Annotated in this window: 50 protein-coding genes and 1 pseudogene (1 of these 51 running past the window's edge); 22 read left to right on the top strand and 29 right to left on the bottom strand. The window is 58.7% G+C overall.

The window, feature by feature from the left end; all coding sequences use genetic code 11:
- The 3 genes from ACZ9IM_RS08190 to ACZ9IM_RS08180 all read right to left on the bottom strand — a co-directional run.
- Positions 1–355, bottom strand: partial view of a 2-hydroxyacid dehydrogenase gene (locus ACZ9IM_RS08190; protein WP_476223680.1) — the 5' portion only. It extends 620 nt beyond the left edge of the window; the window shows 355 of its 975 coding nt (coding positions 1–355); its start codon is at positions 353–355; the stop codon falls past the left edge of the window.
- Positions 356–542: 187 nt separating this feature from the next.
- Positions 543–920, bottom strand: coding sequence for a DUF6124 family protein (locus tag ACZ9IM_RS08185; RefSeq protein WP_123501000.1), 378 nt, complete (start codon positions 918–920; stop codon positions 543–545).
- A 303-nt stretch (positions 921–1223) separates the two neighbouring features.
- Positions 1224–1460, bottom strand: coding sequence for a hypothetical protein (locus ACZ9IM_RS08180; RefSeq protein ID WP_476223679.1), 237 nt, complete (start codon positions 1458–1460; stop codon positions 1224–1226).
- Between ACZ9IM_RS08180 and ACZ9IM_RS08175 the strand changes: the two genes are divergently transcribed.
- Both ACZ9IM_RS08175 and ACZ9IM_RS08170 read left to right on the top strand, forming a co-directional pair.
- A complete protein-coding gene (locus tag ACZ9IM_RS08175) occupies positions 1447–2790 on the top strand; it encodes a hypothetical protein (protein WP_427623255.1) in 1344 nt (447 codons plus the stop codon). The two genes, ACZ9IM_RS08180 and ACZ9IM_RS08175, sit on opposite strands and share 14 nt — an antisense overlap.
- Positions 2787–3575, top strand: coding sequence for a hypothetical protein (locus ACZ9IM_RS08170; protein WP_218398731.1), 789 nt, complete (start codon positions 2787–2789; stop codon positions 3573–3575). Before ACZ9IM_RS08175 ends, ACZ9IM_RS08170 begins: the two co-directional genes overlap by 4 nt.
- Before the next feature lie 17 nt (positions 3576–3592).
- On the opposite strand, the gene ACZ9IM_RS08165 is transcribed toward ACZ9IM_RS08170, so the two are convergent.
- On the bottom strand, positions 3593–4561 hold the full coding sequence (locus ACZ9IM_RS08165; protein ID WP_008070477.1) for a LysR family transcriptional regulator: 969 nt from the start codon (positions 4559–4561) through the stop codon (positions 3593–3595).
- 361 nt (positions 4562–4922) lie between these two features.
- Here ACZ9IM_RS08165 and ACZ9IM_RS08160 point away from each other — a divergent pair, with 361 nt between their 5' ends.
- From ACZ9IM_RS08160 to ACZ9IM_RS08145, 4 genes are all read left to right on the top strand, one after another.
- Positions 4923–6422 carry an efflux transporter outer membrane subunit gene (locus ACZ9IM_RS08160; protein WP_476223678.1) on the top strand — a complete coding sequence of 500 codons (1500 nt, stop codon included), beginning with the start codon at positions 4923–4925 and terminating at the stop codon, positions 6420–6422.
- A 139-nt stretch (positions 6423–6561) separates the two neighbouring features.
- On the top strand, positions 6562–8766 hold the full coding sequence (locus ACZ9IM_RS08155; RefSeq protein ID WP_476223677.1) for an FUSC family protein: 2205 nt from the start codon (positions 6562–6564) through the stop codon (positions 8764–8766).
- Positions 8756–8956, top strand: a complete 201-nt coding sequence (locus ACZ9IM_RS08150; protein ID WP_007896379.1) for a DUF1656 domain-containing protein — start codon at positions 8756–8758, stop codon at positions 8954–8956. Before ACZ9IM_RS08155 ends, ACZ9IM_RS08150 begins: the two co-directional genes overlap by 11 nt.
- Before the next feature lie 24 nt (positions 8957–8980).
- Complete coding sequence (locus tag ACZ9IM_RS08145; RefSeq protein ID WP_476223676.1) at positions 8981–9844, top strand: efflux RND transporter periplasmic adaptor subunit; 864 nt, start codon at positions 8981–8983, stop codon at positions 9842–9844.
- Positions 9845–9991: 147 nt separating this feature from the next.
- Here ACZ9IM_RS08145 and ACZ9IM_RS08140 read toward each other — a convergent pair whose 3' ends face one another.
- From ACZ9IM_RS08140 to ACZ9IM_RS08130, 3 genes are all read right to left on the bottom strand, one after another.
- On the bottom strand, positions 9992–10390 hold the full coding sequence (locus ACZ9IM_RS08140; protein ID WP_427623250.1) for a DUF4440 domain-containing protein: 399 nt from the start codon (positions 10388–10390) through the stop codon (positions 9992–9994).
- 160 nt (positions 10391–10550) lie between these two features.
- Positions 10551–11375, bottom strand: coding sequence for an SDR family oxidoreductase (locus ACZ9IM_RS08135; RefSeq protein WP_123358528.1), 825 nt, complete (start codon positions 11373–11375; stop codon positions 10551–10553).
- Positions 11376–11405: 30 nt separating this feature from the next.
- Positions 11406–11870, bottom strand: a complete 465-nt coding sequence (locus ACZ9IM_RS08130) for a hypothetical protein (RefSeq protein WP_008070465.1) — start codon at positions 11868–11870, stop codon at positions 11406–11408.
- Between the two features lie 152 nt (positions 11871–12022).
- Between ACZ9IM_RS08130 and ACZ9IM_RS08125 the strand changes: the two genes are divergently transcribed.
- A complete protein-coding gene (locus ACZ9IM_RS08125) occupies positions 12023–14791 on the top strand; it encodes an RHS repeat-associated core domain-containing protein (protein ID WP_476223675.1) in 2769 nt (922 codons plus the stop codon).
- Between the two features lie 73 nt (positions 14792–14864).
- On the opposite strand, the gene ACZ9IM_RS08120 is transcribed toward ACZ9IM_RS08125, so the two are convergent.
- From ACZ9IM_RS08120 to yaaA, 13 genes are all read right to left on the bottom strand, one after another.
- The gene (locus ACZ9IM_RS08120) at positions 14865–16316 is read right to left on the bottom strand and encodes a mannose-1-phosphate guanylyltransferase/mannose-6-phosphate isomerase (protein WP_427623247.1); all 1452 of its coding nucleotides are present in this window, start codon (positions 16314–16316) and stop codon (positions 14865–14867) included.
- Between the two features lie 213 nt (positions 16317–16529).
- Positions 16530–17183, bottom strand: coding sequence for an alginate O-acetyltransferase AlgF (locus ACZ9IM_RS08115; protein WP_427623246.1), 654 nt, complete (start codon positions 17181–17183; stop codon positions 16530–16532).
- Positions 17184–17198: 15 nt separating this feature from the next.
- The gene (locus tag ACZ9IM_RS08110) at positions 17199–18374 is read right to left on the bottom strand and encodes an alginate O-acetyltransferase (RefSeq protein ID WP_427623245.1); all 1176 of its coding nucleotides are present in this window, start codon (positions 18372–18374) and stop codon (positions 17199–17201) included.
- Positions 18375–18385: 11 nt separating this feature from the next.
- On the bottom strand, positions 18386–19951 hold the full coding sequence (locus tag ACZ9IM_RS08105; protein WP_427623244.1) for an MBOAT family O-acyltransferase: 1566 nt from the start codon (positions 19949–19951) through the stop codon (positions 18386–18388).
- Positions 19952–20163: 212 nt separating this feature from the next.
- On the bottom strand, positions 20164–21297 hold the full coding sequence (locus ACZ9IM_RS08100) for a mannuronate-specific alginate lyase (RefSeq protein WP_427623243.1): 1134 nt from the start codon (positions 21295–21297) through the stop codon (positions 20164–20166).
- Between the two features lie 11 nt (positions 21298–21308).
- The gene (locus tag ACZ9IM_RS08095) at positions 21309–22760 is read right to left on the bottom strand and encodes an alginate O-acetyltransferase (protein WP_008010605.1); all 1452 of its coding nucleotides are present in this window, start codon (positions 22758–22760) and stop codon (positions 21309–21311) included.
- Positions 22761–22770: 10 nt separating this feature from the next.
- A complete protein-coding gene (gene algG / locus ACZ9IM_RS08090) occupies positions 22771–24360 on the bottom strand; it encodes a mannuronan 5-epimerase AlgG (RefSeq protein WP_427623242.1) in 1590 nt (529 codons plus the stop codon).
- 26 nt (positions 24361–24386) lie between these two features.
- The gene (locus ACZ9IM_RS08085; protein WP_052966654.1) at positions 24387–25874 is read right to left on the bottom strand and encodes an alginate export family protein; all 1488 of its coding nucleotides are present in this window, start codon (positions 25872–25874) and stop codon (positions 24387–24389) included.
- The gene (gene algK, locus ACZ9IM_RS08080; RefSeq protein WP_427623241.1) at positions 25871–27379 is read right to left on the bottom strand and encodes an alginate biosynthesis TPR repeat lipoprotein AlgK; all 1509 of its coding nucleotides are present in this window, start codon (positions 27377–27379) and stop codon (positions 25871–25873) included. The genes ACZ9IM_RS08085 and algK overlap by 4 nt, the downstream gene beginning before the upstream one ends.
- 9 nt (positions 27380–27388) lie before the next feature.
- Positions 27389–28558 carry a PilZ domain-containing protein gene (locus tag ACZ9IM_RS08075; RefSeq protein ID WP_427623239.1) on the bottom strand — a complete coding sequence of 390 codons (1170 nt, stop codon included), beginning with the start codon at positions 28556–28558 and terminating at the stop codon, positions 27389–27391.
- Positions 28559–28593: 35 nt separating this feature from the next.
- A complete protein-coding gene (gene alg8 / locus ACZ9IM_RS08070) occupies positions 28594–30075 on the bottom strand; it encodes a mannuronan synthase (RefSeq protein ID WP_427623238.1) in 1482 nt (493 codons plus the stop codon).
- A gap of 221 nt (positions 30076–30296) precedes the next feature.
- Entirely contained in the window at positions 30297–31613 is a 1317-nt protein-coding gene (locus tag ACZ9IM_RS08065) for a nucleotide sugar dehydrogenase (protein WP_476223674.1), read from the bottom strand.
- 836 nt (positions 31614–32449) lie between these two features.
- On the bottom strand, positions 32450–33229 hold the full coding sequence (gene yaaA, locus ACZ9IM_RS08060; protein ID WP_427623236.1) for a peroxide stress protein YaaA: 780 nt from the start codon (positions 33227–33229) through the stop codon (positions 32450–32452).
- 323 nt (positions 33230–33552) lie between these two features.
- On the opposite strand from yaaA, the gene ACZ9IM_RS08055 reads away from it, so the two are divergent.
- The 11 genes from ACZ9IM_RS08055 (at position 33553) to cyoE (ending at position 44091) form a co-directional block, all read left to right on the top strand.
- Positions 33553–34677: a polysaccharide deacetylase family protein gene (locus tag ACZ9IM_RS08055; protein ID WP_476223673.1), complete on the top strand. Its 1125-nt coding sequence runs from the start codon at positions 33553–33555 to the stop codon at positions 34675–34677.
- A gap of 337 nt (positions 34678–35014) precedes the next feature.
- Positions 35015–36409, top strand: coding sequence for a PhoH family protein (locus ACZ9IM_RS08050; RefSeq protein ID WP_007896403.1), 1395 nt, complete (start codon positions 35015–35017; stop codon positions 36407–36409).
- A 146-nt stretch (positions 36410–36555) separates the two neighbouring features.
- Positions 36556–37029 (top strand): cyclic pyranopterin monophosphate synthase MoaC, encoded by a 474-nt coding sequence (gene moaC, locus ACZ9IM_RS08045; RefSeq protein WP_218398742.1) that lies wholly within the window; start codon positions 36556–36558, stop codon positions 37027–37029.
- Positions 37026–37268: a molybdopterin converting factor subunit 1 gene (gene moaD, locus ACZ9IM_RS08040; protein ID WP_476223672.1), complete on the top strand. Its 243-nt coding sequence runs from the start codon at positions 37026–37028 to the stop codon at positions 37266–37268. Before moaC ends, moaD begins: the two co-directional genes overlap by 4 nt.
- A 3-nt stretch (positions 37269–37271) precedes the next feature.
- Positions 37272–37724, top strand: a complete 453-nt coding sequence (gene moaE, locus ACZ9IM_RS08035) for a molybdopterin synthase catalytic subunit MoaE (RefSeq protein WP_427623234.1) — start codon at positions 37272–37274, stop codon at positions 37722–37724.
- Between the two features lie 184 nt (positions 37725–37908).
- Complete coding sequence (locus tag ACZ9IM_RS08030) at positions 37909–38418, top strand: disulfide bond formation protein B (RefSeq protein WP_032830273.1); 510 nt, start codon at positions 37909–37911, stop codon at positions 38416–38418.
- Between the two features lie 829 nt (positions 38419–39247).
- Positions 39248–40192, top strand: coding sequence for a ubiquinol oxidase subunit II (cyoA, locus tag ACZ9IM_RS08025; RefSeq protein WP_427623233.1), 945 nt, complete (start codon positions 39248–39250; stop codon positions 40190–40192).
- Positions 40193–40195: 3 nt separating this feature from the next.
- Positions 40196–42226 (top strand): cytochrome o ubiquinol oxidase subunit I, encoded by a 2031-nt coding sequence (gene cyoB / locus ACZ9IM_RS08020; protein ID WP_427623232.1) that lies wholly within the window; start codon positions 40196–40198, stop codon positions 42224–42226.
- 3 nt (positions 42227–42229) lie between these two features.
- On the top strand, positions 42230–42856 hold the full coding sequence (locus ACZ9IM_RS08015) for a cytochrome o ubiquinol oxidase subunit III (protein ID WP_427623231.1): 627 nt from the start codon (positions 42230–42232) through the stop codon (positions 42854–42856).
- Positions 42857–43192 (top strand): cytochrome o ubiquinol oxidase subunit IV, encoded by a 336-nt coding sequence (cyoD, locus tag ACZ9IM_RS08010; protein WP_427623229.1) that lies wholly within the window; start codon positions 42857–42859, stop codon positions 43190–43192.
- An 11-nt stretch (positions 43193–43203) separates the two neighbouring features.
- On the top strand, positions 43204–44091 hold the full coding sequence (cyoE, locus tag ACZ9IM_RS08005) for a heme o synthase (protein WP_427623228.1): 888 nt from the start codon (positions 43204–43206) through the stop codon (positions 44089–44091).
- 277 nt (positions 44092–44368) lie between these two features.
- On the opposite strand, the gene ACZ9IM_RS08000 is transcribed toward cyoE, so the two are convergent.
- From ACZ9IM_RS08000 to ACZ9IM_RS07985, 4 genes are all read right to left on the bottom strand, one after another.
- Positions 44369–45073, bottom strand: a complete 705-nt coding sequence (locus ACZ9IM_RS08000) for a hypothetical protein (RefSeq protein WP_476223671.1) — start codon at positions 45071–45073, stop codon at positions 44369–44371.
- A 136-nt stretch (positions 45074–45209) separates the two neighbouring features.
- Positions 45210–45725, bottom strand: a complete 516-nt coding sequence (locus ACZ9IM_RS07995; RefSeq protein WP_427623227.1) for a hypothetical protein — start codon at positions 45723–45725, stop codon at positions 45210–45212.
- 67 nt (positions 45726–45792) lie between these two features.
- Positions 45793–47316: a sensor histidine kinase gene (locus tag ACZ9IM_RS07990; RefSeq protein WP_427623226.1), complete on the bottom strand. Its 1524-nt coding sequence runs from the start codon at positions 47314–47316 to the stop codon at positions 45793–45795.
- Positions 47313–48029 (bottom strand): response regulator transcription factor, encoded by a 717-nt coding sequence (locus ACZ9IM_RS07985; RefSeq protein WP_427623225.1) that lies wholly within the window; start codon positions 48027–48029, stop codon positions 47313–47315. Before ACZ9IM_RS07985 ends, ACZ9IM_RS07990 begins: the two co-directional genes overlap by 4 nt.
- A gap of 154 nt (positions 48030–48183) precedes the next feature.
- On the opposite strand from ACZ9IM_RS07985, the gene msrB reads away from it, so the two are divergent.
- From msrB to msrA, 3 genes are read left to right on the top strand one after another with little or no spacing between them, the layout of a single operon-like run.
- Positions 48184–48699, top strand: coding sequence for a peptide-methionine (R)-S-oxide reductase MsrB (gene msrB / locus ACZ9IM_RS07980; RefSeq protein WP_476223670.1), 516 nt, complete (start codon positions 48184–48186; stop codon positions 48697–48699).
- A gap of 43 nt (positions 48700–48742) precedes the next feature.
- The gene (locus ACZ9IM_RS07975) at positions 48743–50530 is read left to right on the top strand and encodes a cytochrome c biogenesis protein DipZ (protein WP_476223669.1); all 1788 of its coding nucleotides are present in this window, start codon (positions 48743–48745) and stop codon (positions 50528–50530) included.
- Between the two features lie 42 nt (positions 50531–50572).
- On the top strand, positions 50573–51280 hold the full coding sequence (msrA, locus tag ACZ9IM_RS07970) for a peptide-methionine (S)-S-oxide reductase MsrA (RefSeq protein ID WP_476223668.1): 708 nt from the start codon (positions 50573–50575) through the stop codon (positions 51278–51280).
- Positions 51281–51286: 6 nt separating this feature from the next.
- On the opposite strand, the gene ACZ9IM_RS07965 is transcribed toward msrA, so the two are convergent.
- Together ACZ9IM_RS07965 and ACZ9IM_RS07960 are read right to left on the bottom strand one after the other, a co-directional pair.
- Positions 51287–52300, bottom strand: coding sequence for a sensor domain-containing diguanylate cyclase (locus ACZ9IM_RS07965; protein WP_476223667.1), 1014 nt, complete (start codon positions 52298–52300; stop codon positions 51287–51289).
- A gap of 135 nt (positions 52301–52435) precedes the next feature.
- Positions 52436–53341 carry a LysR family transcriptional regulator gene (locus ACZ9IM_RS07960; RefSeq protein WP_427623221.1) on the bottom strand — a complete coding sequence of 302 codons (906 nt, stop codon included), beginning with the start codon at positions 53339–53341 and terminating at the stop codon, positions 52436–52438.
- Positions 53342–53443: 102 nt separating this feature from the next.
- Between ACZ9IM_RS07960 and ACZ9IM_RS07955 the strand changes: the two genes are divergently transcribed.
- On the top strand, positions 53444–54619 hold the full coding sequence (locus ACZ9IM_RS07955) for an acetylornithine/succinylornithine family transaminase (RefSeq protein ID WP_476223666.1): 1176 nt from the start codon (positions 53444–53446) through the stop codon (positions 54617–54619).
- A gap of 87 nt (positions 54620–54706) precedes the next feature.
- On the opposite strand, the gene ACZ9IM_RS07950 is transcribed toward ACZ9IM_RS07955, so the two are convergent.
- The 3 genes and pseudogenes from ACZ9IM_RS07950 to ACZ9IM_RS07940 all read right to left on the bottom strand — a co-directional run.
- Positions 54707–55234 (bottom strand): P-loop NTPase family protein, encoded by a 528-nt coding sequence (locus tag ACZ9IM_RS07950; protein WP_476223665.1) that lies wholly within the window; start codon positions 55232–55234, stop codon positions 54707–54709.
- A 16-nt stretch (positions 55235–55250) separates the two neighbouring features.
- Positions 55251–57188, bottom strand: a complete 1938-nt coding sequence (locus ACZ9IM_RS07945; RefSeq protein ID WP_476223664.1) for an alkaline phosphatase D family protein — start codon at positions 57186–57188, stop codon at positions 55251–55253.
- A 295-nt stretch (positions 57189–57483) separates the two neighbouring features.
- Positions 57484–57671: pseudogene (locus ACZ9IM_RS07940) on the bottom strand (hypothetical protein); the annotation flags it as partial.

Below are 57671 nucleotides of genomic sequence, written 5' to 3'. Positions count from 1 at the left end.
CAACGCGGCGGGCGCTGCTCATAAGCAAGGCGAAGGCCAGGTCGGCGGTGCTTTCGGTGAGGACGTCGGGGGTGTTGGTGAGCATGATCCCGCGTTCGTTGAAGTAGGCGAGGTCGTAGTTGTCGTAGCCAACGGAGACGCTGGAGACCACTTCCAGTTTGCTGGCGTTTTCCAGTTGCGCGCGACCGAGTTTGCGGCCGACGCCGATCAGGCCGTGGGCGTGGGGCAGGGCTTCATTGAATTGGGCATTGATGTCGCCGTTTTTCGGGTTCGGCACGATCACGTCGAAGTCTTGTTGCAGACGTTCGATCATCGGTGGGGTGATACGGCTGAAGGCGAGGACGGTTTTTTTCATTGGAGGCGACTCGTCGGGCTTGGAGAATGCCAAGCACGCTAACATTCTTCGCGGGTTGGGTGCGAGTGCCTGCGGGTGTGCGCCGTCCAATTGTGGGAGCGGGCTTGCTCGCGAAAGCGATATGTCAGGCAACATCTTTGTCGACTGGGCGTCCGCATTCGCGAGCAAGCCCGCTCCCACAGGGGGATCAGCTGTGTGGCGCGGGTTTTGGCACGTTGAGATTATCCAGCATCCGGTTCACCGCCAGCTCGGCCAGCATGACGATTTGCTGAATCGCCATGGCCGTATTCCGATGCGGGCCTTCCAGATACCCCGCAAAATCAGTTGCCATCACACTGGCCTGGGCCAACGATTCACAGGTGTGGGCCAACAGGTCTTCGTCTTTGATATCCGGCGCAACCATATACATCGTGCTTGGCTTGCGAGCCACGGGGGATTTGAGAGCGGCTGGATTGAGGTAGTGATCGAGCGCGCGGTTAGCGGCTTCGTGGAGCTTTTTTGAATCGAGGGATTCGTAGGGGGAAACGTCGTCGGTTTCAGGAGGATTCGGTGTTTCTTTAATCATGCGGAAGTTACTCATTGGCAGATGAAGTGGAACTGCCATCTTTCGTTTTCCAGACGAAAGGGTGGCAGCTGCGCGCGGACTGGAAAAACCGGAACATCCACCAAACCCGGCAGACCCGAAGGTCTCCCGCGCACAGCCGCCATAACAAGGAATTGCGTGCAGAAAAAAGCGCCGCAGTATGCCATGGGGTTTGGTAAGTGTTCGCCAGGTTTTCCAGACCTGATCGCTGATTTGGTAGCGACCCACAAAGCCTACCCACTTCGTTTCCGAAGCAACAACCGTCAAAACCTGTGGGAAACATCCTCAAAAATCACCCCGTCTGTAGGAGCTGCCGAAGGCTGCGATCTTTTGATCTTCCGGCGCTATCAATGACGTAAAGATCAAAAGATCCCAGCCCTTCGGCAGCGCCGACAGTGTCGCCATCATGAAAACTCGGACTTCCCCTACACGCAAAGGCGAATCGCCCGGCATCCCCCCTTGAGTCCACTCGCCAAAGTCTCCCATTTCCAAGGAACGGGACACGAGCGTGACCAGACTCATCCCCAAAAACCAACTCGCCGGCCAACACGGCCAGGTGCTAGACAGCCATCAAGCCGTCGCCGACCTGCGCCAGGCCCTGAACTATCCTTACGACCTGCAAGGCTTCGACGATCTGCTTGGCGCGATCGGCGCCAACCGCTCCAACTACATGCAGGCCGCCAACCAGCAGAAACTCATCAATGCTGTTAGCAACGGCGATTGGGTCATGGTGACGCCCCGCATCGATCCCGATAACGGCGGTGCTTCATGGAATGCCTTCAAACCCAAACCTGAGCCGCCACCAGCGCAGCATCTGGTCGAAGAACACGCCTTTGCTCTGCCCAAACCCGTGGAGTCGGGCTTCTACATCATTCAGCAGCCCATGACCCTCGAAGCCCTTGAGCGCTCACTGTACGAAAACCCGCCAAGCGATGCGCTGCGCCGGGAATTCCGCTCGCTCAATCGCCATCTCGGTGATCGGGTGAAACCGGGGCAAATGGTGATTTTCAGCGATTCACGGCATTACATGTGCCGCCGCGAAGAGGCGCAAATGATGATCGCGGCGCAGAAGGTCAACGAAGCGCTTAAGGACCTGAGCGAAGAAGAGGCTTCGTTCATGGTCGAAAATCATGAAGTGATTGAGCCGTTTTTGGAGGTGTCGGCGGGGTCGTTGGGTGTGGCGTCCTTCATGGTCGGCCAACACCTGGAAAACCTCAAAGGTACGCTCATCGAGTTAGAGAAACTGCATCAGCAACAATACCGTCAGCACGGCCACTTGCGATCGAGGGATTTCTTTACCCATCGCAAACGGATGATGGCAAAGATCAATGCCAGCCTTGGCCCGCTGGTACGTAAAGGCACAGGCATTCCTGATCATCCCAGGCTTAAACGAGCATTGGGTCTTTCTACTCGCAGAACAATTCACCATTGGAACAAGGCTGGCGCCCCTACCCAACTGCCGGGCTATGCAACGAATATTCAGGGCGTATCCAGAGCGGTGAAGTACTTGAAGGCAGGAGGCTATGTTGGTATTGGATTGGCGATGGGGGCGGCGGCGATGAGAGTTGATGAAGCCTGTCGCAGTGGAAGCAAGGATGAATGCTCCCAAGCTAGATTCGTAGAGGGAGGCAAGTTGGCAGGAAGTATTAGCGGAGGTGTTGCCGCCGGATATGTAGCGAGTAGCGCACTGAAATATGGAGTGTGCGCGGCAATAGGTGTGGAGACATTGGGTGTTGGTGGAATCGTTTGTGCGCTGCTGGTGTCGGGTGCTGTCGCCAGTGCGACGGGAACCAAAGGCTCAGAAATTGGCGGAGAAATAGGTGAAAAAATATATGAGCTCACACAACCATGAGTGGCGCTGAGAATGTGCATTTGATTGGTTGGGTACTTGTTTTTCTGATGATTTTGCTCAGTCAGACCCTCTTATTATTGGGCGCCTACTTCAAACTCGACCAAATTGAAGGTCACTTCAACGCGTCTCATTTGGTGAGTATCAATCGAAACACGGCGGGTGACGGCCCGTTTGGACGGATGAACAGACTTAGGTTGATTGGCGCTTTAACGGGCAGTTTCTATCAACATCAGATGTTGGACCCGTATGCGTTTATGGAGGCTGAAATCTTGCCGGCGCGTCTGAGAAAATGGGCTGAAACTCCAAAAAAAATGATGCGGATTGCGGTCGTCAGCGCTGGACTACTGTTGCTTTGGAGTGGTTTTGTGTCTTTGCGTACGACAATTTCAAACCCGATGAGTGACCTGAAACTACTCTACACAGCCATCCTGATCGGCTTTTTCGCCCTGGTTTCTATCGTTTCGCTGCTGCGTGTGTACATCTGTTTTTTTAAACTCGAAGAACTCGAATTTCACCTCAACGACTCTTACTTCGTTGGTCGCAACCGTCGGGTCATGGGGGATGGTCTGTACGGGCGTCATTACCGCTTGACTCATCTCTCGACCATGCTTCGTGAGGATGATGCATTCCTGCTGAAAAGCGACCCGCATTGTATCGATGAAATAAAGCACTTTCCTTTACACCTACGACGCTGGGTCGTCATTCCCAATCTGATGTTTGCCTATTCAATTGTTGGCCTTTGTGCGTATTGGCTCTGCGGAACGTACGCTGGACTGCTGGGCTAACCCGCAGTCCACACACCTCAATTCGCCAACCGCGCCCCACCCAAACTCCCACTCAACTCATACGCCGCCAATTCCGCCTGATGCGCCGCCAATATCTCCGGCAACGACCCACGCAAGTATTCGACCCAGGTCTTGATCTTCGCATCCAGATACTGCCGCGACGGGTAGATCGCATACAGATTCAATTCCTGTGAACGATAGTTCGGCATCACCCGCACCAACGTGCCGTTGCGCAGCCCTTCAATCGCCGCGTACACCGGTAAAACGCCAACCCCCATGCCACTGGTGATTGCAGTCTTCATCGCATCAGCGGAGTTCACCAAAAACGGTGAGCTGTTGATGGTGACCATTTCCTGGCCGTCAGGGCCATCGAAGGCCCATTTCTCCAGCGGGATGACCGGGCTCACCAGGCGCAGGCAGGCGTGGTTGAGCAAATCGCTGGGTTTGTGCGCGCAGCCGTTGGCTTTTACATAGGCGGGCGACGCGCAAACGATGCTGTAGGTGATGCCCAAACGCTGGGAGACGAAGCCCGAGTCGGGCAGTTCGCTGGCGAGCACGATGGACACGTCGTAGCCCTCGTCGAGCAGATCCGGCACGCGGTTGGCCATGGTCAGGTCGAAGGTCACGTCCGGGTGGGTTTTGCGGTAGCGGGCGATGGCGTCGATCACGAAGTGCTGACCGATGCCGGTCATGGTATGCACCTTGAGTTGCCCGGCCGGGCGCGCGTGGGCGTCGCTGGCCTCGGCTTCGGCTTCTTCGACGTAGGCCAGGATCTGCTCGCAACGCAATAGATAGCGCTTGCCGGCCTCGGTCAGGGCGATGCGGCGGGTGGTGCGGTTGAGCAGGCGGGTTTGCAGGTGGGCTTCCAGGTTGGAGACCGCGCGCGAGACGTTGGCCGTGGTGGTGTCGAGTTGCACGGCGGCGGCGGTGAAGCTCCCGGCCTCGGCCACGTAACTGAAGGCGCGCATGTTTTGCAAAGTGTCCATGGGGTGCTCTCTTGGCGAATGGCAAATTGTGACACGAAGTTGCTGATTCTTTACAGACGACTAAAGGTGCGACCAAGGGATTATCGCGTTAACGGTAACAAAGATTCACAAGAATCCCGGCTTATCGCCAACAAGGCCCACCCCTAGAATTGCGCCCTGTAGGCATGGGCTTGTGTGGCGAGGGGGCTTGCCCCCGTTGGGTTGCGAAGCGACCCTGAAAACCGGTCACCGCGATCTTCAATCAGAATTGCAGTAACCGGTTTACGACTGCTGCGCAGCCGAACGGGGGCAAGCCCCCTCGCCACAAAAAGCCGTTCCCACACGTTTTCCGTACCTCTTCCCACCTCAGGAAATCGCAGCAGTGCCGCGTCGCATCAACAGAGCGCTCAAGACGCTCAGTGTTTTGGCTTTAACCCTGGCAATCAGCGGCTGCATCGGCACCGCAGGTATTGCCCCGCAAGGCAAGGCACTGGAGGCCAATGCATTGGCCACCGACGATGCCATTCAGAGCGCCGAGCAAGACGCTCATTGGCCCACCGCTCAATGGTGGCAAGCCTACGGCGACCCGCAATTGAACCGCTGGATCGACCTCGCCCTGCAAGGCAGCCCGAGCATGGCCATGGCCGCTGCGCGAGTGCGTCAGGCGCGGTCGATGGCCGGCCTTGCCGAGTCCGCCGAGTCGTTGCAGATCAATGGCCAATCCACCCTCAAGCGCCACAACTGGCCCACCGATCAGTTCTACGGCCCCGGCGAGTTGGCCAATACCACCACCTGGGACAACAACGCCGCGCTGGGTTTCAGCTATGCCCTCGACCTCTGGGGGCGCGAAAGCAACGCCACCGAACGCGCCGTGGACATGGCTCACATGAGCGCCGCCGAAGCACGGCAGGCCCAGCTCGAATTGCAGAACAACATCGTGCGCGCCTACATCGAGCTCTCGTTGCATTATGCGCAACGGGACATCGCTGCCGCGACTTTGAAGCAGCAACAGCAAATTCTCGACCTGGCACAGAAACGTCTGGACGGCGGCATCGGCACCCATTTCGAAGTCAGCCAGGCCGAAACACCATTGCCGGAAACCCATCGGCAAATCGATGCCCTGGACGAGGAAATTGCCCTAAGCCGCAACCAACTCGCCGCGTTGGCCGGTAAGGGACCGGGGGAGGGCGCGCAGTTGCAACGGCCGACACTGTCGTTGGGCGCGGCATTGAAACTGCCGTCCTCCTTGCCGGCGCAATTGCTCGGTCAACGCCCGGACGTGGTTGCCAGTCGCTGGCAAGTGGCGGCGCAGGCGCGGGGCATCGATGTCGCTCACGCGGGCTTCTACCCCAACGTCGATCTGGTCGGCAGTCTCGGCTACATGGCCACCGGCGGTGGTGCGCTGGAGTTTTTGACTGGCAAGAAGCTCAACTACAGCGTTGGTCCGGCGATTTCGTTGCCGATCTTCGACGGCGGCCGCTTGCGTGCGGAGTTGGGCGAGGTCTCGGCGGGTTATGACATCGCGGTGGCCAGGTACAACCAGACGCTGGTCAATGCGCTGAAGAACATCTCCGACCAGCTGATTCGCCGCGAGTCGATGGACAAGCAACAGGCCTTCGCCGCCGAGTCGGTGGCCACGGCGCAGAAGACCTACGACATCGCGATGATCGCCTATCAGCGCGGGCTCACCGATTACCTCAACGTGCTCAATGCGCAGACTTTGTTGTTCAAACAGCAACAAGTGCAGCAGCAGGTTCAGGCTGCACGGTTGAGCGCTCATGCGGAATTGGTGACTGCTTTGGGCGGAGGCCTCGGCGCTGGCAACGACGTCCCGAATGCCGAGAAAACCCAACCCCCGAAAACCCCGGTTCTTTTGCGTTGAACACAAAACCTGTGGGAGCGAGCCTGCTCGCGATAGCGGTGTGTCAGTCGACATCAATGTTGAATGTGAAATCGCCATCGCGAGCAGGCTCGCTCCCACAGGTTCTGCGACCTGACTGAATTTCATTGAGCAAAATCCCATGACTCCCTTGCCCGCACCTTTGCGCTGGCTGTATTCCCTTGAATGGCGCCGGGGCTTTTTCGACTGGGCACGCAGCGACGGCGTGACCTGGGTGTACATTTTCAAGGTGCTGTTCGCGGCGTTCCTGACCCTGTGGCTGGCCATGCGTCTTGAGCTGCCGCAACCGCGCACCGCGATGATCACCGTATTCATCGTCATGCAACCGCAAAGCGGCCAGGTTTTCGCCAAGAGCTTCTATCGCTTCCTCGGCACGTTGGCCGGGTCGGCGGTGATGGTCGCGTTGATTGCCCTGTTTGCGCAGAACACCGAACTGTTCCTCGGCTCGCTGGCGATCTGGGTCGGCCTCTGCTCGGCCGGCGCGGCGCGTTATCGCAACTTCCGCGCCTACGGATTTGTGCTCGCCGGTTATACGGCGGCGATGATCGGACTGCCTGCATTGGCTCATCCCGACGGCGCGTTCATGGCAGCAGTCTGGCGAGTGCTGGAAATCTCCCTGGGGATTCTCTGCTCGACGCTGGTGAGCGCCGCGATCCTGCCGCAAACCGCCAGTGCCGCGATGCGCAATGCCTTGTATCAGCGCTTCGGCGTGTTTGCCTTGTTCGTCACCGATGGCTTGCGCGGTCGCAGCCGGCGCGAGGCATTTGAAGCGAACAACGTGCGGTTTATCGCCGAGGCGGTAGGTCTGGAAGGACTGCGCAGCGTCACAGTGTTCGAAGACCCGCACATGCGTCGGCGCAACGGGCGGCTCAGTCGCTTGAACAGCGAGTTCATGGGCATTACCACGCGCTTCAATGCGCTGCATCAGTTGCTCGAACGCCTGCGCAGCAGCGGCACCGATCACGTTGTTGCGGCGATCAAACCGGGGTTACAGGATCTGGCCGAAGTGCTCGACGGTTTCAGCGGTCGGGCCTTGACCAGCCCCGACGCTGCACGCCTGGCCAGTGCTTTGGCGACCTATAAGGAAAACTTGCCGGCGCGGGTCCGCAGCCTGCGGGCGACCTTTCAGGAGAGTGATCCGAGCGACGCCGAGCAGCTGGATTTTCACACCGCCTACGAGCTGCTTTATCGCTATGTCGACGACCTGCACAGTTATGCACAGACCCACGCATCGCTGGCCGATCACAGCCACGAACGGGAACGTTGGGACGAGCCCTTCACCCCGCAAACCAACTGGCTGGCCTCGGCGGCATCGGGCCTTCGCGCAGCATTCATTCTCGTGGTGCTCGGCAGTTATTGGGTGGCCACCGCGTGGCCGAGCGGGGCGACCATGACCCTGATCGCCGCCGCCACCGTCGGCCTTTCAGCGGCGACACCGAACCCCAAACGGATGGCGTTTCAGATGGCTTGCGGGACGTTGCTCGGTGCACTGATCGGCTTCGTCGAAATGTTTTTCATCTTCCCCTGGATCGACGGGTTTCCCTTGCTCTGCGTGATGCTCGCGCCGGTGATCGTGATCGGGGCGTTCCTGACTTCACGGCCGCAATACGCCGGGGTTGGCCTGGGGTTGCTGATCTTCTTCAGCACCGGTTCGGTGCCGGACAACCTCACGGTTTACAACCCTTACGCCTTCATCAACGACTACCTCGCCATGATCATGGGCATGTTGGTGTGCGCGGCGGCCGGGGCGATCATTTTGCCGCCCAACAGTCGCTGGTTATGGCGGCGCCTGGAGCAGGATTTGCGCGAGCAAGTGGTGTACGCCATCAGTGGCAAACTCAAAGGTTTGGCGTCGAGTTTCGAAAGTCGTACCCGCGATCTTTTGCATCAGGCCTATGGCCTCGCAGCGGGACAGCCGCAGGTGCAACGGGACTTATTGCGCTGGATGTTCGTGGTGCTGGAAGTCGGCCACGCGATCATCGAGTTGCGCAAGGAACAGGCGATTCTGCCGGTGCACCCGGCCTATGCCGAATCCCAACCGTGGCGCCAGTCAATCCGGGCAATGGGGCGTTCGCTGGTGCGACTGTTTCTGCAACCCGGCCAGAGCAATCTGGAGCGTGCCCTGGTCGCGGTCGACCACGCGATCAGCCGCGTGCAGGCCACCGATGAGCCCTTCGCGCCGCACTTCGATACCTCGGCGTTGCGTCGGGTGAAGAGCTACCTGCACTTCATCCGCACCTCGCTGCTTGACCCGCAATCGCCACTCGCCGGCTACATAAAAGCGAGTGCCATCACCAAGCCCCAAGGACTTGAACATGCCTCGTGAAATCGCCTTCCACGGCGTGTACATGCCGACCATGACCTTGATGTTTTTCATTGCTGCGGCGCTGGCCTGGGCGCTGGATCGGTTCCTCTCCGGGTTCGATCTGTACCGCTTCTTCTGGCACCCGGCGCTATTGCGTCTGAGTCTGTTTACTTGTCTGTTCGGCGCTCTTGCGCTGACTGTTTACCGTTGACTCTCTACCACTGAGAATGCCCTGATGAAAAAGCTTTTCAGCCTGCTCGCGACCCTGCTGGTGTTGGCCCTTGCCCTGTGGATCGGCCGGACCCTGTGGGTGCATTACATGAACACACCCTGGACCCGCGACGGCCGGGTGCGCGCCGACATCATCAACGTCGCCGCCGACGTTACCGGTGAAGTGGTGGACGTGCCGGTGCGCGACAACCAGTTAGTGAAAAAGGGCGATTTGCTGATGCGCATCGACCCCGAGCATTACCGCATCGCGGTGAAACAGGCGCAGTCACTGGTGGCCTCGCGCAAAGCCACGTGGGAGATGCGCAAGGTCAACGCCCATCGCCGCGCCGACCTCGACAACCTGGTGATCTCCAGGGAAAACCGCGACGACGCCAGCAACATCGCCGACTCGGCCCTGGCCGATTACCAGCACGCCCAAGCGCAACTGGAAGCCGCCGAACTGAACCTCAAACGCACCGAAGTGCGCGCGGCGGTGGACGGCTATGTGACCAATCTCAACGTCCATCGCGGCGACTACGCACGTATCGGCGAAGCGAAAATGGCCGTGGTCGATATGAACTCGTTCTGGGTTTATGGCTTCTTCGAAGAAACCAAACTGCCGCATGTGCGCGTGGGCGATAAAGCCGATATGCAACTGATGAGCGGCGAAGTGCTCAAGGGGCATGTAGAAAGCATTTCTCGCGGGATCTACGACCGTGACAACCCGCAAAGCCGCGAGCTGATCGCCGACGTGAACCCGACGTTCAACTGGGTGCGCCTGGCGCAACGGGTGCCGGTGCGGATTCACATTGATGAAGTGCCGGAGGGGGTGCTGCTGGCGGCGGGGATTACTTGCACCGTTGTGGTGAAACAGGAAAGTGGCGAATAACCTTGTGGCGAGGGGGCTTGCCCCCGTTCGGCGGCGAAGCCGGCGCAAAACCAGAGCATGCGGTGCATCTGGAAGAACGGGGTTGCAGGTTTTGGGGCTGCTGCGCAGCCCAACGGGGGCAAGCCCCCTCACCACAAGGGAACGGTTTCAGCTTTGACAAAACGTCTCATGCAAATGCCGCCAAACCACCTTGCCATCGGGCTGTTTCTCGAACACCACCGAAGACCGTCGATCAGAATGCAACCCCGTCGCATCGGTCTGCTGCTCGCGGTAACTCACCACTGCGCCACCGTCGTATAGCGCAACACCGCGCAACTCGCTGAGCTCAATCCTGAACCCGAGTTTCTTCCCGCCCGCCAGCAGAAACAATTCATTCAATGCCCCGAAATCCAGCACCCGGCCCAACGGCGAGATCATGGAAAACTGTGGTGAAAAACGCATGAGCAATTGTTCAAGCTCGGATTCGTCTTGCTCTTCGGCCAACCATTGTTCAATGGCTATGTGAGCCTGGATCACTTCGTCAAAGTATTCGGTGTAGTTGGTCATGCTGTTTCCTGAAATTTTGCAGCGTCTGTCCTGACGTCTTCGCGGGCAAGTCGAATCGTCGCACCGCCGCTCCCACAGTGATCTTTGGTGTGAATGCTATCTATGCCACCCAGCAGAACCTTGTGGGAGCGGGCTTGCTCGCGAATGGGGCACCGCGATCTCAAAGTTGCCCGCGCAACCCGAACCGCTTCATCAACCCCGACTCCAGCAACCCTTTGGGCAACAACCCCGCCATCAACGGCAACGCGCGGCTGCCATTACCCAAACGCACCAGACGCGGCGGTTTATTCTGCTGCACGGCCTTCAATAAACCGGCGGCAAACTCACTGGCCGGCGTCGGTTTGTCCTGAGACGCCTTGGCCCGTGCGCGAATACCTTCACGCAGCGGCCACCATGGCGATTGTTCGGTGATCAGTTGCTCAGCCTCTTGGCCGGCATTCTTGGCAAAGCTGGACGCGATAGCCCCAGGCTGAACTTCCATGACCCGCACACCGAACGGTGCCAATTCCATGCGCAGCGCATCGCTCAGGGCATGCACCGCGGCTTTCGAGGCGCAGTAGGCGCCGGCAAATGGCGTGACCAGAACCCCGGAAACGCTGCCGATGTTCACCACCAGGCCCCTGGCGCGACGCAGCACCGGGAACATCGCGCGAGTCACGCCGACAATCGCAAACACGTTGGTTTCGAATTGCCGCTGCATGGCCGGCACACCGCCGTCGAGCAGCGGCCCCATGGCGCCATAGCCGGCGTTGTTGATCAGCACATCAAGGCCGCCGCGTTGCTGATTGATCCGCTCGCTCAGTTGTTCGAGGGCCGGGCCATCGTTCACGTCCAGTTGCACGGCGGTGAACCCGGCGGCGGTTAGAGCGGCTACGTCTTCGGCTTTGCGGGCGCTGGCCCAGACTTCGTACCCGGCACTTTTGAAAGCGTCGGCGAGGGCGCGGCCAATGCCGCTGGAACAACCGGTAATCAACGCAACGGGCATGGCGCGGTCCTTGTGCAAAAAGAAAAGGGATCAGTCGGAGAAACTACCCTGCAAACGCTCGGCGCGAAACTCCAGGGTTTGCGGGCGATAACCGGGGCGCAGAGGTGGCATTGGCAAGCAGTCCTCCCAATTGCCTCCGGCCTGCAATTCGCCGGGGCCGCGATAACGCGGCGCAGCGTATTGATTGTCAGCCAGATTGACCGTATCGCCCGGTGCGTAAGCGGCGATTCGCCAGCGCAGTTCGGTCAGCGGCACGTCGTTGCCGTTGTTCATCGTCAGCTTCAAGGGGCGATCCGCCGGGCAGTGCTCGGGCGCGTAGGTGATGCGCAACTCCAGGCGCGCCAGTTGCTTGACCTCGCGGGTGTCCAGCCAGAACACCCACACCGCCACCAGGCCCAACCCGACAGCGGCGGCCATGGACACCGGCACAGCCTTGGACGGGTAGCGCAGCAGCAGGATCAGCCAGGTGATGACCAGCAGGACGCCGATGAACATGTGTGAACGCTCCTTGAACTCATAAACACCATCCTACCGAAGGGGCGCGGGAATGGACATTCGTGGAGCAAGATCGGTGGCCGTTGGTCGGTACTCTCATTTCTGATAGTAGCCAGGCCTGTCCACGAACAGTTAGATGAGGACATACAGGCATGCAGGTCTTGACGATGGGAATGCACCACAAAACACCAAAATTGTCCGTCGTCGACCCGCGCGGCTTGACCATCCGTACGGTGGACTATTGGCGCGCCGTCGAAAACCTGCCCACTGAAGCACGCATCAATCGCACGGCCCATGATGCTGCGGGCCACCCGATAAAACAGTGGGATCCGCGGCTTTGGGCATTGCAGGTTGAAGATCCTCTGACACCCGCCAATTCAACGACCGTGCATTCGCTGTCCGGCCATGCGCTGGGTACCGTCAGCGTCGATGCTGGATTGCAGCTGAACCTGCCCGGTCTGGGCGACGAGATTTTGCTGGCATGGGACAGCCGAGGTACACGACGCGAGGTTGAATACGATGGCCTGCTTCGTCCTTTGGCAGTGTTCGAGCAGGGCGCAACTGAGCCGCGAAGGTCCGTTGAACGCATGACCTATGGCGGGCCCGATCAGGGCGATCAGAATCAATGCGGGCAGTTGATCCGTAATGACGATCCCGCCGGAACGGTGCTGTTCGAGGCATTTTCGATCACCGGCCAATGCGTGAAGCAAGTCCGTCACTTTACCCTGGACCCTGTTGCCCCCGACTGGCCGGAGCTGGAAGCCGATCGCGAGCGGCTGCTTGAGCCCGGTGAAGGTGCGTCGTCGACGTGGCGTTTCGGTCCACAGGATCATGTGCTGGAACAGACCGATGCCAAGGAGAATCGTCAGGTCTTCCACCTGACGCTTGATGGACAATTGCGTGAGGCGCGACTGCAACTCCATGGGCTGACCACCTGGCAAACGCTGGTGCGCGATATTCGGTACAGCGCGCAGGGCCAGGTCGAACACGAAACTGCTGGCAACAACGTACAGACGACCCTCGTTTACCGCCCCGAAGACGGTCTGCTGATGGAGCGCCGGGCACAGGATGCCAGTGCCCGACTGTTGCAACACCTGATCTACGATTATGACCGGATGGGCAATGTCCTGAGCATCGAGGACAGGGCACTGTCGGTGCGTTACTTCAACAACCAGCGCATCGATCCCCTCAGTCGCTTTATCTACGACAGCCTGTATCAATTGATCGAAGCCTACGGCTGGGAGGAGGGCACTCTCCAGCAGGGGCCGGCGTCGGTGGGACGGGTCGATCCGGCGGCGGTCAGCAACTATCACCAGACCTACCGCTATGACGAGGGCGGGAACCTGCTGACGCTGACGCACGTCGGCACGCAGAGTCGGGGGCGCGAACTGAAAGCGGCGCGCTACAGCAATCGTTGTCTGCCCTGGCGCAACGGTGTGCCGCCGACGGAAGAGGACATCGCCGCGGCGTTCGACGCCAATGGCAATTTGCTGGAGCTGGATCAGGGACGGATCCTGAATTGGGATCTGCGTAATCAGTTGCAGTCGGTCAGCCCGGTGGAACGCGTCTCCGGGCTCAATGACAGGGAGTCCTATGTCTACGATGGCGGTGGGCAGCGGGTTCGCAAAATCCGCTCATTGCAGACCAATGCCCGGACCGTGGTGGCTGAAGTGCGTTATCTGCCGGGGCTTGAGATGCGCAGCGATAACGGCACGGGAGAAGTATTGCAGGTGATCAGCGCCCAGGCGGGACTCAATAGCGTGCGAGTGCTGCATTGGGAAACAGCGCCACCGTCCGGTATCGCCAACGATCAATACCGCTACAGCCTGGTCGATCACCTGAAATCCTGCACGCTGGAACTGGCCGACGACGCACGAATTATCAGTCAGGAAACCTACTATCCCTTTGGCGAAACGGCTTGGTTTGCCGGGGCGGGCGTCGTTGAAGCGAGTTACAAAACCATTCGTTATTCGGGCAAGGAGCGGGATGCGACGGGGCTCGACTACTACGGGTACAGATATTACGCCGCGTGGTTGCAACGATGGATCAACCCGGATCCTGGGGGAAACATTGATGGGCCGAATCGATACCGGGCGATGCGTAACAATCCGTTGTTCTACAAGGATGTCGATGGTCTGGCGCCTCATCCTAATCAAAAAACAAAGGACGAGGTTTATCACGATCTTGCCCAGGAGGGCATTGTTTACCCACTTCAAGCAGCCGGCATGCAACCCATCCGCAATTATTTTGCGGACAGCCAGGACCCATCGACTTTGGCTTATCGCCGAGAAATTCCGATAGCCCTCGAGCAGTTGGGTGAAGGCGGAAACATAGCGTTCACTAACACCCATCAAGCCCATGTCATTGCCGCCGTCAGGACCCAGACGGCGCCACCTTCCGGGGCAGTGCTGTATCACTCGGGGGAGCTCATTTCGGGGATGCTGAACTCTGTAGCGGGAGAGCAAACAACAGGTCGCATCATGGGCCCGATGTCGGTCACCTTCAACAGTCCGGTCGAGGATCTGCAGGTTCTGGCTGACCGACGCGATGCCGTGGCCAAAGGTATGAAGGGAGTGGGAAAACTGGCGTCGTTCTCCCGAAACCCGCTACTGAGTGCCGCGGGAACCGTGGTGCAGACTATGGGACGGCTTATGGAAGTATCGGAAGCCCAGACACAAATGCAGTACAGGCAGCTGAGCAATGTTCGAGCCCCAACTGTTGGAGGTCCGCCAACGGTTATTGCCAGGTCATCGACAATGCCAGCCTTGACGACTGCCCAATCGCCTTTGGCTGGTTCAGTGGAGCCGTCATCGCACTCACCAAGCCCGCTGGCAATGCGCCTGCTGGCAGCGGGATTCAATACCCCTACGCCTGCAGCCGCACCGGCAATGCGCGAGCGCAAAAGAAGCCGATCCAAATAAAAAGCCCCCGCCCAACCCTCTGCGGATAGGGACGCAGTGGGCTGGACGGGGGCTTTTTATTGTTGCCGGTCAATCACTGCGCGATGGTTTTCACCGACACGCCGCGCTCGATCGGGTTGGAGCGACCGTAGATATCTTCAAACCGCTCGATATCGTCTTCGCCCAGGTAGCTGCCCGATTGCACTTCGATGATCTCGAGTGAAATCTTGCCCGGGTTGCGCAGACGGTGGACCGAGGCGATCGGGATGTAGGTCGACTGGTTTTCAGTCAGCAGGAACACGTTTTCGTCGCAGGTCACTTCGGCAGTGCCGCTGACTACGATCCAGTGTTCGGCGCGGTGGTGGTGCATCTGCAGCGACAGGCATGCGCCCGGCTTGACCGAGATGCGCTTGACCTGGAAGCGGCCGCCCATGTCGACCGAGTCGTAGGAGCCCCACGGACGATAGACTTCGCAGTGGTTCTGGGTTTCGCTGCGGCCCTGCTCGTTGAGGGTGTTGACCATCTGTTTCACGCCTTGGACCTTGTCCTTGTGGACGATCATCATGGCGTCCTTGGTTTCGACGACCACGATGTTTTCCAGGCCGATCACCGACACCAGTTTGCCGTTGCCGTGGATCATGCAGTTTTTGCTGTCCTGGATGACCACGTCGCCTTTGGTGACGTTACCGTTGGCGTCTTTTTCATTGACTTCCCACAGCGACGACCAGCAACCGACATCGCTCCAGCCTGCGGTCAGCGGCACGACGCAGGCGCGCTGGGTTTTTTCCATCACCGAGTAGTCAATGGAGTTGTCCGGGCAGCAGGCGAAGGTGGCGGGGTCGATGTCGACGGTGTCGGCATCCTGTGCGCTACGTTCCAGCGTCAGTACGCAGGTGTCGTAGATGTCCGGATCATGCTTTTTCAGTTCTTCGAGGAAACGGCTGGCGCGGAACAGGAACATGCCGCTGTTCCAGAAGTAACCACCGGACTGGACGAATTCGGTGGCGCGTTTCACGTCCGGTTTTTCAACGAAGTGCGAGACACGGCTGACGCCTTCCGGCAGCAGCGCATCGTTGGTGGATTTGATGTAGCCGTAACCGGTTTCCGGTTTGGTCGCCGGCACGCCGAACAGCACCATCTCGCCACGCTCGGCCGCTACGGTGGCCAGGGCCAGGGCGCGTTGCAGGGCTTTCTGGTCTTCCAGCACGTGGTCGGCCGGCAGCACCAGCATCAACTCGTCGCGACCTTCATTGACCAGCATCATCGCGGTCAGGGCCACGGCCGGGGCGGTGTTGCGACCGAACGGTTCCATCAGGATGCGCTGGGTGTCCAGGTTGCGGGCACTCAGTTGCTCGTTGACGATGAAACGGTGATCTTTGTTGCAGACCACGATCGGGGTATCCATGCCTTCGAACACCAGGCGTTCCAGGGTTTGCTGGAACAGCGTGTGTTCGCCGGTCAGGGCGAGGAATTGCTTGGGGAATTGCTTACGCGAAAGCGGCCAAAGACGTGAGCCGCTACCACCTGACAAGATCACCGGAATCATGTTGTTACTCCTTCAAAATCGATTGGGTTAGAGCTACTGCGTTCTGTCGTTTCACTCTTGTTCTTGTTCCGTGTCCGAATTGACGCCTCGGTCCCTTGTGGGAGCGGGCTTGCTCGCGAAAGCGGTGGGTCAGCCAACATCATCGTTGAGTGTGAAACCGTATTCGCGAGCAAGCCCGCTCCCACAGGGATATGGGTCAATCCGGCAAATGTGTTAGCGCGTCGAAACCGGGCGTTTTACCCACACTGGCGACAGGCTGCTGCCACTGCCGGTGACGTACAGCACCGCGGCTTCGCCTCGTTCCAGGGCAACCGGTTTCACGTCGCCGACTTTGGTGGCGCCGTCGTACAGTGCCAGGCTGACTTTCACCGGGTTGATTTCACGCTCGCCACGGCCCTTGGCTGCCACAGACGGGACCACTTCGGTCTTGCCGTCGGCGGTTTTCAGGGTCAGGGCCTTGTCGCTGAGGTTCTGTACGCGAACCAGGGATTTCTGCTTGTTCTTGAACGGCGGCTCTTCGATCAGTTGTGGTGCGCCGCTGGCGTTGTTGACCAAGGTGTAATAGTGGTCGCCGGCCAATTTCACTGGCAGGGTCTGGCTGCCGACCTTGGCGCTGTAATCGCCGCCCGGCATGAAGCTGAAGTCGGTGCTGGACAGCGGCGCGACTTCGCTCAGGTTGGTGGTGCCAACAGTGGCGCTGACTTCAGCGTTACCGGCGTTGAAGACCCGCACGAAACTGGAGCCTTTTGGCGCGGTCGGGCCGTAGAGCGCGCCGTCACCGGCGAAGGCCTGCATCGACAGCACGCTCATGCCGGCGACGAGGGCGAAGGTCTTGGCGAGACGGCGAGGAGTAGTAGTGAAAGTCATGGAAGTACCTCTCTTTCAGTTTTGCGCCCGGTCGGGCGTCTCGGATTTAGTGTTTGCAGCTACGTTTTGTTGGCGTGCGCCGGCTTGTTTAAGCTCTGCGACCCACTGCGGGTCGGCGTCACCGATTTCGTTGTTCACAGGCAGATATCGTTCAGGGAACTCCCAAATCAGCACTTGTGGCGGGCTGTTCTTGAAAGCATCGCTTTTCAGGTAGCTGAGCATCGGCAGAATCGGGCCGTGACCGTCTTCGGCGTAATTGACCACATCGCTGTGCAGTGCTTCTTTCAGCGCACCGACGAAGTTCCAGTTCGGGTTGGCGCTGTAGCTGGTGCCAATCAGGGCTACCGGCACTTCAGTGTTGGCGAACAGGGCGTCATCACCGGCAGGCTGATCCTGGGCCGCCACGGTGTTGCGCTTCTGCAAAGGCTCCTGCGCCGGCATCAGGTTTTCGAACAGAGGGTCCAGGGGCAGGAACAACCGCAGGTCGCCCTTGTGCGTCACCTTCTCCGCAGGTTCGGTGACGAAGTTTTGCGGTTCGCCGCTCAGCGGAGCCTTGTCGGCAATGGTTTTGGCCAGAGTCTGGGCAGCGACTTGCGCGCCTTCCGGGGTCCAGTGGGTGTCGGTGCGCAGGAACACTTGCTGACCGTCTTGCTTGGCCTTTTGCAGCGGGCCGAGCAGGTCAGGGGCGAGGATCTTGTCGGCCGCCACACGAGCGTGGAAGTCCTTGTACAGATTGGCGTGGATACTCGCCGGCTTCACTTCACCCAGGTGTTCCGGGTAGAGACGTGTCTTGGCCGGGACAATCGCCATCACCAGTTGCACACCTTGTTTTTTCAAGGTCTGGCGCACGCCTTCGACCAGCGCGTAGTTGCCCTGCAGGTTCAACTCTTCGTTGACGATCGGGTGGAACTCTTCATCGCTGTAGAGCCACTGATCGCGACCGAGCACCACGCCCGGACGACCTTCGTTGAACAGTTTGAAATCCAGCGCGGCCCAAAGGTTGGTGCCCAGGCGCTTGATCGGGAACTCGTCGTCGTAGTGCGTCTCGACGGCTTTGCTCCAGCGACCGTTGAGCACGGTCGCATCGGCGTTGGTACTGAAGCCGAAGAAGCTGCGTACCGACCACACGCCCAGGACCAGCAAGGTCACCAGGAACAGGGCGATGTAGAAGATGCGTAATGAGCGGGTCATAGTCAGATCCCTCAGAACTGGAAGTAAAGGAACGGCGAGAAGCTTTGCGCCGAGAGTTTGAGAATCGAGGCGATGAACAGCAGCAGTACCAGAGCGCGCATCACGTAACGGGACCAGTCAGCGGTCCAGTAGGCCGGTTGCACAGTCGCTTCAACGCCGACGGTGTAACCCGGTTCGTGGATGCTGGCCGGGTTTTCACCCGGTACGGCTTTGATCATTCCAGGCGTAGCCGCGGCAGGGCCGTCGGTTTCGGTGTTCACCGCAGGCTTGGTCTTGACCGGTGGCCGGTTGGTGTAGAAATCACGCAGACCGAAGAACGCCAGGGTTGCGTAAGCCACCACCAGGGTTGCCACTTGCAGACCGGTGAGGCTGGCCTGGTTGAGTTCCGACAACGACCATTCGCCGAAGCTGAACATGGCGCCGTACATGCGACCGGCGACGTGCAGGTTCTCTGCGCGGAAGATCACCCAACCCATCACCACCAACAGGAAAGTCAGGGCCCAGCGGACCGGGTTGAAGCTGCGCGGCGAAGTGTTCAGGCCGAGGGCTTTTTCGATCGCCAGCCACATGCCATGCCAGGCACCCCAGACGATGTAGGTGATGTTCGCGCCGTGCCACAGACCACCGAGCAGCATGGTCAGGAACAGGTTGCGATAGGTCATCAGCGTGCCTTTACGGTTACCGCCGAGGGTGATGTACAGATAGTCACGCAACCAGGTCGACAGGCTGATGTGCCAGCGACGCCAGAACTCGGTGATCGACTGGCTGATGTACGGCTGTTTGAAGTTTTCCATGAAGCGGAAACCCATCATCAAGCCCAGACCAATTGCCATGTCGCTGTAGCCGGAGAAGTCGAAGTACAGCTGCGCGGTGTAGGCCAGGGCGCCGAGCCAGGCGTCGCCCGTGGTCGGGTTCTGCAAGGCGAAGCAATGGTCGGCCACCACCGCCAGGGTGTCGGCGATGAAGACCTTCTTGATGAAGCCCTGCATGAACCGCGTGGCACCTTCGGAGAACTTGTCGAGGGTGTGGGTGCGGTTGTTGAACTGGTCGGCCAGATCGCGGAAACGCAACACGGGGCCGGCGATCAAGTGCGGGAAGATCGCCACGAATGCGGCAAAGTCGATCAGGTTGCGGGTCGCCGGGGTATCACCACGGTAGACGTCGATGATGTAGCTGATGGACTCGAAGATGTAGAACGAGATCCCGATCGGCAACAACACGTGAGTCAGGATGAACGGCGACAGACCGACCGAGGTCATCATCGCGTTGATGCTGTCCACGCCGAAGTTGGCGTACTTGAAGTAGCCGAGGATGCACAGGTCGACGCCCACGCCCAGGAGTAGCCAGCGCTGGGCCGGTTTGGTCCGAACGCCCGCCGCACCAACCTTCAGGCCGATCCAGTAGTTCCACAGCGTGACGGCTGCGAACAGCGCAAGGAAGTCCACACGCCACCAGGCGTAGAACACGTAGCTGGCGATCAGCAGCAGCAAGTTGCGATAGCGTATTCCGCTCAAGTAGTACATGCCGAGAAAGATCGGCAAGAACAGAAACAGGAACACGTTGGATGAAAATACCATCCCGATCTCTCCATGTTTAACCAACAGTCAAGGGCCGCAGCCCCCCCAAACCCCCCACCGAAAACCGGAGGGCGTAACACACAATTCATGCCTGACACTGACCCTGTGGGAGCGAGCCTGCTCGCGATAGCGATCTGATATTCAGCATCGATGTCGCCTGACACTCAGTCATCGCGAGCAGACTCGCTCCCATAGGGGTTTTGCGTTTGGCTCTAGGAACCTTTTTTGCCCTTCTCATTCGCCGGGTCGTAGACCTTGGTCAAATCCCCGCCGAGGCGGAAGGTCTTGAACGGCTGCATTTTGTGTTTCTGCGCCAGCACATCCGGCGTGCAGGTGTAGAGCGAGCAGAACGGTTCGAGCCAGGCAAATTTCGAATCGACCTTGAGGTCGGTCATGTCCTGCTCTTTACCGTTTTTTTCCTCGAACTCATCCGGGTCTTCCACGCCTGCAAGCACGCGATCACCCAGGCGTTTCAAGGCGCCGTTGTTTTCCTGGCGCAAATCGACACCGTTGACCTGAGCGAAACTGGCGATCATCGCCAGTGGCGGCAGGGCGTAGTTGTGATAGGCGAGGGCGCGTTGCTGGCGCTTGAGCTCGTTGGGCAGGAAGCCTTGGGCGTCGACCTGATTGACGCCGACCTTGTATTCCTTGACGGCCCAATCGAACAGATCGCGGCGGTTGGTGGCGACCGACGTCGCCATCACCGACCAGGCTGCCCAGTACGAGTGGTTGTTGGTCTGTTCGAGCGGCAGGTTGTCCCAATCGCTGACCACCTGATCAGCCATTTTGCTGAACCAGGCTTCAATCACTTGCGCTTCTTCCTGGTGGGTAGCCAGTGGATGCGAGTCAGAGAATTTCAGGCGGACATAGGACGAAGCCATGCTGCCCAACGCCCATTTGCGCATGGACTTGCCGGTGTGGTTGAAGTCCTTGGACATCAACGCGTCGGCCTTGGCCCAGGCGGTCAACCAATTGAGGGTGCATTGCAGTTGTTCCGGACGACCGTCACGCATGAACTGCATCACCCGCTTGCTGGTGGCGCGCTCGATCTTGGTGATGTCGGCGGTGGTCTCGCGGAACGCTTTTTCCGATGCCTCGTTCAGGGTCGAACGGGCCTTGTCGGAGCCTTCGTATTTGCTGCGAAATTGCAGGGCGCCGGTGTAGGGCGTCGGCATCGCGTCGCAGCCTTCACTCTTGTCGCCGGTTTTGACTTTTTCAATGGGCGCAAAGTAACCCTGGGGCGGGCGAAGTGGCGCGGCAGCCTGAGTGGCGCCGGCGAACATCGCCAGCGTCAGCAGAGAGGGCGCGAGTAACTTTTTCAGCGTTCGGGTTTGCATGCAGTTCATAAGAGGTAGCCTCATTGCCCGGCTTGAGCGGTACGCTGCTCGGCGCCGGAGAACACGTTGCGTTTGCAGATTTTCGCTTCGACTTTCTGAGGCGTGGTACCTGGTTTTTCAGGTCCCTGGACTTCGACGGCCAGCAGATTCTGCGAGGCCCAGTCTTCGTCCGTGCGCAACTCGAAGGCGAAACGCCCGTCGGTTTCGGATGTTTCCGGTTTGTCGATCTTGATGTCCTCGTGGCGCCCGTTCATGTACCAGAGGGTGGCTTGCAAGGTTTTCACCGAGGTGTCGGCGAAGCGGATATCGACCTGGTGGCTGCTGTTGCGCAGGTCCAGGTTCTTGCTGTTGACCATCAATTCGTTTTTGCCCGGTTTCAGCGTGGCGCTGGCACTCATCTGCGCGTCTTTGCCTTCGCAACCGTTGTCCAGCAGCGCCATCATCTGGCGGTAGATGGTTTCCTGATCGAGGCGATAAAGCGGCGAGAATTCCCAGATGAGGATTTTCGGCGGTTTGGTCTGGAACTCTTCACTGCCCAGGTACTGCAGCATCGAACCTTCCAGGCCACCACCGGGGAATGCCACGTTGAGGATGTCGGCGCCGATGGCCTCTTCGAGGAAACCGGCGAAGTTGTAGTTCTTGCCACTGTGGCTGGTGCCGACCAGGGTAATTTCCGGATTGCCGGAATCACTGAACAGATCGCCATCGCCCGCTTCGCCTTTTGGCTCGGTGGTGAACTGATCCATGTACTGGATCGCGTAGCTGGTGCCACAGAGTTGACCAGCCATGTTGTGTAACGTTCCGGTCTTGCCCATGCGACCCGACTTATGGGTCTCGAATTCACGCTTGGGAACGTCGGCGAAGGCCGGCAATTGCTTGACCTTCTCGGCGACGATTTTCGCCGTGCGCTGGGCGCCATACGGCGTCCAGTGTTGGTCGCCGCGGAAGTAGAAGTCGTGGGCTGGCAAGGTGTCGGGCAGCGATTCGTTGGTCAGTGGCGACAGGTCCGGGACCACGTAGCCCATCTGCGCGAAACGCCCGAGCATGGTTTTGTAATTCCTCAGCGCCTTGTCGAAATCGTAGCTCGCCTTCTCTGCCGGGTTCAGCTTGTTGCGGTTCACCAGGCCACGGGTCGGCTGGTAAACGATGACCAGTTCCACGCCTTTGCTCTTGAACGCATCGTGCAGTTGTTTCATGCGTTTGTAGCCAGCGGGTGTGGTGTCGAATTCGGTGCGCAAGTCTTCTTGCGTACGGAACAGCCAATCGCCCTGCGCCTGCACCAGTGTGGTGAAGTTCTGCTGATAGCGGGTGGTGTAGTTCTTCGGGTCGTGGGCTTCGGGGCAGAGATTGCAGCAATCATCGGCCTTGAAGCTGGGGGCTTTGGCGTCTTCGGCACGTACGCCAGTGCTCGCCGCAAGAATGCCAGCGGTCAGGGCCGACAGGCTGAGTAATTTGATCAAGTGTGGGTGCATAAAATTATCCTCAGTCCTGCATTTTGGTCTGGCGTTCGACTGGGTCGATCAGCACGGCTTTCTGCTGGCGCACCAGCAGGTCGAGAATTTCATCCTGGCGTTCGCCGAGGATCCCCGAGAAGCTGATGCCGCTGGATTTGGTCGGCGCGAGCATCGACACGCGATACAGCTCCACGCTCAGCGGCGAGTCGATCGACAGTGGTCCGCTGCCATTGGCGGCCAGCTCACCACCGACCACAATCAGGGACACCTGGGCGTCGAACGGGTCGAGCTTGATGTCCCGGTCGGTGTCGCTCAGGTCTTTGATGTGCCCGTAAACACCGGTCAGGCCGTTGGCCATCGAAACGTTTTCGTATAGGCGAATGTTCACGCTGTTACGAATGCGGATGCCGTGGCGCTTGTTGCTGATCACCTTGTTGCCCCACAGCAGGTTGTCAGCACTCTCATAGAGGGTGATGCCATCGGTGTGGTTCTTGTAGATCTCGTTGTAGGCGATCAGGTTGTTCACACTGTTACGGTCGATCACCAGGCCCGACAACTTGTTGTCGTAGCTGCGGTTGTTGAAGATGAAGCTGTCGTTGACCTCACGGGAAATAATGATCCCGTGCTTCTTCCTGGTCCCGTACACCGTGTTGTCGGCGATGATCAGACCGTGGGAACGGTCATGGGGGTCGATGCCGTAGACGATGTTGTCTTTGTAGGTGTTGCCCTTGACCACGAAGTCACGGGTTTCGTAGCAGTAGAAGCCGTACCACATGTCCGAGAACTCGGAGCCGACGATCCAGCCGGACGGTTCAGGGCGCTTGAGCACCTTGGCCATGTTCGGCGTGTATTGGGAAATACTCACGCCGTAGGACTTACTGTTGGCGTAGCCGAAACTGGCGATCTTGCTGTTGGCGATGTAGGTTTCGGTGCCCCCCCAGGACAGCAGGAACGGACGGAACTCCTTGGGCGACTTGAAGGCCGCCGGGCCGTTTGCTTTCTCGCTCCAGCCAGTGATTTTGGTATCACGCACGAACAGCTGGCCGTCGTTGACCAGGAACGAGCCGGCCTCTTGGGACAGGCGCAATTCCTGGGTCTGCTTGTCGATTTCCAGAATGCCCTTGTTACCCACCACGATCGGCAACTTCGCCAGGAACACGCCCGGCGAGGTTTCGCTGAAGTACTGCTTGGGCAGCTTCTTCGCCAGGTCCTTGAGGTTCATGTAGCCGTCGTCGACGAAGATCGCCTGCGGGATGCCATGCTGACGCACCACCCACTCGGCCATCTTGTTGTCGCCGCCGATGAAGTCCTTCAGGGCGTTTTCCTGCATCATCCGGCGCACGCTGATCTTGCCGGGTTTGGTGCGCACGATTTTCGCGGCGATGGCTTCGGCGGTGTAGCCAGAGGTGTCCGGCAGTTTCGGCTTGGCCAAGTCCAGCGGCGCGGTTGGCGCGCTGCTGACGGTGTAGGTCTTGGCCTGTTGCAGCCCTTTAGCTATGGTCGCCGATTTGCCCTGTTGCACAGGCTTGGCCGGTTCGACGGTGGCGAAGGCGGCTGCGCTGGCTAGCAGCAGCGCGCCGGCCAGCAGGCTGATCGAGCCTTTCTTGGCACTGTTCATGTCGGGCACTCCCTTCGCGGTTTGCATCAGAAGCGCCAGACCACGTCGACAAACGCGCGGTGCATGTACGAGTCGACTTCTTTGCCATACGCATCGCCGGGCTTGAACACACCGCCACGGAACCGTACCAGTGCCGAAGGCTCATCGATCGACTGGCTCAACGCCGCCGGCAACAGGCCTTGCTTGAAGTACTTGGTGACCACCAGGTCCATTTCCTGACCGAGGTCTTTGTTGCCATCTTCCAGCGGCAGAGAGGTGCTGGAGAGGATGGCGCCGGTCACGTCGTCGGTGTTGTTTTCGACGGCGTTGATGCCATTGCTGCCCACCGGCTTGTTGCCGTCGACGCGCCAGAACTTGTGGTAGATCAGACTGGCGTCGTATTCGTCGTTGAGCATCCACGAGCCGAACAGGGTAGCGGTCTGCATGTTGTTCATTTCGCCACGGAAGGCTTCGCCGAAACGGTGAACCCGCGAACGTGTACCGGTGTAGTTCGAGCGATTGCTTTCCAGACCGGTCTGTTCGTACTCGGCGCTGGCACGGGCATAGGCCGCACCGACTTGCCACTGCGGATCGAGGCGCAGACGCAGACCAATATCGGTGGCCCAGCCATTGAGGTCTTCACCACGTTTGGCTTCGGTCGGACGCGTGCCATCGGCGTTCAGCGGGTTGACCGTGTCGGTGTCACCGCTCATGCCGGTGATGCTGCCCCAGTAATTGACGGTGTTGGTGTTGCGCCAGTTGTAGGCATCGCTATCGGCGGTAAGGCCGAGCCAGCTGATGTCGCCATTCTGTTTTTTATCCAGCGAATCGCCGGCCACGCCCGGCTCCGGGTAGTCGAGCTTGCCGTCATCGTGGGTGTGATGACCGCGAATGCCGACCCAGTTACCCGGCGACCATTGAGTGGCAACGTCGCCGAAAACGTGCAGGCGATCCTTGTCCTTGGGGGCCAGCTCTTTCAAGTCGGTGCGGTATTCGCTGAAGCGTTCGGCGACACCGACGTTGGCGCGCAACAGGGTGGTGTCGAAGGTCCAGTTCAGGGCTTCGATGTTGGTGTCGCGCCATTGCCCGTCGTCGTTGCGCAGGCGTTGGCGACCGAGCTTGAGGATCTCGCCAGGGTAGGGCGTGAGGCCGCTGTAACCGACCCAGAACTCGCGCATCGCCAGGTAGTTCTTCTTGGTTTTGCGATCACCGTTGTCGGTGGTCTGGGTACCGTCGCTGTCGGACTGTTGCAGGGTGTCCGTTTCGATGATGTCGGTGGACGTCACGGCCTGGCCCATGGCGTAGGCGCTCCACGCGCCGCTTTCGCCGTACACCCATGGACGCAGATCGAGGCCAACGCCGTTAACGTCGCCGCCACTGGCAGTGCCCAGGTCACGGTCGTCTTCGGACTGGCCGGTAACTTTGACTTCGAGGCCGAAATTCTTGTCTTCGGTCAGGGCCGCCAGGGTCGGGCACGACCACAGCAGGGCGAATGTAAGGCCAATACCGGCCTTCACGAATGGATTGAGCTTCATAGGGATTCCTCGCCGTCTTCTTCTTGCAGGGCGTGCAGTTCCAGCGTGTCCGGACTCACGGCACTACGAATGGCCTGTTCTTGTTTCAACAGGCGTTGGGCCTCGGCCAGCCGGTCAGGCGGCAGTTGCGCTTCGATGGTTTGCGCAAGCTCATTGGCTTGTGGGGTGTTTTGAGCCTTCGCCAACTGGCTGAAGACATAAGCGTTGACCGGGTCGGGTCGGGTGCCCTTGCCTTGGGAGAACAGTTGGGCAATGGCGAAATCGGCGCTGTTCTGGCCGTTACGCGCAGCGGTCAGCAGGTGATCCAGGGCTTTTTGCGGATAGACCTTGCCCAGGTAACCACGACGGTAAATCTGGCCGAGGTAGTAATCGGCGGCGACTTCCCGGCCGACGGCTTTCTTGAAGTGCTCTTCGGCGACCTTGGCGTCGGCCGGCACCATTTTTCCTTCGAAGTAGAGCTTGCCCAGCAACAGTTCGGCACGCGGCTGGTCGGCGGCGCGGCCGTTGTCCAGGTACTTCATCATGGTGTCGACATCACCCAGTTCCGGGAAGTCGTAGAGCAATTGCGCCAGGCTGACCCAGGACGCCGGATAGCCTGGTGCGATGCCTTCGAGCAGCGACTGAGCGGTTTTCTCGTCGGTCTTGCCCAGGCTCGCATCGCCCAGTACGCGAGCCACGCTGTCCACACGTTGCGCAGTGACGACGCCACGGCTTTGACCCGCCTGCATCTGCTTGATCAGTTCAGCCTGTTGCTCTGGCTGGCCGCGTTTCTGATAGACCGTGGCCAGTTCGACGTAGCAGATGTCGGTGGTGTTCAACGCGGCTTTGCAGATTTTTTCCACGTCATCCAGGTGTTGATCGTAAGTGCCCTGGGTGCGATAGAGCAGCACTTGCGCCAGACCGGCTTCCGGTTTGCCTTCGGCGCGCCATTGGCTGATCTGCTGCTGTGCGTTGACGTTCGGGAAACTGTGCGGGTATTGCAGGTACAGCATCGCCAGCGGGATCAGGGTGTTGCCTTCGCCATTGGCCGAGGCTTTCTTCAACAACGCTTCGGCTTCGTGATGTTCGGCTTCGGTGGCACCGGGTTTGGCCACCAGCAGACGACCCAGGCGAGCCTGAGCCCGCGGCGAGACGCTGGCCGCGGCGCGGTAAGTCGCCTCGGCCTTTTTGATTTGTGCCGGGTCGCGGCTGTCGACTTGCAGATCGGCCAGACCGACCTGAGCTTCGCTGTAACCCAGGTCTGCCAGCTGCTGGTAGTTCTGCGCCGCCAGCGCGGTGTCGCCGCGCTTGAGGGCTTCATTGGCCAGACGCTGGTCGGGCAGGCCGGCGCAGCCGCTAAGGCTCACCGCTAACGCCAGTGCACAGAATGCACCCTTGTGGGAGCGGGCTTGCTCGCGAAGCAGGCGCTGCGGAGCATCAGGCAGACCGTGTTGATCCCTTCGCGAGCAAGCCCGCTCCCACAAGGTGTGCGGTGTGTTCAGGATTTTTGTGATGGTCACGGGCATGTCCTCTGTTTAAAGACCGGCGGCCATGGCTTTGTTGATCAGCCAGCTCAGGTTCGGGCCACGGGTGCTGTTCACTTCAACCGGGCGACCGGCGAAGGCGCTGTCCAGCGGCTCGTCCGGTTTGATCTGCACGCGGATGTCGGATGACAGGTCGGCACTTTTCAGGCTGGTGCTGCTGACAATCTTGCCGGTACGGGTTTGGTCTTCGCCGGCGATCTGGAAGCTGACGGTGGTGCCAGGACGCACGTCGCCGAACTGGCGATAGGAGAAGCGTGCTTCAACGTTGGCTTCGGTGTTACGCGGCACCAGTTGGAAAATCACGTCGCCTTTGCTGGCGTACTGACCGTTAGCCACCAGTTGCTGAGACACGGTGCAATCGCACGGCGACGTCAGGGTGCCGGTCATTTGCTTGCCGAACAGTTCTTCAACCTTGGATGGTTGCAGTTGACCTTCGTCCAGATGGCCCTTGAGTACGTCGAGCATGCTGGTGCTGAAGGTCGCCAGCGGGGCGCCTTTGGCGGCAACGCCGTCAGCCTTGATCAGGCTCTGCACGGTGCCATCGCGTGGCATGGTGATGTTCATCCCCTGCACGCTGACCAGACCGGCCTGGGCGTGGCTGACGAAGTACATGCCGTACACCGATTTGAAAATGAAACCGAACGCCACCAGGCCGACCACGAAGATACCGGCGCTGAAGGTCACCGCTTTCAGACGGCCCAGCGGGGTCATGCCGTGGCCGCCATCCTTGTCCTTGCGCGCCTTGGTGAAGTTGTCGCGCTGCAGGGTCGCCAGCATTTCACCCACGCTGACGATGTCGCCGGCCAGGTGCGAGGTGATCAGGTGGCGCAGGGTGGAAATGTCACGAGGTTCCAGGTTCTGGAACTGGCAACCGGTGCGACCGGTCTGGCGATCCACGGAGCGGATTTGCAATTCCACGTCCATGGCCAAACCGAGGTTATCGATCACGAATTGCAGGCGAGCCTTGTGCACATCGCCGACTTTCAGCGGCAGCTGACCGGCGTTGAACGCCAGGCCGCCAGCGGAAAGGTCGATGAGCCGGGCTTCAACCGGAGTCCGGTCAGGGCCGAAGAAACGCAGCTTGGCCGGGATTTTCACGCGAGCGTGTTGGCGCTGGGCTTCGGATTCGTGCACTACGTTGGAGTTGACGGCGGTATTCATATGGGCGATTTCCTAGTTAATTCAGGCGAGTTCGGTCAGACCATCAGCAGCAGCACGGCGACAAAAATGCTGCCGGCGGAGAAGGTCATGGTCCGAGACGACCAAGTGTTGAACCAACCTTGAAAGCTGGCGAGATCACGGGTCAGGGAAGTGGGCTGGCGACTCCAGGACTGTCGGTCGAGGCGGAAGAACACGTAGATTTTCACCAGCGCGCCGACGATCTGGTTGTAATAGAGAATCGCCGGGTAAGCCGGGCCGATCCGGTGACCGGAGCAGGACAGCAGCACGGTCAGGATCAGGCGGGTGATGCCGATCCACAGCAGGTAAACCAGGATGAACGCGCTGCCGTACTTGAAGGTGGCGAGGATTGCCACGGTCAGGCCCAGCAAGGACGTCCACATCGATACACGCTGATCGAACAGCACCACCGAAGTGAACAGGCCGAGGCGTTTCATCCCCAGGCCCAGGGCGCGGGAGTTCTGCCGCAGGTTGTTGCCGTACCAGCGGAACATCAGTTTGCGACTGGCCTTGATGAAGCTCTTTTCCGGCGGGTGTTCCACGGTATGGATCGCGGCATCCGGCACGTAAAACGTGTCGTAGCCCAGACGCATCAAGCTGAACCAGCTCGACTTGTCGTCACCGGTGAGGAACTTGAAGCGGCCCAGGCGCCAGTGTTGCAGCGAGTCGCTTTCCACATCGGCGATGAAGTCCGGGTTGGTGACCACGGTGGCGCGGAATACCGACATCCGGCCGGTCATGGTCAACACGCGCTTGGACAGGGCCATGGAGCACATGTTGATGTGGCGCTGGGCGAATCGCAGTTTGTGCCATTCGCTCATGATGTAGCCGCCGCGCACTTCACAGAACTCGTTGGTGGTCAGGCCGCCGACATTGCCGAACAGCTGGAACCACGGCACGGTCTTGAGCACGACGCCTTCAGCCAGCACGGTGTCGCCATCGATCACGGCAACCACGGCGCGGTCGTCCGGCAGGTGGCGCGAGATGGCGCGGAAACCGTAGGCCAGGCCATCGCGTTTACCGGTGCCGGGAATGCGCACGAAGTCGAGCTTGACCCGTGGCGGTGGGTTCATGCGTTTCCAGAGGCTCTTGACCAGCAGCTCATCGGACATTTCGACGATGGAGCACACCACGGTGGTCGGCAGGCCGCAGTCGATGGCCTCGCGGATTACCGAGCTGTAGACCTGAGCGGTGGTCAGCGCGTCGATACGGAAGCTGGTGACCATCAGAAATACATGGGACGGGTCTGCCTCTTTGCCCAGCTTGCGCACTTTGCGCCGCAGGTGCGGGTAGACCACGTACAGAAACAGCATGCCGCGCAGAAAGTGCGTGGCACCCATCGAGTAGCGCCAGATACCGACGATACCGATCAGGAAGATAAAGTCCTTCGACTCGGAGTCGAACGTGGACGTAGGCAGCGCCATGGCGATGCCCATCAGTAAACTTAGGTAAAACAGCCAACCGGCGGCCTGAAGTAGGCCGTGCTTTAGCCTGTGCATAATCTGCATCCGTCTCGATCTCGGGCGAGCCTGTGGGGTGGCCCGATGGGGTTAAGGCAGGCTTGTGAAAACTGGCGCCACCCGGTTTGGATAACGCCAGAAATCCTGGTAGGAGCTGGCGAAGGCTGCGATCTTTTGATCTTCGCTTGGCATTCAAGTGGATCTGGAAAGATCGCAGCCTCGTTTCACTCGACAGCTCCTACGCAGCTCCTACAGGCGTGTTACCAGCAGATACCTTCGGTGCGCTTGCTGACGCTGGTGGCTTGAGACATGAAGCCAACCAGGTCGACCACTTGCTTGCCGTGTGGAGCTTCCAGCGCCAGGGCGCGGAATTTCTCGTCACGGTTGCCGAGGATGATCACGTCGGAGTTTGCGATCACGTCGTCGAAGTCGGCGTTGAGCAAGGACGAGACGTGAGGGATCTTCGACTCGATGTAATCCTTGTTCGCACCGTGGACACGGGCGTATTCGACGTTGCTGTCGTAGATGCTCAGGTCGTAGCCCTTGCCGATCAGCATTTCCGCCAGATCAACCAGCGGACTTTCGCGCAGGTCGTCGGTGCCGGCCTTGAAGCTCAGACCCAGGAGGGCGACTTTGCGCTTGTCGTGGCTGGAGACGATGTCGAACGCGTTCTGCACCTGGGACTCGTTACTGCGCATCAGCGAGTTGAGCAGTGGTGCTTCCACGTCCAGGGAACCGGCGCGGTAGGTCAGGGCGCGGACGTCTTTAGGCAGGCAGGAGCCGCCGAACGCGAAACCAGGGCGCATGTAGTACTGGGACAGGTTCAGTGTCTTGTCCTGGCAGACCACTTCCATCACTTCGCGACCGTCAACACCGACGGCCTTGGCGATGTTGCCGATCTCGTTGGCGAAGGTCACCTTGGTGGCGTGCCACACGTTGCAGGTGTACTTGATCATCTCGGCAACGGCGATGTCCTTGCGGATGATCGGTGCGTCGAGTTCTTCGTACAGCGATTGCAGAACGTCACCCGAAGCCTTGTCGAACTCGCCGATAACGGTCATTGGCGGCAGATCGTAATCGGCGATCGCGGTGCTTTCACGCAGGAACTCAGGGTTGACCGCCACGCCGAAATCGACGCCGGCTTTTTTGCCGGAGCAGTCTTCGAGGATCGGGATCACCACGTTTGCCACGGTGCCCGGCAGGACGGTGCTGCGAACCACGATGGTGTGGCGGGTGGTCTTGTCACGCAGGACAAAACCGATCTCGCGGCACACGGCTTCGATGTAGTTCAGTTCCAGGTCACCGTTTTTCTTGCTCGGCGTGCCGACGCAGATCATCGACAGGTCGGTGTCGCGAATCGCCTCGGCGAAGTTGGTCGTGCCGCGCAATTTGCCCGTCTCGATGCCCTTCTGCAGAAGTTCGCCCAAACCCGGTTCAACGATCGGCGATTTGCCGGCGTTGATCATATCGATTTTGTCTTTGGCAACATCGACGCCAACGACGTCATGGCCCCGTGCAGACAGGCAACCGGCACATACTGCGCCGACGTAACCCAAACCAAATATGCTGATGCGCATCGCAATTACCTCTCAGTTAATCAAACCTGTGTTCATCAAGCCATTACATGGCCGGATTTAATGGTGTTCAGCGGTCATAGAGCACTCGCAAGTGCGACTTAAAGGCGCCACAATGCCGTGTGCAGGCATACTAAGTTCCGAGTGTCTAAATAAGTGCACTCAAGATGTGCGCAGCCAGGTCTTATTGTTATGACGTGCCCTGTTATGCAGCCGATCCTCTTTTCTGAAGACTTCCGTGCAAAGGTCTTGCGCGCTCAATGCCAGGCCCGAAAGCCCGTAAATCAAGCGGTTGGGTGCTCAGGTGAGCACGTTTATAGGGGCGCTGCCGTGGCCTTGTAGGGGATAGTAATGGTGCGTTATCTCCTGTCCTTCGTGTGTTGCCCAAATAAGTGATCAGTAAGCCCAAGTAAGTGTGACAACTTCGCTATATCGATCTCTTGTCTGTGTAAGTTATCTCGCACAATCACCGAGAGAATCGTTACCGGTGGTATGAGCGGCGCATTTGGACATAGTTCCTGTCCGCCCATCGCGAATTCTGAAATTTCTTGAAATATTGAAAAAGATGGCACTGCTTTCATATTGATAGCACTTGCCCTTTGGCCCTTTATATATGGGGCGATTGTCGTTCTGGATATGTTTTTGCCACTACGAGTAAAAATTTTCAGTGCCACTACTGAAAAAAATGATCAATGTCGAGTGAAACTAAAGTTAGAAAATGAAGTGCTTGAATATTGGCGCCAATAAAGCGGCGAAAAGGAAGGGATTGTTCGACGATCAAAGGGGGGGCGCGCACAACGAAGTAACGGGTGTCGTGCGCTGACTTAGTGCAGGCTCTATTACTCCGGAGCGTGATCTCGCAGGAACACCAGATTGTCCGGTTTAGACTGTTCGGCGCTGTAGCGATAACCCTGAACGTCGAACTGCTTGAGGGCGACCGGGTCATTGATGCGTTCTTCAATGACGAAGCGACTCATCATCCCGCGGGCCTTTTTCGCGTAGAAGCTGATGATTTTGTACTGGCCGTTCTTCAGATCCTTGAACTCGGTATTGATGATGCGCGCGTTCAAAGCACTGCGTTTGACCGCCGAGAAGTACTCGTTGGAGGCCAGGTTCAGCAGCACGTCATCGCCTTGATCGGCCAAGGCTTCGTTCAGCCATTCGCTGATCCGCGTACCCCAGAAGGCGTACAAGTCCTTGCCACGGGCATTGGTCAGCTTGGTGCCCATCTCCAGCCGATAGGGCTGCATCAGATCCAAGGGGCGCAACAGGCCATACAGGCCGGAGAGCATGCGCAAGTGCTGCTGGGCGTAATCGAAATCGGCTTCGCTGAAAGTTTGTGCATTCAGGCCGGTGTACACATCGCCCTTGAATGCCAGCAACGCCTGCTTGGCGTTGGCAGGGGTGAAGGCCGGGGTCCAGCTACCGAAACGCGCGGCATTGAGACCGCCGATCTTGTCGGAGACGTGCATCAATTCGCTGATCTGCGCTGGCGTCAGGTCACGCAGTTGCAGGATCAGCTCCTGGGAATGGTCGAGGTATTGCGGCTGAGTGAAGCGCTGGGTCGCCGGCGGTGTTTCGTAATCGAGGGTCTTGGCGGGGGAAATCACCATCAGCATGAAGTCGTCTCCTTTAATCGTGGGGGCGATTCTAGGGGGTTGTCCTTGTTGACTCCAGCTATGGGTGTCATAGGTGATCGGTGGTGTAACCAGGTTTTGTGACAGAGAGATCCTGTGGCGAGGGAGCTTGCTCCCGCTCGAGCGCGAAGCGGTCGCAATACAGGCGCATGTGTTTTTCTGAAGGAATGCATGTGTTGGTTTGAGGGCTGCTTCGCAGCCCAGCGGGAGCAAGCTCCCTCGCCACAATGAGATCGGCTGCTGCTGCGGGAATGTGAACGCGATCAGCTATAGTGCCGCGCGGGTTTTGTTATGGAGACATCCCATTGCGTATCGTTTTTCTATTCTTCGCCTCGCTATTGAGTTTCGGCGCCCTGGCGGCGCCGGGCGATGTGGCGACGCTGGATCGCAGCACCTGGCCTGAACAGCTCAGCAGCCCGACGTTGTTCGACGTCGCCTCGCGCGCCGAAATCCTCATGTTTGCCCGGGTTCTGCTGGCCAGTGAATCGCTGGATGAAGCGAGCCTGGCTCAACGCCTGGGCCTGCGCACCCTCAATCTGGAGTCGGTCAACCAACTGCGCCAACGCCTGTGGCAGCGTTTGCTGACCAACTACAACTTCGCCCAGCAGAGTTGCGATCAGGATGCTTCCTTCTGTTTCCTGGTCGAGGACATGGCCACCCTGCGCGAGCAAGCGGCGAAGTTTCAGGTGAGCGATGACAGCTATTACATCAAATGGGCCGAGCCGAGCCGGTTGTTCCACGCCCAATACCTGGACGAGCAGCTGCGCAAGGCTGCGCTGTTCCCGCAGACCAGCAGCGAAGTCGATCGTTTTGGCGACTATGAGCGCAACGGCGATGCCATGAATGACCGGCTGTTCCTGCTGACCTTCGACAGCGCCGCCAATGCCACGCCAGATAACACGGCCTGGGTCACCGAGTACCTGCGCAAATCCAACATGAACGCTACGTTCTTCGTCCTCGGCAAGGACATCCAGGCCCGCCTGGCCGATCGTTCGGTGGCCAGCCTGCAAGGGACTTATTCGCAGCAATGCGTTGGCGTGCAAGGCTGGGAGTTCCGCTCCCACAGCCACTGGCAAGACTGGCAGGACTCGGTGCGACGCAGCGTCGAGCTGGTCAAAGGCAAGCTGCCGGAGAATTACGTGCCGCTGTTTCGCCCGCCCGAGGGGCAACGTCGATCCGATGCCGAGGGCTTCTTCACGTCTCAGGGCTTGCGGGTGGCATTGTGGGACATCGATGCCCAGGACGGCGCCGGCAAGCTCAAGGGCAGCCAGAGCGCACAACGGGTATTGACCTTGATGCTGCTATGGCGGCATGGGGTGATCAATTTCAATGTGAAGCAGGATGCGCTGAAAACGGCGATGCCTTGGCTCATTACGCAAACGGCGCCAAGCGGGATCGGTTGGGCAGACTGTCAGGACGCGTTTCGCTGAAAACGGCAAAAGGCCGTAAACATTGGGTGAAGGGCGATTTTTGCAGAGAAATCGGTGCAGGCGGACTTCCGACTTTAACGGCACATTGCCTGCACGCCAAGGGCTATTCGTCACTCTGAAAAATAAACTTCAAAAAAACGTCAAAGTGCTTTTTTCTGTCACATGTTTTGGAGTATTACGAAGACAGACCGCCGAAACCTGCAACACAGGTGGCGTCTCCCAAGACCCCAGTTTGTGTGCAGTTCACTTGACTCCTCGCAGGTGAATTCGGCGGCCACTTCGAGGCGCAGCACTGTCATGGTATTGCGTCGACTGGCTCCCACAAAGGTGACCGAGTATGGATGATCACGGACGTAGCCCTTCTTCCAACCAGCCAATCCTTTATGTACTCGATACCAACGTATTGATTCACGATCCAAACGCCCTGCTTAATTTCGAAGAACACCACGTCGCCATCCCGATGACCGTGCTTGAAGAGCTGGACAAGCTCAAGAGCGGGCATCACAGCGTTGCCGCGGAATGCCGCCAGGCGATTCGCCTGATCGACAAGACTTTGGGCGATGCCAGCCCCGAAGACGTTGAACTCGGCGTACCGATCCAGCGCGGCAAGAGTGGGCCCAAGGGTTTGCTGTCAATTCTGATGAGCAAGCGCACTGAGCCGAACATCATTCTGCCCGAGCATCTGAACGACAACATCATCATCAACCAGTTGATCGACCTGCGCGCGCGGGATGCAAAACTGCCCGTGGTGCTGGTCACAAAAGACATCAACATGCGCCTCAAGGCCCGGGCTTGCGGGATTGCGGCCGAGGACTACAGCACCGACCAACTGGTCGACGACGTTTCGTTGCTGCCCAACGGTTATCACAACATGACCGGTTCGTTCTGGGATCGGGTGAGCAAAGTAGAAACCCGGCAGGATCATGGTCGCACCTGGCACCAGGTGCAGCTGATCGACAACCTGCCTGCGGTACACGTCAACGAGTTCATCATCGACGAACAGGGCTTTGTTGGCTGGATCAAGGAAATCCAGGTCGACAAGTTGCTGATCCTCGACCTGCATCAGGAACCTCTGTTGCACCAGGAAGCCTGGGGCCTGAAACCGCGTGATATCTATCAGAGCCTGGCGCTGTACGCCTTGCTTGATCCGGACATTCACCTGGTCAACCTGTCCGGCGCGGCCGGTTCGGGTAAAACCATCCTGGCCCTGGCGGCGGCCATCGAGCAGACCATGGTCAGCAAGCGCTACCGGCGCATCATCGCCACCCGCAGCGTGCAGGGGCTGGACCAGGAAATCGGCTTCCTGCCTGGCACCGAAGCGGAAAAAATGGAGCCTTGGCTGGGCGCCATCACCGATAACCTCGAAGCCTTGCACATGGATGACGAAAACACCCATGGCAGCGTCGACTACATCCTCAGCAAAGTGCCGTTGCAGTTCAAATCCCTCAACTACATCCGAGGCCGCAGCTTCCAGCAGAGTCTGATCCTGATCGATGAATGCCAGAACCTTACGCCGCACCAGATGAAAACCATCATTACCCGTGCCGGCGCCGGTTCCAAAGTGGTGTGCCTGGGCAACCTGGCGCAGATCGATACCCCTTACCTGTCCGCGACCAGCTCCGGGCTGACGTACTTGACCGAACGCTTCAAGGATTTCCCCAACGGTGTACACATCACCCTGCAAGGGGTGCCACGCTCGATTCTGGCCGAATACGCCGAATCGCATCTGTAACCCTCACCAGAACCGGGCGGCCCAAAGTCGCCCGGTTTTTTGTATCCGACACAAATCAAATGTGGGAGCGTGGTGATCCGATAATCAAACGTGCGGAAATTTGACCCGCAGGTTTACAATCGATGCTCCTGATCAGGAGTATCCCTGTGCTGACTCATCTCGATTCCCAAGGTCGCGCCCATATGGTCGACGTCACTGAAAAAAACGTGACGTTCCGTGAAGCGACGGCCCAAGCGCTGGTGCGCATGCTGCCCGAAACCCTGCAGTTGATTGTCACAGGCGGCCATCCCAAGGGTGACGTGTTCGCCGTGGCGCGGATCGCCGGCATCCAGGCGGCGAAGAAAACCAGCGATCTGATTCCTTTGTGCCACCCGTTGATGCTCACCGGCGTCAAGGTCGAACTCAGTGCCGAAGGCGACGACACCGTGCGCATCGTGGCGTGCTGCAAGTTGTCCGGGCAGACCGGCGTCGAAATGGAAGCGCTGACCGCAGCCAGCGTCGCGGCGCTGACCATTTATGACATGTGCAAGGCCGTGGATCGCGGCATGACCATCGAGAGCGTGCGGCTGCTGGAGAAACTCGGCGGCAAGAGCGGCCATTTTCGGGCGGATCAGCCATGAACATTACCGTGAAGTTTTTCGCCCGTTACCGTGAAGTGCTCGGTGTGGACTCGGTGAAGGTCGAAGGTGATTTCGCCACGGTCGACGATGTGCGCACGCTGCTGGCCCAGCGTGACGGCGCCGAAGTGCTGAGCGAGCAAAACCTGATGTGCGCCCGCAACGAAGACCTCTGCCAGCTCGACGAGCCGGTGAGCGATGGCGATGAAGTGGCGTTTTTTCCGACCGTGACCGGGGGCTGAGCCATGGCGATTCGTGTGCAGTCCACGCCGTTCGACCCGGGCGCCGAAGTCAACGCCATGCACGCGGCCAATGTGGGCGTCGGTGCGGTGGTGAGTTTTGTCGGCTACGTGCGCGACTTCAATGAGGGCCTCGACGTCGCCGGGATGTTTCTGGAGCACTACCCGGGCATGACCGAAAAAGCCTTGGGCAAGATTGCCGTCGAGGCCGAGCAGCGCTGGCCGCTGTTGAAGCTGGAAGTGTTGCACCGCATCGGCGCGCTTGAGCCGGGCGAGCCGATCGTTTTCGTCGGCGCCGCCAGCGCCCACCGTCAGGCGGCGTTCGATGCCTGTGCCTTTGTCATGGACTATCTGAAAACCCGCGCGCCGTTCTGGAAGAAAGAAAACACCCGTGATGGACCGCGTTGGGTGGAAGGGCGTGACAGCGATCATGCGGCGGCAGATCGGTGGAAGCAGTAAGTAACCCTTCGCGAAGACCGCGTCGCGGTTTCGATTATTAACAATCGCTTAAAGGTTAATCCGTGCTTAACCGGTTTATCGTTTATTCCCCCGACTTCAGCGGCCCGTTCAAGGCTCTCAAAGGGCAGGGGCTGCGTGTAGACTTTCGGACAACCGATATCCACGGACACAAAAGGGAAACGCGATGAGCGAGGAAACCATGCGGTTGGGACGTGAGCGGCGCTATCTGGTGTTGCTGGGCATTATCTGCCTGGCGCTGATCGGTGGCGCGCTGTACATGCAAGTGGCTCTGGGCGAGGCACCATGCCCGCTGTGCATCCTGCAACGCTACGCGTTGTTGCTGATTGCGCTGTTCGCCTTTATCGGCGCAGCGACGCGCACCCGCCGCAGCGTCACGCTGTTCGAAACGTTGGTGGTGATCTGCGCCATTGCGGGCGCCGGGGTGGCCGGGCATCACGTCTATACCCAGTTTTACCCGGCGGTCAGTTGCGGCATCGATGTGCTGCAGCCAATCGTCGACGGCCTGCCGCTGGCGAAGATCTTCCCGCTGGGCTTCCAGGTCGATGGCTTCTGCTCTACACCGTACCCGCCGATCCTCGGCTTGTCCCTGGCACAGTGGGCGCTGCTGGCCTTCGTGCTGATCGTGGTGCTGGTGCCGCTGCTCATTTCGCGTAACCGCAAAGCGCTGCGCTGAGGCTGTACGTCGTACTATTGCAGGAAGCAAAAAAAACGCCCCGGTTCTCGTTGAGAGGCCGGGGCGTTTGCATATTCGCAGGTCAGGTAAAAAGACCTTGATGCTCGACAAGGAAGGGTGCGACACGTATGCGACATGTTGTCACAGCTTGAGTGTCGCAAGGCATTTCAAATCGCTGATTCAGGGCATCGCTTCGCAGCAAAAACCTGCTCTTCCAGGCACTGTCGGTTTCAGCGCTTGTCAGTCGAAACAGGCAGTTTTAACAGGGCCTGGCAAATTGGCAAAGCCCTTGTCACATAGGGGGTAGAGCCGGGTCGAAGGCGAGCGCAGAGCCTTGGAAGCTGTCTGAACTTCGCGTGGTAGACCTACTATTTTTGGTGTTTTTGTTGAGAATTAATTTCGATACCATGGCGCACTTTTGCAAAAGCCGTTAATGATTGTTGTCGGATCGGATATAAATTATTTCGGGATGAGACATGGTTTATGAATCGTTACATATCTACAATCGCCCGCACTGAATTCCCGGCACTGCTCACCCTTACTCAGGTGCATGAGCAGAACCAGGGTGTCGAGAGGTCCGATGGCTTCATGCGACTCCCAGGTGTCGGTGCCTTCCGACTATCCGCACCAAATGGAATTGGTCTGTAACAAGGCCCTTGACCACGAATTCGAATAAGAACTCACCGCAGGCCCAGCAATTGTCGAACAGCGTCTGACGCGCGACGGGCAGGCCCTTATTCAATCCAAGAAAAATGCCAACCCTTGGCAGGGTGAAGTGTTGGCGATCAAAACCCAACTGCATTGCGCAAGCTGCTTTAGAGGTCGTGAGATGAGTAAAAACAGGTACCCCAGACTACTAGGCTTATTGCCGCTGCTCGGCACTCTGTTGCTGGGAGGCTGCAACATGACCTTGCTCGATCCCAAGGGCCAGGTCGGCCTGGATGAGCGAAACCTGATCATCACCGCAACGCTGCTGATGCTGTTGGTCGTCGTGCCGGTCATCGTCATGACCTTCCTGTTCGCCTGGAAATACCGCGCCTCCAACAAGGACGCCGTCTACACGCCAAAATGGTCCCACTCCACCAAGATCGAAATCGCGGTGTGGACTATTCCGGTACTGATCATCATTGCCCTGGGTTACGTCACCTACAAGTCGACCCACGCCCTGGACCCTTACAAGCCGCTGGAATCCGACGTCAAGCCAATCACCATTGAAGTGGTCGCGCTGGACTGGAAGTGGTTGTTCATCTACCCGGAACAAGGCATCGCCACGGTCAACAAGATCGTGTTCCCGGCGCACACCCCGATCAACTTCAAGGTGACTTCGGACGCCGTGATGAACTCGTTCTTCATTCCGGCCCTGGGCGGTCAGATCTACGCGATGGCGGGCATGCAGACCAAACTGCACCTGATCGCCAACCAGAACGCTGAAATGGACGGTATCTCCGCCAACTACAGCGGCGCGGGTTTCACCGGCATGAAATTCAAAGCTATCGCCACTTCTCAGGAAGATTTCAACGCCTGGGTAAGCGAAGTCAAAAAGGCACCTAAACAGCTTGAACAAGCTGAATACGCAGCCCTTGCCAAGCAAAGCCAGAACAATCCAGTCGAGCTCTACTCCTCGGTCACGCCGAACCTGTTCCAGATCATCGTCGACAAGTACGAAGGCATGAAACCGGGTCCGAAGGTCAAGCACGAGAAGAAAGAGAAAGAAGTGGCCGCTACGCAAGGAATGGACATGAACTCGCATTCAGCTGCCGGGGCAGAGGAGTAAACGATGTTTGGTAAATTAAGTTGGGAAGCGGTCCCGTTCCACGAACCGATCGTGATGATAACCATCGCCATGATCGCGCTCGGTGGTCTGGCGCTGTTCGCTGCAATCACCTACTTCAAGAAGTGGACCTATTTGTGGACCGAGTGGTTGACCTCGGTCGACCACAAGAAAATCGGCGTGATGTACATCATCGTCGCCATGGTCATGCTGCTGCGCGGTTTTGCCGACGCCATCATGATGCGTACCCAGTTGGCCATGGCCACCGAGGGTTCGCCTGGCTACCTGCCACCTGAACACTATGACCAGATCTTCACCGCTCACGGTGTGATCATGATCATCTTCATGGCGATGCCATTCTTCACCGGCCTGATGAACCTTGCAGTGCCGCTGCAGATCGGCGCGCGTGACGTTGCCTACCCGTTCCTGAACTCCCTGAGCTTCTGGCTGCTGGTATCCGGCGTGGTGCTGATCAACCTGTCCCTGGGCGTTGGCGAATTCGCCAAGACCGGTTGGGTTGCTTATCCACCGCTGTCGGGCCTGCAATACAGTCCGGGCGTGGGGATGGATTACTACATCTGGGCACTTCAGCTATCCGGGTTGGGTACGACGCTGACGGGGGTCAACTTCCTGGCCACCGTGCTGAAAATGCGTACCCCTGGCATGAAGCTGATGGACATGCCGATCTTCACCTGGACCTGCACCTGGGCCAACGTCCTGATCGTGGCTTCGTTCCCGATCCTGACCGCTACCCTGGCACTGCTGACACTTGACCGTTACATGGATTTCCACATTTTCACCAATGAACTTGGTGGCAATCCAATGATGTACGTCAACCTGTTCTGGGCCTGGGGTCACCCCGAGGTTTACATCCTGATCCTGCCGGCGTTCGGGATCTTCTCCGAAGTCATCTCGACCTTCACCGGCAAGAAACTATTCGGCCACCACTCGATGATCTACGCCAGCGGCGCGATCTCGATCCTGGGCTTCATGGTCTGGTTGCACCACTTCTTCACCATGGGTTCGGGTGCCAGCGTCAACGCCTTCTTCGGTCTGGCGACGATGCTGATTTCCATCCCGACGGGTGTGAAGCTATTCAACTGGTTGTTCACCATTTATCAAGGCCGTCTGCGTTTCACCAGCCAGGTTCTCTGGACCCTGGGCTTCATGGTGACGTTCGCCATCGGCGGCATGACCGGCGTACTGCTGGCCATTCCAGGTGCTGACTTTGTTCTGCACAACAGCCTGTTCGTGATCGCGCACTTCCATAACGTGATCATCGGCGGCGCGGTATTCGGCTACATCGCAGGTTTCGCCTTCTACTTCCCGAAAGCGTTCGGCTTCAAGCTGCACGAAGGCTGGGGCAAGGCAGCGTTCTGGTTCTGGATCAGCGGCTTCTTCGTCGCGTTCATGCCGCTCTATGCACTGGGCTTCATGGGCATGACCCGTCGTCTGAACGCCACCACCAACCCTGAGTGGGTACCGTACCTGTACGTTGCCATGTTCGGTGCGGTGATGATCGCCGTCGGTATCGCCTGCCAGCTGATCCAGTTGTATGTCAGCGTGCGTGATCGCAACAAGCCAGAGAACATGTGCGAACACGGCGACCCGTGGAATGCCCATACCCTGGAATGGTCGACCTCCTCGCCACCACCGTTCTACAACTTTGCCGTGCTGCCAAAAGCAGAAACCATCGACCCGTTCACCGAAGCCAAGGAAAACGGCACCGCGTACAAGGCTCCGGCCAGGTATGAGCCGATCCACATGCCAAACAACACTGCGACCGGTGTGGTCATGGGTGCTCTGTTGACCGTGTTCGGTTTCGCGATGATCTGGCACATCTGGTGGTTGGCCATCGCAGGCCTGGTCGGCACCGTGGTGTACTTCGTGATCCACGCTGCACGTGATGATCAAGGCTATATGGTGCCGGTCGACGTAATCGAGCGCATCGAAGCCGAGCAGCACAAGCGTCTGGTAGCGGCCGGGAAAGTTCCAGCCACCGCCACCCGTGTTGAAACCTCGTTGGAACAGGCTTAAACCATGTCGAACTTAGTGACCAATGCTGGACACACCCATGTCGATGGACATGGGCATGATGACCATCACCACGACTCGGGCGAGATGACCGTATTCGGTTTCTGGCTCTACCTGATGACCGACTGCATTCTGTTTGCGTCGATCTTCGCGGTGTACGCGGTACTGGTTAACAACGTAGCGGGTGGCCCGTCGGGCCACGACATCTTCGAGCTGCCATACGTACTGGGCGAAACCGCTCTGCTGCTGTTCAGCTCGATCACCTACGGCTTCGCCATGCTGGCGTTGTTCAAGGGCAAGAAGAACCAGGTACTGGGCTGGCTGGGCATGACCTTCCTGTTCGGTGCCGGCTTCATCGGCATGGAGATCAACGAGTTCCACGTACTGATCTCCGAGGGCTTCGGTCCTAGCCGCAGCGGCTTCCTGTCCGGGTTCTTCACCCTGGTCGGCACCCACGGTCTGCACGTGACCAGCGGTCTGATCTGGATGGCGATCATGATGTATCAGGTGCAGAAAAACGGCCTGACGGCGACCAACAAGACCCGTCTGAGCTGCCTGAGCCTGTTCTGGCACTTCCTGGACGTAGTGTGGATCTGCGTATTCACGGTTGTTTATCTGATGGGGACTATGTAAATGGCTAACGCTCATTCCCACGATGGCCACGAAGCCAACCACGGCAGCGTAAAGTCCTACGCCATCGGCTTCATCCTGTCGGTGATCCTGACTGTCATTCCTTTCGGCCTGGTGATGTACCCATCCCTGCCGAAAGCCGTGACCCTGTGGATCGTTCTGGCCTTCGCTGTGATCCAGGTGCTGGTGCACCTGGTTTACTTCCTCCACCTGGACCGCTCCGCCGCCCAGCGTAACAACGTGATTGCGTTTGTCTTCGCTGCCCTGGTGATCGTCCTGTTGGTCGGCCTGTCGCTGTGGATCATGTTCAGCATCCACACCAACATGATGGCGAAGTGAGGTAAGTCCGGATGTCCTTTAAGCACTTTATCCAAATCACCAAACCGGGGATCATTTTCGGTAACGTGCTTTCTGTGGCAGGCGGATTTTTCCTGGCCTCCAAAGGGCATGTCGATCTGGCCATTTTCCTGGCTGCGATGATCGGCACGTCCCTGGTGGTCGCTTCCGGTTGCGTGTTCAACAACTGCATCGACCGCGACATCGACCTGAAGATGGAACGCACCAAGAACCGTGCGCTGGTCCAGGGCCTGATCTCCCTGAAACTGGCCCTGGCTTTTGCGACCATCCTTGGTGTTTTCGGCGTTGCACTGTTGTACAAGGTGGCCAACCCGTTGGCTGCGTTGTTCGCGGTGATCGGTTTCGTCATCTACGTCGGTTTCTACAGTCTGTACCTCAAGCGCAAGTCGGTTCACGGCACGCTGGTGGGCAGTCTGTCGGGGGCGATGCCGCCGGTGATTGGCTATGTAGCTGTGACAAACAGCTTCGACATGGCCGCACTGACGCTGCTGGTGATGTTCAGCCTGTGGCAGATGCCGCATTCCTACGCCATCGCAATCTTCCGCTTCAACGATTACCTGGCCGCATCGATTCCGGTGTTGCCGGTGAAGCGTGGAATTGAAGTGGCCAAGAAGCACATCCTGCTCTACATCCTGGCGTTCCTCGTGGCGACCTTGATGCTGACCTTCAGCGGCTACGCCGGCATGAGCTACCTCGCCGTCGCCGCGGCCATGGGCATGTATTGGTTGTACATGGCCTGGACCGGTTACAAGGCAGTGGATGACACGGTCTGGGCACGCAAGCTGTTCGTGTTCTCGATCTTCACCATTACCGCGTTGAGCGTGATGATGTCGCTGGATTTTAAAGTGCCGAGTGAGCTGTTGCTGACTTACGCGCCTTAAGCTTCGGATGCTGTAAAGAAAAGCCCCGCCCTTCGAGAGAATGGCGGGGCTTTTTGTTGGGTTCTATTTGACGGACCGTGTCGTCCCGATCGCGAGCAGGCTCGCTCCCACACTGGGTCGGTGTTGTCGCCACTTTTGTGCTAGATGCTTAACCCCTGTGGGAGCGAGCCTGCTCGCGATGGCCGCGCCGCGGTGCATCAGAAAAAAGCTAATCAGGCGAACAGGAAATAAAAATCCCCGCTCTGATGGCGGGGATTTTTGTGTGCAGCGTATAGCGTTACTGCGCGGCGATGCTGTAGCCGTCGAACGCGGTTTGCTGCTGAAGCGCGGTGATGATGTTCTTGCGGTTGACCGCTTGTTCGGCCCCGGCATTGTCCAGGAACGTTTCGCTTTCCAGCTCGGCTTCATCGCCTTCGCCGACGAAAGTGAAGCCCAGGAACTCCAGCGCTTCTCGGTCAACGTTCAGGCGCGAGCGCGGGGTGCGCAGGGGCAGGGTGACGCTGATGCCGTCCTTGCTGATGGTGAACACTTCGACGTCTTTCTTGGCGCGAGCCGCTTTGCTCTTGCCGCTGCTCGGGTTGCTGATGGCCTGGTGAGTCTGGTTCAGTACCTTCAGCGCCAGGCCGTAGACGATTTCCTGGAACGCCGGGTCGTCCTTGAAGTTGGACAGAATGCGACTGATCGGGAACTTGCTGCTCAGGTCTTCCAGGGCCGCAATGTCGGCCGCTTCGGCATCTTTCAGTTGCTTGAGTTCACCCATCAATTCGTAGGCTTTGTCGTCGTCGAAGCTGTCATGAGCCTGGCGAATCGCGGCGCGCAGTTCGCGGATCTGGTCGCTTTCCCGGGTAGATTGAAAAGCATCCAGAACCATCTCGCTGATGGTCTTGGCCTGAGGCACGTGTTGTGAAAGATTGATGGAGTTTTCGTATTCCGCTTTGGACGACAAGGTGACTACGGATTCAGCGGTATTGGAATCGGACATTGAAATTTCACTACTTCTTTTAACTTGGATTGAGGCGAGAAAGCACGAAGCCTTTTCAGGCCGCCTAATCTATTGGACCGAGGCTGCGTTGTCACGGATGAACAGGCGGCTGGTCAGCATTTTTGGCGAGGGGCTTTTAACCGGCAGCCATTTTGGGACGTTGCGCCTGAAGCTCCAGCAACAGCCGATAAAGTTTCAGCGACCGTCCGCAGATCAATCCATAGACAAACCCCGACGCCGAAGCCTTGAACAGCAACACCTCAAGCGTAGCGGCCTGTTCTGGATGCACGTCGTCCTGATAGCCGAAGTAAAAATTTACGGCAAAAAACAGCTGGTAGAGCACCAGCGTCTTCCAACTGCCAGGCACGATCAACCCGGTTTCCGGATCATCCAGCTCCACGCCCTTGCGTGAAAAAAACACCAGCGCCGCGAGGCTGCCCAGCAGAAACGTGACCAACCAGCAACCCACCGAGAGCTGAGGGTTCAGCGTGAGGTTCAATGAAAACAGGGACCATGCCAGCAAGGCCGGCGGAGTGACAAGTAATGCGGCTTTGCTTTCATGGGTCGGATAAAGCGCTTTGACCCCGAAGTAACACAACACCAAAAAAATCACGTAAACCCACAGCGGGATGTTTTGCAGGGTGATGAGCATTGCGCAGCGTTCCTTGCCGAAAAATGAGGATCGGGATAGTAGCCGTTACTATGGCCAAAGCTGTCGACTATTTCCTCATTGCGTTCGGATTAGTCGACCGAACGGCCCATTGCTCGGCGGTCTGCTCATCCACCGGTAACGAGAAGCGAAAGGTCGCGCCGCGTCCGGGAATATCTATCAGATGGATCTCTCGACCGTGCAATTGCAGGATCCGGTGCACGATCCGCAATCCCAGCCCGCCATCGCGCCGTGCGCCGCCAATGTTGAACGGACGCAGGAACAGACCTTCGCGCAGTTCGGGAGCGATTCCCGGGCCGGTGTCGCTGACGGTCACTTCGATAAAAGACCCTTGAGGGCGCAGGCTTAGTTCGATTTCTCCACCTTGGGGCGTATGGCGCAGGGCATTGTCGAACAGGTTGGTCAGCACCCGCTCGATCAACCCAAGATCTGCGCAGGCCGCCGAGACGTTGGGGGCGAAGGTGGCCTTGAGTTCGATCTGGCGCGCTTCGGCGCTGAGTTCGAATTTCTGAAAGATGTCCTGCACCAGATCGGTCAGCGAAAAGCGCTCCAGCACCGGTTGCACGAAACCGTGCTCCAGCCGCACCAGTTCCAGCAGCGATTGCGCCAGGCCGCCGACCTTGCGGCTCTGATCCAGGGCGATCCCCAGATAACGGCGGCGGTCGGCGGGGGACAATGTGGCGTCCTTGAGTGACAGGGTTTCCAGGTAACCGTGCAGCGAGGCCAGCGGTGTGCGCAGGTCGTGGGAGATGTTCGCCACCAGTTCCCGACGCTCCTGATCCTGACGGGTCAGCGAGCGCCATTGTTCGCCGAGGCGCGCTTGCATCTGTCGGAAGGCGGCGTCGAGGATGGCTATTTCATCGTGGCTGGCGGCTTTTTCTACCGGTTCAGGCTCTGGTTCGGGCGAGGTGGACGGAACGCCATTGATATCGAACTGACTGACTTTTTCAGTCAAGCGACGCAATGGTCGTGTGATCAGGGCAAATGCCGTGAGGCCGGCAATCAGGCATAGCAACGCCACCAGCCCAATGGACAACAAAGCGGTATTGAGCGCTGCGCTGGTGGCGCCGCGTTCGGCGAAGCGATCGTGCTCTTCACTGAGCAACACCACATAAAGATAACCGGCCGGCAGACCATTGACCCGCAACGGCGCAGCACTGAAAACCTTGCTGCCATCAATGCTGCGCGGATCGTCGCCGAGAATCGGCAGGGCCTCGCCTTTGAGCAAACGCAGGATTGGCGCCAGGTCGACTTGCTCTCGGCGTATTCGACCCTCGGGCGCGGCGCTGCCGACAATTCGGCCCCCGGTGTCGAGCAGATAGACCTCGACACTGGGGTTGACCAGCATCAGCTGGCTGAACAGTTCGCGCACGGCATTGGGCATCGGGCCATTGCGGTCCATCAGCACAGTGTCGTGGGCGATGTGTTGCGCCAGATCCCGCGACAACCCCTGCACCACTTCCAGTTCATGCATCTGGTTGGAGCGCACCTGCATCCATGCCGAGGTGCCGCAGCACACCAGCAACAGCACGGCGAACACCAGGGACAGGCGTTGGGTCAGGGTCAACCTCATGGCTGTTCTCCGCTCGTCGCGAATTTGTAACCACGACCCCACACGGTGAGGATGCGCGCCGGTTGCGCCGGATCGGCCTCGATCTTGGCTCGCAGGCGGTTGATGTGGGTGTTGACCGTGTGCTCGTAGCCTTCGTGGCTGTAGCCCCACACCGCGTTGAGCAGGTCCATGCGCGAGAAGACCTTGCCGGGCTGGCGGACGAAGAAGTACAGCAAGTCGAACTCCCGCGGCGTGAGGTCAAGACGACGGCCATCGAGGGAGACTTCACGTGTGATCGGGTCGATGGACAGGCCATCGCTGATCAGGCTGCCAGCATCCATTTTCAGGTTGCGGGCCATGGCGTCGACCCGTCGCAGCAATGCCTTGACCCGTGCCACCAGCTCGAGCATGGAAAAGGGTTTGGCCAGGTAGTCGTCGGCACCGAGTTCCAGCCCCAGAATCCGATGGACTTCGCTGGAGCGCGCACTGGTGATGATGATCGGTGTGTAGCGGGCCATGGCCCGGGCGCGGCGGCAGATTTCCAGGCCGTCGACGCCGGGCAGCATCAGGTCGAGAATCAGTGCGTCCCAGCTTCCTTGCTGCAGCAGTCGCATGCCCTCATCGCCATCGGCGCAGTGCACCACCTCGAACTGCTCATCGCGAAGATGCAGGCAGATAAGGTCGGCGATAGGCAGGTCGTCCTCGACCACCAGGACGCGTTTGGCCGGTTCCATGGAGCTCAATCCCTCGTGATGCAATGAACAACATTGTGCGGCTTTTCCTGAGGCTGAGTTATCACGAATTGTTTAACTCCTCGTGAGGATTTGGCGATCAACTCAAGCCTAGGCTGTGTTCCATGCAAGGCATCTGGAATTTTGGAGAAGGCCCATGTTTTCACGGCGACAGTTTCTTGTAGCAAGCGGCGGGCTGGGGGCTGCGGCCCTGGTGATCGGTGTATTGCCAAAATTTTCCGCAGGCGGCGCGCTGATCGATGAGGCCCGCGCGGCAGAGGTTTTCGAGGTGGCCCACAGCGACAGCGAGTGGCGCGCCATGCTCAGCGCCGAGCAGTACGAGATCCTGCGCGAAGAGGGCACCGAGCGGGCCTACAGCAGCCCGCTGAACAACGAGCACCGCAAGGGCGTTTTTGCCTGCGCCGGTTGTGATCTGCCGTTGTTTTCTTCCGACACCAAGTTCGACAGCCGCACTGGATGGCCGAGCTTCTGGGCGCCACTGGACAACGCGGTGGCCACCCGTCAGGACCGCTCCTTCGGCGTGCTGCGCGAAGAGGTTCATTGCCGTCGTTGCGGCGGTCACTTGGGCCATGTCTTCGAGGACGGGCCAAAGCCCACCGGTATGCGCTACTGCATGAACGGTCTGGCGCTGACTTTCAAGCCACAGGCGTAATCCATGGGCACTTCCTTCCACTCACTTCACGCAGGTCGACGTTATGTGGCTTCTGGTCCTCGCTTATCTCGGTGGTGTGCTGACGATCGTCAGCCCGTGCATTCTGCCGGTATTGCCCTTTGTCTTCGCTCGCACCGGGCAGCCGTTTATCAAGAGTGGCTTGCCGCTGCTGGCGGGGATGGCGCTGACCTTCGCGCTCGTCGCCTCGTTGGCGGCGGTTGGCGGCGGTTGGGTGGTGCAAGTCAATCAGTACGGTCGCTGGCTCGCGTTGCTGTTCGTTGCACTGTTCGGGCTGACGCTGTTGCTGCCTCGGTTGGCCGAGCGCCTGACGCGTCCATTGGTGGCGGCCGGCGGTCGGCTGTCGGAAGCCGCGGCTCTCGATACCCGGCCGCGCCCCGGCGCTTCGTTGCTGATCGGTGTCGCCACGGGCCTGCTTTGGGCACCCTGCGCCGGGCCGATTCTGGGCCTGCTGTTGACTGGCGCGGCGCTGCAAGGGGCAAACATCGCCACCACCTTGTTGCTGCTGGCTTACGCGGCCGGCGCCGCCACCTCTCTCGCCGCGGCGTTGCTGCTGGGCGGTAAAGTCTTCGCCGCGATGAAGCGCTCGATAGGCGCAGGCGAGTGGCTGCGTCGAGGCTTGGGAGGCGCGATGCTGGCGGGTGTAGTGGCGATCGCCTTGGGGCTGGATACCGGGATTCTGGCGCGGGTCTCGACGGCATCCACCGGCGATATCGAGCAGGCGCTGGTAAATCGGCTGGCCGGTAAGTTGCCGGCCGGCAGTGGGGCGATGATGTCGCAGATTCCACGGGGCGGCGATCAATCCGTCGGCAGTATGAAAATGACCGCCAAGATACCGGGCGAACTGCCGATTGAAGGCAACCTTCCATCGCTGGACGGCGCTGTGCAATGGCTCAACTCTCCACCTCTCACCGCCCAGGCCTTGAAGGGCAAGGTCGTGCTGGTGGATTTCTGGACTTACTCCTGCATCAACTGCCTGCGCACCCTGCCGTATGTGAAGGCCTGGGCCGAGAAGTATCGCGATCAGGGCTTGGTGGTGATCGGCGTCCATACGCCCGAGTTTGCCTTCGAACGTGATGTCGGCAACGTCACCAAAGCCATGAACGACCTGGGTGTCACTTATCCGGTGGCAATCGATAACGACTACAAGATCTGGCGTGCTTTCAACAACCAATACTGGCCGGCCCACTATTTTGCCGATGCCCGGGGGCGCATTCGTTACCACCACTTTGGCGAGGGCAAATACGCCGAATCGGAGCGAGTGATTCAACAACTGCTGCGTGAGGCGGGCGCCGAGAAGGTCGCGGACGGGCTGATCAATGCTCGTGCCGAGGGCGTTCATCTCGCTCCGAACATGAATGAAGTGCAATCGCCGGAAACCTATATCGGCTATCGACGGGCGGAGCATTTCGTTGCTCAAACCGATCTGGCGCCAGACAAGATGACGGCCTATAGCCCGCCGTCCCGACTGGCCCTCAATCACTGGAGCCTGGAGGGCCAATGGACGGTCGGTCCGGAGCGGGCCGTTTCGAACGCCCCGGCCAGTCGAATCGTCTACCGCTTCCACGCTCGCGATCTGCATTTGGTATTGGGCCCCGGTGCGGATGGCAAACCGGTGCGTTTCAACGTGTTGATTGACGGCAAGCCCCCAGGTAGTGCCCACGGTGTTGACGTGGCGCCGGATGGCAGCGGCAGCGTTACCGAGCAGCGGTTGTATCAATTGGTACGCCAGACCGCAGGCGTAAAGGACCGGACATTCAGCATTGAATTTCTCGACCCGGGTGTGTCGGCGTATGCATTCACCTTTGGTTGATAGCCATTTGGTTGATAGCCCCATTCATTCAGGAGACAAGCCATGAAAACCCTATTTAACTGGCGTCGCACCCTGCTGGGATTGGCCGCAGCCAGTTTTATCGGTCAGTGTGCCGCGTTTTCTTTCGGAGGCGCCGAAGAGGCGGTCATCATTGCGCCACCAACACTCGACGAGAACACTGAAGCCCGCAGTGAAACGGCAATTTTTGCCGGCGGTTGCTTCTGGGGCGTCCAAGGGGTATTTCAACACGTCAAAGGGGTGAAGAACGCTGTCTCCGGTTACGCGGGGGGCACAGCCGACACCGCTCAGTACGAGCGGGTCAGCAATGGCGATACCGGTCATGCGGAGGCCGTCGAAGTCACCTACGATCCGGCTCAAGTCAGTTATGGCAGCCTCTTGCAGATCTATTTCTCGGTGGCCCATAACCCCACCGAACTCAACCGCCAGGGGCCGGACCGCGGCACTCAGTATCGGTCGGCGCTATTCCCGAAAAGTGCCGAACAGCAACGCGTCGCCCAGGCTTACATCACCCAGCTAGACGCTGCCCATTCGTTCAACAAACCCATCGTCACCAAACTGGAAACCTACAACGGCTTCTACCCGGCCGAGGAAGAACATCAGGACTTCCTGACGGAACATCCGACGTATCCCTACATCGTGATCAATGACCTGCCGAAAGTGGCGCAGTTGAAACAGTTGTATCCGGATCGGTATCAGGAGAAGCCGGTGTTGGTGAAGGCAGGCATGTAGGCAAGCTCATCCCGAAATCACATTCTTGCCCGCAATCTTCGATCGATACAGCGCCTGATCGGCCCTGGCCAGCAACCCGGTCTGTTGCTCTTCTTCAAAGCGTTGCACCACTCCAAAACTCATGGTCACTTGATAGTCCCCGACCGGCAGCAAGCTCGACAGGCTGTGACGGATTTTTTCAGCGAGTGCCCTGGCGTCGGCCAACAAGGTATTGGGCAGGATCATGATGAATTCGTCACCGCCCCAGCGCGCCAACAGATCGCCTTCGCGCACGCAGTGCTTCACGCTCTCGATCACCTGCACCAACGCCGCATCACCCAAGGCGTGGCCGTAGTGATCGTTGATGTTTTTGAAGTCATCGATGTCCATCGCGATCAGCGACAGGGGTTGGCGAAAGCGTTGGGCGCGGTCGCATTCCTGGGGCAGGGCTTTTTCCAGGCGATAGCGATTGGCGATGGAGGTCAGTACGTCGGTTTCCGCCAGTTTGCGGTTTTCTTCGAGTTGGATTTGCAACTGCTCATTGACCCGAGACAACTCGCGGGTGCGTTCTTCGACGATGGCTTCGAGGGATTGATTGCGCCGTTCCATTTCTTCGAACAGGCGTTTCTTGTCTTCGATACTGCGGTGCGCGCCGACCATTCGTGCCACCGAGCCGTCGGCATTACGTGCCAGCACATAGCCGCGATCTTCGATCCAGGTGTAAGTGCCATCGCGCATGCGGCAGCGATACTCGGCTTGATAACCGGGTGCGCGCTGATTCAGGTAGTCATCAAACAGCGCCATGACCTGTGAATAATCGTCGGGGTGGATCACGTTTTCCCAGGTCAGCACAGTGTTATCCAGGGAATGAGGTGGATAACCGAGCATCTCGTACCACCCGGGGTTGCGGTAGACGAACCCGGTGTTGGCATTCCAGTCCCAGATGCCATCGCTGACCAGTTCCAGAATGGTGTGCAGCATGTCTTCGTTAAAATCTGACAGATTGAACTTCAACGGCTCGATATTCGATGCCTCACCCATCATCGGTCTCCCTGCCGAACTGATATCAACGTGACTCGCCAGTCGGGGAGATTAGTTCATGGGGTATTGCTACTGCTAGGGGGCGTTCTCAATTAGTTCCCCCACCGCGGCGGGGAAACTCATTGAGAACGCCCCCTACTGCTTGCCCCACCTCTGCAGCGCAAAGTCGACGAAGCTGCGTAATTTCGGCAAACGGTAGCGGTCTTGGGCGTACACCAGGTTCATCGGGCGGCTGGGCAGTTGGTAGTCCTGCATCAAGGCCACCAGTTTTCCGTCCTGAAGATCCTGCTCCACCAAGGCGTCGGGCACCATCACGATGCCCATACCGGTGCGCGCCGCTTGGTGCAGGCCCGCCGAACTGTTGATCAGCATCGGCCCGCTGACTGCCACCATGACTTCGCCTTCGGGTCCCCTCAGGCGCCATTGTTTGGCTACCGAGTGCCAGTCGTCTCCGGCCGGGTAGGCGAAGGCCAGGCAGTCATGGTGTTGCAGGTCGGTGGGTTTTTCAGGAGTGCCCCGGCGCGCCAGATAGTCCTTCGATGCACACAGGGTCATCGTGTAGTCGATGAGCGGGCGGGCGATCATGTTGGACATCTCGGTAGTGCCCAAGCGAATCGCCACATCGAAACCGTTGTCGAGCAGATCCAGGCGCTGGTTGGTCAACACGACGTCGAGTTTGACCTGCGGGCAGCGCAAGGTGAATTCGCTCAAGGCCGGCGCCAGCCGTTCGGTGCCGAAGGTCAGCGGTGCGGTGATGCGCAGGGTGCCGCTCGGCTCGTCGAGGGTCTGTTCTGCCAGGCGTTCGGAATCGGCCACCAGCCCCAATACCTCAAGACAACGTTGATAGTACGCCGTGCCGAATTCCGTCAGCCGCTGGCGTCGTGTCGTACGGTTAAGCAGGCGCACACCCAGACGTTGCTCCAGGGCCCGAAGATGATTGCCGACCATGGTCGTGGACATTTCGCACTGCAAAGCGGCGGCGGTCATGCTGCCGGCTTCCACCACTCTTACGTAAACGGTCATTGCCTGGAACAAATCCATTATCAAGCCCAGCTTTAAAATGATTGAAGTGTTGCAGTGTTTATCCAGCTCAGGTGGCTAACCATACTGCAAAAACACCGACTATTAATGGAGTTTGATGTCATGACCGCCGCCTGCCTGATGAGCACTTATCAACCCTTGGCCCTGAGTTTCAGCAAAGGCCTGGGCACGCGCTTGTGGGATCAGGCCGGTCGCGAATATCTGGACGCGGTGGCGGGCGTAGCGGTGACCAACGTCGGCCATTCCCATCCGCGAATCGTGGCAGCCATCAGCGAACAGGCCGGGCTGTTGTTGCACACCTCCAACCTGTACAGCATCGACTGGCAACAGCGGCTGGCGCAGAAACTGGTTCGGCTTTCCGGCATGGATCGGGCGTTCTTCAACAACTCTGGCGCCGAAGCCAACGAAACCGCGCTGAAACTCGCGCGGCTTTACGGCTGGCACAAAGGCATCGAGCAGCCGCTGGTAGTAGTCATGGAAAACGCCTTTCACGGCCGTACTCTTGGCACCCTGTCCGCCAGTGACGGCCCGGCGGTGCGTCTGGGGTTTAACGAATTACCGGGGGACTTCATTAAAGTGCCATTCGGCGACCTCGCTGCGCTGGAGGCGGTCCAACAAGCCCACGGTCCACGCATCGTGGCGATTCTGATGGAGCCGATTCAGGGCGAAAGCGGTGTGCAAGTGGCACCGCCCGATTATCTCAAAGCGGTACGCGAACTGTGCAACCGGCGCGCCTGGCTGCTGATGCTCGACGAAATCCAGACCGGCATCGGCCGCACCGGCCAGTGGTTTGCGTTCCAGCACGAGGGGATTGTCCCGGACGTCATGACGCTGGCCAAAGGCCTCGGTAACGGCATTCCTATCGGGGCCTGCCTGGCCCGGGGCAAAACCGCCGACCTGTTCACCCCCGGCAGCCACGGCAGCACGTTCGGCGGGAATCCATTGGCATGTCGAGTGGGGTGCACCGTGCTGGAGATCATTGAGGAGCAAGGGCTGCTGGAAAACGCCAAACTGCAGGGTGAACGCTTGCTCGCCAGATTGCGCATCGAATTGGCCGATGATCCCAACGTTCTGGCGATTCGCGGCCAGGGTTTGATGATCGGCATCGAACTCAAACAACCGATTCGCGACCTGACCCTGATTGCAGCCCGCGATCATGGCTTGTTGATCAACGTGACACGGGGCAAGACCATTCGCCTGCTGCCACCGCTGACGATTGATGAGCGGGAAGTGGAGATGATTGTCAGAGGCGTTGGTCGGGCGGTGAGCGCAGCCTGACTTCTATTGAATGCATGCATTCCCCTGTAGGAGCTGTCGAAGGCTGCTCCTACAGAATCGGGTCTGCGTCAGTGGAATCAGGAGCAATCAGTCGATTTGTTGCACTGTGCTGACGAAAGCCGTGACTTCATCCCGATTCATCAGTTGAAGTTTCGAGCCGCTAAACCCTTCGAACAAACGCTGATGCGCAGCAAATCCACTGGACTCTTCGCGAGTACGATAGCTGCCGGCCCATTCCAGTAACGCTATCAGTAACTCGTCATGCTCATCGCGCTTCGCCTCTCGCTGGCGAATATGGTTGGCGCAGTCTTCATCTTCCAGACACAGCCAGATCAGCGCTGTCGCCTGCTCCACAAGTTCACTGATCATCCAGTCGTAAACACCCTCGATAACCCAGCGCTCTCCACTCGCCGCCACTCGCGCCATTCCCAGTGCTTCGGCGCGGGGACGAGCAATGCTGTGTTCATCGGATACCCAGTGAATCAGGTCGAGATCGGTCCAGGGCGCTTGCAAGTGCTCAGCCAGTTGTTTGGCCAGCCAACTCTTGCCCGAGCCGGAGTTGCCGATGATCAGGGTTCGGGTGAGGTTCATGGTGTGCAGGTAATAATTGCTCATGGCAACTCGGGCAAAGTCATTCAACCGCTTCGGAAATTTCAGGCGCCACCATCCGCGTCTTCGGCGAGCCATCCGCGTTGTGCTGATAAATATCCTGCGGCTGGCCTTTTTCATTAAAGAACACCTGGCCGATCCCCGCCGAATTCCATAACCGCTCGCCCGCCTCTGCATGCTCTGGAACATGCGGAACAATGCGCATCCGCCGGCGCTTGGTCAGCCAGTTGAGGGGCGAGCGGGGCGAGTAGAGCCAGCGGTTGAGGCGGTCGAACCATTCGAGCAGCGCTGGCGGAAACTCGTTTTTGATACCGCTGCTGGTAATCTGCCAGATTCGTGGGCCAGCCTTGCGGTGTCGGATCAATACTTCGTAGACGAAGGAATAATGCACATCACCGGACAGCACCACGTAGTTACCGGGAGTGCGGGAGTGTCGGAAAATGTTCAGGATTACCTGGGCGGCGCCGCGATGGGCCATCCAGTTTTCGGCGTCCACCAACAGTGGATAACCGCACCAGCTAAACACCCGTTGCACGGTTTCGATCAATTTGACGCCGAAAATCGGTGCCGGCGAAACGATGATCGCCGAGGGATGATCGAGCAATTCCTGCTGCAGCTCGCTGAGCGCTTCCCAATCCAGCAGACCGGACGGTTGCTTGAGCGTCATTTCGCTGCGCCAGCGCCGAGTGCGAGTGTCGAGCACCACCACCGCAGGGCGAGTGGGCAGCACGTAATGCCACTTCTGAAAGCTCAGCAGCTCGTCGATCAAGCTATCCTGGACATCGCTGTCCAGGTAAGGATCTTGCCCCGAGGCACTCAATAGGCGGGTTTTTTCCAGCATGCCGCCAAACGCGTCCGGGTTGTTGCCCCAGCCTTGGCACAGCATATAAGCGAGCAGCGCGTTGCCGATGATGCGCTTGGAGAACGGATGGCCGTAGGCCGTTTCCTCCCATTGCGCGGAAAGATTCCAGTCATCGGTGATGTCGTGGTCGTCGAAAATCATCAGGCACGGCAGGTGCGCCATCGCCCGCCCAACACCACCCAGTCCTTTTTTGAACTCCTCGATGCGCGTCTGCTCCAGGGCATAACGCTTGCGTCGTTCGGGTGTCAGTGCTGGTGGTTGCGGCGCGATCAGTATCCAGGACGTGGGCGACCATACTAATAGGTACATGGCCATGACCTCGGCGAAGGTCACCAAATGGTTGTCGGCGCTGCTACTGGTAAAGATCGGCTTACGCGCTCCACCGAAAAATCGTTCGCGCAGGGTTTCGTTGCTCTCAAGCGCCGGTAACAAATCCGCACGATGGTAGTAACTGGCAGGATGCTCGTAGAGTTTGGCGCTGTCGCTGACCACTGCACCGTCGAGGTGTTCGCCGAACAGCCCCAGACGCTCAATCAAGGCATGAATCGCCCGCAACATCGGCCCCGCGACATCATCCGCATATACCTGATCGCCGCTCATCATTAATAGCGCGGGGCGCTTGCAAGCCTCCGGCTCAGACTCCAGCAATCGATCGACGCACAGCAAACCATCAGCCGCCGAATGGTGAGGTTTACGGCAGGAGCCATGCAGCAATTGATCGATCCGCGAGCGCAACACGAAATTCGGACATTGCGCCTCGCCATATAGTAGATGAGGCGCCCATTCGAGAATGCCCGACTGAGTGCCATCCGCGTCGGTGATCAGCAGGTCGTACTCGATCAACGTGTCGCAGGGCAGGGCGGCATCCAGTGGCACATCTATCAAATGAATGAAGGCATGAGTACCGACCGGGATAACCGTGCGTTGTCCCGCATCGAGACTGATGTCGACTCCTTGCAGGCGCAGCGTCAGCGGCAGCGCACGCGACCCTACCAACCACAGTACCAGCCGCGTGGGTTCCAGGCGCCGTAATAGTGGACCGACGAGGACCGGTGGCAATAGGGAGTGATCGGCGGGCAATGGCAAAGATACGGACATCCGGGCTCAAGACTCTTGGTGCAGAGAGGCGGGCGATGATAACGCAGCTAGTGGTGAGGATTGTCTGATGGCCAATGGCTTATGCCTGAATCTGTAACAGATGATCGCGTCGCGAATAGATCTGCCATAGGAACTGTGACGGACGCATGCTGGTTTCACCCTGTCCACATCTGGGTGTGTCGATGAGTAAAGCAGGGCTGCTTAATAGAGGCAGAAATCAGTACTCGCCTTGAGGGGTTTCGTTAAGGGAAAAATTAATCGCAACAGGTGGTTGACCACGAAATAAAATGCTGTACTATTCGCCTCCCGCTAACGAGAGATCGGAAGCGCAAGTGGTTGAAGTTACAAAGGAAACTTTGAAAACTTCTGAAAATAACCGCTTGACAGCAACAGAGGCTGCTGTAGAATGCGCGCCTCGGTTGAGACGAAAGATCTTAACCAACCGCTCTTTAACAACTGAATCAAGCAATTCGTGTGGGTGCT

The organism is Pseudomonas sp. TE12508 (assembly GCF_056279485.1).
The sequence above is the reverse complement of the archived record's forward strand: the minus strand, read 5'-3'. Positions and strand labels throughout refer to the sequence as shown.

Bases quoted from the DNA above. Each gene is read 5' to 3' on its own strand.
- ACZ9IM_RS08185 (WP_123501000.1), bottom strand. From the start codon at position 920: ATGATTAAAGAAACACCGAATCCTCCTGAAACCGACGACGTTTCCCCC.
- ACZ9IM_RS08180 (WP_476223679.1), bottom strand. From the start codon at position 1,460: ATGAGTCTGGTCACGCTCGTGTCCCGTTCCTTGGAAATGGGAGACTTT.
- ACZ9IM_RS08170 (WP_218398731.1), top strand. From the start codon at position 2,787: ATGAGTGGCGCTGAGAATGTGCATTTGATTGGTTGGGTACTTGTTTTT.
- ACZ9IM_RS08165 (WP_008070477.1), bottom strand. From the start codon at position 4,561: ATGGACACTTTGCAAAACATGCGCGCCTTCAGTTACGTGGCCGAGGCC.
- ACZ9IM_RS08155 (WP_476223677.1), top strand. From the start codon at position 6,562: ATGACTCCCTTGCCCGCACCTTTGCGCTGGCTGTATTCCCTTGAATGG.
- ACZ9IM_RS08150 (WP_007896379.1), top strand. From the start codon at position 8,756: ATGCCTCGTGAAATCGCCTTCCACGGCGTGTACATGCCGACCATGACC.
- ACZ9IM_RS08145 (WP_476223676.1), top strand. From the start codon at position 8,981: ATGAAAAAGCTTTTCAGCCTGCTCGCGACCCTGCTGGTGTTGGCCCTT.
- ACZ9IM_RS08140 (WP_427623250.1), bottom strand. From the start codon at position 10,390: ATGACCAACTACACCGAATACTTTGACGAAGTGATCCAGGCTCACATA.
- ACZ9IM_RS08135 (WP_123358528.1), bottom strand. From the start codon at position 11,375: ATGCCCGTTGCGTTGATTACCGGTTGTTCCAGCGGCATTGGCCGCGCC.
- ACZ9IM_RS08130 (WP_008070465.1), bottom strand. From the start codon at position 11,870: ATGTTCATCGGCGTCCTGCTGGTCATCACCTGGCTGATCCTGCTGCTG.
- ACZ9IM_RS08125 (WP_476223675.1), top strand. From the start codon at position 12,023: ATGCAGGTCTTGACGATGGGAATGCACCACAAAACACCAAAATTGTCC.
- ACZ9IM_RS08120 (WP_427623247.1), bottom strand. From the start codon at position 16,316: ATGATTCCGGTGATCTTGTCAGGTGGTAGCGGCTCACGTCTTTGGCCG.
- ACZ9IM_RS08115 (WP_427623246.1), bottom strand. From the start codon at position 17,183: ATGACTTTCACTACTACTCCTCGCCGTCTCGCCAAGACCTTCGCCCTC.
- ACZ9IM_RS08110 (WP_427623245.1), bottom strand. From the start codon at position 18,374: ATGACCCGCTCATTACGCATCTTCTACATCGCCCTGTTCCTGGTGACC.
- ACZ9IM_RS08105 (WP_427623244.1), bottom strand. From the start codon at position 19,951: ATGGTATTTTCATCCAACGTGTTCCTGTTTCTGTTCTTGCCGATCTTT.
- ACZ9IM_RS08100 (WP_427623243.1), bottom strand. From the start codon at position 21,297: ATGAACTGCATGCAAACCCGAACGCTGAAAAAGTTACTCGCGCCCTCT.
- ACZ9IM_RS08095 (WP_008010605.1), bottom strand. From the start codon at position 22,760: ATGCACCCACACTTGATCAAATTACTCAGCCTGTCGGCCCTGACCGCT.
- algG (WP_427623242.1), bottom strand. From the start codon at position 24,360: ATGAACAGTGCCAAGAAAGGCTCGATCAGCCTGCTGGCCGGCGCGCTG.
- ACZ9IM_RS08085 (WP_052966654.1), bottom strand. From the start codon at position 25,874: ATGAAGCTCAATCCATTCGTGAAGGCCGGTATTGGCCTTACATTCGCC.
- algK (WP_427623241.1), bottom strand. From the start codon at position 27,379: ATGCCCGTGACCATCACAAAAATCCTGAACACACCGCACACCTTGTGG.
- ACZ9IM_RS08075 (WP_427623239.1), bottom strand. From the start codon at position 28,558: ATGAATACCGCCGTCAACTCCAACGTAGTGCACGAATCCGAAGCCCAG.
- alg8 (WP_427623238.1), bottom strand. From the start codon at position 30,075: ATGCACAGGCTAAAGCACGGCCTACTTCAGGCCGCCGGTTGGCTGTTT.
- ACZ9IM_RS08065 (WP_476223674.1), bottom strand. From the start codon at position 31,613: ATGCGCATCAGCATATTTGGTTTGGGTTACGTCGGCGCAGTATGTGCC.
- yaaA (WP_427623236.1), bottom strand. From the start codon at position 33,229: ATGCTGATGGTGATTTCCCCCGCCAAGACCCTCGATTACGAAACACCG.
- ACZ9IM_RS08050 (WP_007896403.1), top strand. From the start codon at position 35,015: ATGGATGATCACGGACGTAGCCCTTCTTCCAACCAGCCAATCCTTTAT.
- moaD (WP_476223672.1), top strand. From the start codon at position 37,026: ATGAACATTACCGTGAAGTTTTTCGCCCGTTACCGTGAAGTGCTCGGT.
- moaE (WP_427623234.1), top strand. From the start codon at position 37,272: ATGGCGATTCGTGTGCAGTCCACGCCGTTCGACCCGGGCGCCGAAGTC.
- ACZ9IM_RS08030 (WP_032830273.1), top strand. From the start codon at position 37,909: ATGAGCGAGGAAACCATGCGGTTGGGACGTGAGCGGCGCTATCTGGTG.
- cyoA (WP_427623233.1), top strand. From the start codon at position 39,248: ATGAGTAAAAACAGGTACCCCAGACTACTAGGCTTATTGCCGCTGCTC.
- cyoB (WP_427623232.1), top strand. From the start codon at position 40,196: ATGTTTGGTAAATTAAGTTGGGAAGCGGTCCCGTTCCACGAACCGATC.
- ACZ9IM_RS08015 (WP_427623231.1), top strand. From the start codon at position 42,230: ATGTCGAACTTAGTGACCAATGCTGGACACACCCATGTCGATGGACAT.
- cyoD (WP_427623229.1), top strand. From the start codon at position 42,857: ATGGCTAACGCTCATTCCCACGATGGCCACGAAGCCAACCACGGCAGC.
- cyoE (WP_427623228.1), top strand. From the start codon at position 43,204: ATGTCCTTTAAGCACTTTATCCAAATCACCAAACCGGGGATCATTTTC.
- ACZ9IM_RS08000 (WP_476223671.1), bottom strand. From the start codon at position 45,073: ATGTCCGATTCCAATACCGCTGAATCCGTAGTCACCTTGTCGTCCAAA.
- ACZ9IM_RS07995 (WP_427623227.1), bottom strand. From the start codon at position 45,725: ATGCTCATCACCCTGCAAAACATCCCGCTGTGGGTTTACGTGATTTTT.
- ACZ9IM_RS07990 (WP_427623226.1), bottom strand. From the start codon at position 47,316: ATGAGGTTGACCCTGACCCAACGCCTGTCCCTGGTGTTCGCCGTGCTG.
- ACZ9IM_RS07985 (WP_427623225.1), bottom strand. From the start codon at position 48,029: ATGGAACCGGCCAAACGCGTCCTGGTGGTCGAGGACGACCTGCCTATC.
- msrB (WP_476223670.1), top strand. From the start codon at position 48,184: ATGTTTTCACGGCGACAGTTTCTTGTAGCAAGCGGCGGGCTGGGGGCT.
- ACZ9IM_RS07975 (WP_476223669.1), top strand. From the start codon at position 48,743: ATGTGGCTTCTGGTCCTCGCTTATCTCGGTGGTGTGCTGACGATCGTC.
- msrA (WP_476223668.1), top strand. From the start codon at position 50,573: ATGAAAACCCTATTTAACTGGCGTCGCACCCTGCTGGGATTGGCCGCA.
- ACZ9IM_RS07965 (WP_476223667.1), bottom strand. From the start codon at position 52,300: ATGGGTGAGGCATCGAATATCGAGCCGTTGAAGTTCAATCTGTCAGAT.
- ACZ9IM_RS07960 (WP_427623221.1), bottom strand. From the start codon at position 53,341: ATGGATTTGTTCCAGGCAATGACCGTTTACGTAAGAGTGGTGGAAGCC.
- ACZ9IM_RS07955 (WP_476223666.1), top strand. From the start codon at position 53,444: ATGACCGCCGCCTGCCTGATGAGCACTTATCAACCCTTGGCCCTGAGT.
- ACZ9IM_RS07950 (WP_476223665.1), bottom strand. From the start codon at position 55,234: ATGAGCAATTATTACCTGCACACCATGAACCTCACCCGAACCCTGATC.
- ACZ9IM_RS07945 (WP_476223664.1), bottom strand. From the start codon at position 57,188: ATGTCCGTATCTTTGCCATTGCCCGCCGATCACTCCCTATTGCCACCG.